General features: G+C 69.6%; 40 protein-coding genes and 2 tRNA genes (1 of these 42 running past the window's edge). 17 read left to right on the top strand and 25 right to left on the bottom strand.

Annotated elements, in window-relative coordinates; translation table 11 throughout:
* Positions 1-576: the 5' portion of an SDR family oxidoreductase gene (locus tag V8Z80_RS05125; RefSeq protein ID WP_155194191.1), read on the bottom strand. Its footprint begins 444 nt before the window's first position; only the first 576 of its 1,020 coding nucleotides appear in the window; it begins with the start codon at positions 574-576; its stop codon lies off the left edge, out of view.
* A 456-nt stretch (positions 577-1,032) separates the two neighbouring features.
* Positions 1,033-1,108, bottom strand: a tRNA-His gene (locus V8Z80_RS05120).
* Between the two features lie 199 nt (positions 1,109-1,307).
* On the opposite strand from V8Z80_RS05120, the gene V8Z80_RS05115 reads away from it, so the two are divergent.
* The 4 genes from V8Z80_RS05115 to V8Z80_RS05100 are packed head-to-tail and all read left to right on the top strand — an operon-like array spanning position 1,308 to position 6,050.
* A complete protein-coding gene (locus V8Z80_RS05115) occupies positions 1,308-2,753 on the top strand; it encodes a phospholipase D-like domain-containing protein (protein ID WP_155194190.1) in 1,446 nt (481 codons plus the stop codon).
* A gap of 4 nt (positions 2,754-2,757) precedes the next feature.
* Positions 2,758-4,455 (top strand): chloride channel protein, encoded by a 1,698-nt coding sequence (locus V8Z80_RS05110; protein ID WP_336061252.1) that lies wholly within the window; start codon positions 2,758-2,760, stop codon positions 4,453-4,455.
* Positions 4,456-4,489: 34 nt separating this feature from the next.
* Positions 4,490-5,044: a nucleotidyltransferase family protein gene (locus tag V8Z80_RS05105; protein ID WP_155194188.1), complete on the top strand. Its 555-nt coding sequence runs from the start codon at positions 4,490-4,492 to the stop codon at positions 5,042-5,044.
* 10 nt (positions 5,045-5,054) lie between these two features.
* Complete coding sequence (locus V8Z80_RS05100; protein ID WP_336061251.1) at positions 5,055-6,050, top strand: XdhC family protein; 996 nt, start codon at positions 5,055-5,057, stop codon at positions 6,048-6,050.
* A gap of 44 nt (positions 6,051-6,094) precedes the next feature.
* On the opposite strand, the gene V8Z80_RS05095 is transcribed toward V8Z80_RS05100, so the two are convergent.
* Positions 6,095-6,171 (bottom strand) — tRNA-Arg (locus V8Z80_RS05095).
* A 172-nt stretch (positions 6,172-6,343) separates the two neighbouring features.
* Between V8Z80_RS05095 and V8Z80_RS05090 the strand changes: the two genes are divergently transcribed.
* Both V8Z80_RS05090 and V8Z80_RS05085 read left to right on the top strand, forming a co-directional pair.
* Positions 6,344-7,633, top strand: a complete 1,290-nt coding sequence (locus tag V8Z80_RS05090) for a phospholipase A (protein ID WP_155194186.1) — start codon at positions 6,344-6,346, stop codon at positions 7,631-7,633.
* Positions 7,634-7,893: 260 nt separating this feature from the next.
* On the top strand, positions 7,894-9,546 hold the full coding sequence (locus V8Z80_RS05085) for an ATP-binding protein (protein ID WP_336061250.1): 1,653 nt from the start codon (positions 7,894-7,896) through the stop codon (positions 9,544-9,546).
* Positions 9,547-9,557: 11 nt separating this feature from the next.
* Here V8Z80_RS05085 and ggt read toward each other — a convergent pair whose 3' ends face one another.
* On the bottom strand, positions 9,558-11,372 hold the full coding sequence (gene ggt / locus V8Z80_RS05080) for a gamma-glutamyltransferase (protein ID WP_336061249.1): 1,815 nt from the start codon (positions 11,370-11,372) through the stop codon (positions 9,558-9,560).
* 255 nt (positions 11,373-11,627) lie between these two features.
* Here ggt and V8Z80_RS05075 point away from each other — a divergent pair, with 255 nt between their 5' ends.
* From V8Z80_RS05075 to V8Z80_RS05045, 7 genes are all read left to right on the top strand, one after another.
* On the top strand, positions 11,628-12,329 hold the full coding sequence (locus V8Z80_RS05075) for a superoxide dismutase (protein ID WP_155194183.1): 702 nt from the start codon (positions 11,628-11,630) through the stop codon (positions 12,327-12,329).
* A 150-nt stretch (positions 12,330-12,479) separates the two neighbouring features.
* Complete coding sequence (gene phnD / locus V8Z80_RS05070) at positions 12,480-13,454, top strand: phosphate/phosphite/phosphonate ABC transporter substrate-binding protein (protein ID WP_155194182.1); 975 nt, start codon at positions 12,480-12,482, stop codon at positions 13,452-13,454.
* Between the two features lie 2 nt (positions 13,455-13,456).
* A complete protein-coding gene (gene phnC / locus V8Z80_RS05065) occupies positions 13,457-14,362 on the top strand; it encodes a phosphonate ABC transporter ATP-binding protein (RefSeq protein ID WP_336061245.1) in 906 nt (301 codons plus the stop codon).
* On the top strand, positions 14,359-15,153 hold the full coding sequence (phnE, locus tag V8Z80_RS05060; RefSeq protein WP_336061243.1) for a phosphonate ABC transporter, permease protein PhnE: 795 nt from the start codon (positions 14,359-14,361) through the stop codon (positions 15,151-15,153). Before phnC ends, phnE (V8Z80_RS05060) begins: the two co-directional genes overlap by 4 nt.
* Positions 15,150-15,980: a phosphonate ABC transporter, permease protein PhnE gene (gene phnE, locus V8Z80_RS05055; RefSeq protein WP_336061241.1), complete on the top strand. Its 831-nt coding sequence runs from the start codon at positions 15,150-15,152 to the stop codon at positions 15,978-15,980. Before phnE (V8Z80_RS05060) ends, phnE (V8Z80_RS05055) begins: the two co-directional genes overlap by 4 nt.
* A gap of 188 nt (positions 15,981-16,168) precedes the next feature.
* Entirely contained in the window at positions 16,169-17,092 is a 924-nt protein-coding gene (locus V8Z80_RS05050; RefSeq protein WP_336061239.1) for a motility protein A, read from the top strand.
* On the top strand, positions 17,089-18,216 hold the full coding sequence (locus V8Z80_RS05045; protein ID WP_336061237.1) for an OmpA/MotB family protein: 1,128 nt from the start codon (positions 17,089-17,091) through the stop codon (positions 18,214-18,216). Before V8Z80_RS05050 ends, V8Z80_RS05045 begins: the two co-directional genes overlap by 4 nt.
* Before the next feature lie 52 nt (positions 18,217-18,268).
* Here V8Z80_RS05045 and V8Z80_RS05040 read toward each other — a convergent pair whose 3' ends face one another.
* The 3 genes from V8Z80_RS05040 to V8Z80_RS05030 all read right to left on the bottom strand — a co-directional run bounded on the left by V8Z80_RS05040 (position 18,269) and on the right by V8Z80_RS05030 (position 21,027).
* Positions 18,269-19,204 carry a DNA/RNA non-specific endonuclease gene (locus V8Z80_RS05040; RefSeq protein WP_336061236.1) on the bottom strand — a complete coding sequence of 312 codons (936 nt, stop codon included), beginning with the start codon at positions 19,202-19,204 and terminating at the stop codon, positions 18,269-18,271.
* Positions 19,205-19,266: 62 nt separating this feature from the next.
* On the bottom strand, positions 19,267-19,497 hold the full coding sequence (locus V8Z80_RS05035) for a hypothetical protein (RefSeq protein WP_336061234.1): 231 nt from the start codon (positions 19,495-19,497) through the stop codon (positions 19,267-19,269).
* Positions 19,498-19,506: 9 nt separating this feature from the next.
* Positions 19,507-21,027 carry a S8 family peptidase gene (locus tag V8Z80_RS05030; RefSeq protein WP_336061233.1) on the bottom strand — a complete coding sequence of 507 codons (1,521 nt, stop codon included), beginning with the start codon at positions 21,025-21,027 and terminating at the stop codon, positions 19,507-19,509.
* A 352-nt stretch (positions 21,028-21,379) separates the two neighbouring features.
* Between V8Z80_RS05030 and V8Z80_RS05025 the strand changes: the two genes are divergently transcribed.
* The 3 genes from V8Z80_RS05025 to V8Z80_RS05015 all read left to right on the top strand — a co-directional run bounded on the left by V8Z80_RS05025 (position 21,380) and on the right by V8Z80_RS05015 (position 24,060).
* Complete coding sequence (locus V8Z80_RS05025) at positions 21,380-21,556, top strand: hypothetical protein (protein ID WP_155194173.1); 177 nt, start codon at positions 21,380-21,382, stop codon at positions 21,554-21,556.
* A 119-nt stretch (positions 21,557-21,675) separates the two neighbouring features.
* Complete coding sequence (locus tag V8Z80_RS05020) at positions 21,676-22,773, top strand: carboxynorspermidine decarboxylase (RefSeq protein ID WP_336061379.1); 1,098 nt, start codon at positions 21,676-21,678, stop codon at positions 22,771-22,773.
* Positions 22,774-22,800: 27 nt separating this feature from the next.
* Positions 22,801-24,060, top strand: a complete 1,260-nt coding sequence (locus V8Z80_RS05015; RefSeq protein WP_155194170.1) for a saccharopine dehydrogenase C-terminal domain-containing protein — start codon at positions 22,801-22,803, stop codon at positions 24,058-24,060.
* 27 nt (positions 24,061-24,087) lie between these two features.
* On the opposite strand, the gene V8Z80_RS05010 is transcribed toward V8Z80_RS05015, so the two are convergent.
* From V8Z80_RS05010 to V8Z80_RS04945, 14 genes are all read right to left on the bottom strand, one after another.
* Entirely contained in the window at positions 24,088-37,158 is a 13,071-nt protein-coding gene (locus tag V8Z80_RS05010) for a filamentous haemagglutinin family protein (RefSeq protein WP_336061230.1), read from the bottom strand.
* A gap of 256 nt (positions 37,159-37,414) precedes the next feature.
* Positions 37,415-38,401 (bottom strand): FecR domain-containing protein, encoded by a 987-nt coding sequence (locus tag V8Z80_RS05005; protein ID WP_155194166.1) that lies wholly within the window; start codon positions 38,399-38,401, stop codon positions 37,415-37,417.
* Positions 38,394-38,933, bottom strand: coding sequence for an RNA polymerase sigma factor (locus V8Z80_RS05000; protein ID WP_155194164.1), 540 nt, complete (start codon positions 38,931-38,933; stop codon positions 38,394-38,396). Before V8Z80_RS05000 ends, V8Z80_RS05005 begins: the two co-directional genes overlap by 8 nt.
* Positions 38,930-39,586 carry a secretin and TonB N-terminal domain-containing protein gene (locus V8Z80_RS04995; RefSeq protein ID WP_155194163.1) on the bottom strand — a complete coding sequence of 219 codons (657 nt, stop codon included), beginning with the start codon at positions 39,584-39,586 and terminating at the stop codon, positions 38,930-38,932. The genes V8Z80_RS05000 and V8Z80_RS04995 overlap by 4 nt, the downstream gene beginning before the upstream one ends.
* Before the next feature lie 211 nt (positions 39,587-39,797).
* Positions 39,798-40,295 carry an RES family NAD+ phosphorylase gene (locus V8Z80_RS04990; protein WP_336061227.1) on the bottom strand — a complete coding sequence of 166 codons (498 nt, stop codon included), beginning with the start codon at positions 40,293-40,295 and terminating at the stop codon, positions 39,798-39,800.
* Positions 40,292-40,756 (bottom strand): MbcA/ParS/Xre antitoxin family protein, encoded by a 465-nt coding sequence (locus tag V8Z80_RS04985; protein ID WP_336061226.1) that lies wholly within the window; start codon positions 40,754-40,756, stop codon positions 40,292-40,294. Before V8Z80_RS04985 ends, V8Z80_RS04990 begins: the two co-directional genes overlap by 4 nt.
* A complete protein-coding gene (locus V8Z80_RS04980; RefSeq protein WP_336061224.1) occupies positions 40,731-41,717 on the bottom strand; it encodes a peptidylprolyl isomerase in 987 nt (328 codons plus the stop codon). Before V8Z80_RS04980 ends, V8Z80_RS04985 begins: the two co-directional genes overlap by 26 nt.
* A gap of 44 nt (positions 41,718-41,761) precedes the next feature.
* Positions 41,762-42,304 carry a YbjN domain-containing protein gene (locus V8Z80_RS04975; protein ID WP_336061223.1) on the bottom strand — a complete coding sequence of 181 codons (543 nt, stop codon included), beginning with the start codon at positions 42,302-42,304 and terminating at the stop codon, positions 41,762-41,764.
* A gap of 70 nt (positions 42,305-42,374) precedes the next feature.
* On the bottom strand, positions 42,375-43,118 hold the full coding sequence (locus V8Z80_RS04970) for a DNA repair protein (protein WP_336061221.1): 744 nt from the start codon (positions 43,116-43,118) through the stop codon (positions 42,375-42,377).
* 4 nt (positions 43,119-43,122) lie between these two features.
* Entirely contained in the window at positions 43,123-44,865 is a 1,743-nt protein-coding gene (locus V8Z80_RS04965) for a putative porin (protein WP_336061219.1), read from the bottom strand.
* 35 nt (positions 44,866-44,900) lie between these two features.
* Positions 44,901-45,671: a TonB family protein gene (locus V8Z80_RS04960; RefSeq protein WP_155194159.1), complete on the bottom strand. Its 771-nt coding sequence runs from the start codon at positions 45,669-45,671 to the stop codon at positions 44,901-44,903.
* A gap of 22 nt (positions 45,672-45,693) precedes the next feature.
* Entirely contained in the window at positions 45,694-46,107 is a 414-nt protein-coding gene (locus V8Z80_RS04955) for an ExbD/TolR family protein (protein ID WP_336061217.1), read from the bottom strand.
* Positions 46,108-46,119: 12 nt separating this feature from the next.
* Positions 46,120-48,039, bottom strand: coding sequence for a DUF2341 domain-containing protein (locus V8Z80_RS04950; protein WP_336061215.1), 1,920 nt, complete (start codon positions 48,037-48,039; stop codon positions 46,120-46,122).
* Positions 48,040-48,075: 36 nt separating this feature from the next.
* Positions 48,076-49,692 (bottom strand): ShlB/FhaC/HecB family hemolysin secretion/activation protein, encoded by a 1,617-nt coding sequence (locus V8Z80_RS04945; RefSeq protein WP_336061214.1) that lies wholly within the window; start codon positions 49,690-49,692, stop codon positions 48,076-48,078.
* A 306-nt stretch (positions 49,693-49,998) separates the two neighbouring features.
* Here V8Z80_RS04945 and V8Z80_RS04940 point away from each other — a divergent pair, with 306 nt between their 5' ends.
* On the top strand, positions 49,999-50,379 hold the full coding sequence (locus tag V8Z80_RS04940) for a hypothetical protein (protein ID WP_155194153.1): 381 nt from the start codon (positions 49,999-50,001) through the stop codon (positions 50,377-50,379).
* A 70-nt stretch (positions 50,380-50,449) separates the two neighbouring features.
* Here V8Z80_RS04940 and V8Z80_RS04935 read toward each other — a convergent pair whose 3' ends face one another.
* The 4 genes from V8Z80_RS04935 to V8Z80_RS04920 all read right to left on the bottom strand — a co-directional run bounded on the left by V8Z80_RS04935 (position 50,450) and on the right by V8Z80_RS04920 (position 57,411).
* Entirely contained in the window at positions 50,450-50,938 is a 489-nt protein-coding gene (locus V8Z80_RS04935; protein ID WP_336061213.1) for a YbaB/EbfC family DNA-binding protein, read from the bottom strand.
* A gap of 26 nt (positions 50,939-50,964) precedes the next feature.
* Positions 50,965-51,717: a S1 family peptidase gene (locus V8Z80_RS04930; RefSeq protein WP_336061212.1), complete on the bottom strand. Its 753-nt coding sequence runs from the start codon at positions 51,715-51,717 to the stop codon at positions 50,965-50,967.
* Positions 51,718-51,877: 160 nt separating this feature from the next.
* The gene (locus tag V8Z80_RS04925; RefSeq protein ID WP_336061211.1) at positions 51,878-56,065 is read right to left on the bottom strand and encodes a bifunctional nitrate reductase/sulfite reductase flavoprotein subunit alpha; all 4,188 of its coding nucleotides are present in this window, start codon (positions 56,063-56,065) and stop codon (positions 51,878-51,880) included.
* 11 nt (positions 56,066-56,076) lie between these two features.
* A complete protein-coding gene (locus tag V8Z80_RS04920; protein ID WP_336061209.1) occupies positions 56,077-57,411 on the bottom strand; it encodes an MFS transporter in 1,335 nt (444 codons plus the stop codon).
* Between the last annotated feature and the right edge of the window lie 260 nt (positions 57,412-57,671).

The raw sequence follows: 57,671 nt of genomic DNA, 5'->3' as shown, positions 1-57,671 counted from the left end.
CAGCGTCTGGGCATGCTCCTGGAAGGCCGCGTTGTTGACCAGCACGTCGATGCGTCCGAATTCCTTGTGCGCCTGGGCGGCGGCGTCGCGGCAGAACTGCGCGTCCTTGACGTCGCCCGGGATCAGCAGGCAGCGGCGGCCTTCGGCGCGCACGCGGCGCGCGGTTTCCTCGGCGTCCTCGTGCTCGTTCAGGTACACCACCGCCACGTCGGCCCCCTCGCGCGCATACAGCACCGCCACCGCCCGGCCGATGCCCGAATCACCGCCGGTGATGATGGCCGCCAGCCCTTCGAGCTTGCCGCTGCCCCGATACGAGGGCGCCAGATATTGCGGCGCCAGCGCCATCTCGGCCTCGCTGCCGGGCTTGTCCAGATGCTGGGCCGGCATGGGGGGCTCGGGCCGCTGGCGGTCCTGCTGCGATGCGCCTTCGGGCTGGCCGCGGCCGCCGCCCTGGGCGTCCTTGGCATCCTGGTCGTCCTGCAGGCGCCGCTGCTTGGCGGCCGTGGCCTGGGCCTGGCGCGCCTGGGTTTCCTGCTGGGTCGTAGCGCTTGCTTTCTTGCCTGATTCGCCTTGCATGGTCTTGCTCCTGGATGGCTGGCCGGCGCCCGTGCCCGCGATCCGGCCAGGGACCGGCGGCGCGGGGCGGGAAAGGCCGGCGATCAAAAGCCCAGGATAGGCGCGCCCCGCCGGGCGCTACACCTCAAATGCTGAGCAAATGCAAGAAAACGCGGCGGCCCATGCTGTAACCATCGCGCACGGCCAGGGCGCCCCTGCCCCGGCATGCCGCGCCAGGCGCGTGCCAGCCGCTTGCAAACGACACACTTCTGAAGCGCGCATGCAACGCGCGAACGCTATGCTTGCGCCGGGAATACCGAGGAGAACCCCATGGAAGACTTCGACTTCACACGGCTGGCCATCGTCATCCTGATCGCCGCCCTGACGGGCGCCGGCGCAGCCTTCGGGGCCTGAGCGCCAAAGGCGCCGGGGCATAAAAAAACAGGCGCCATCAGGCGCCTGTTTTCGAAGAATCCTTGGGGTGGCTGATGGGGCTCGAACCCACGACAACCGGAATCACAATCCGGGGCTCTACCAGCTGAGCTACAGCCACCACGGTAAAGAAGCGGGATTCTAGCACGTTTTTCCGCCGATGGGGGCATGGCCCTGCCCTAGCCCACGCCGGCCGGACCGCCGCCCGCAATTAGGGGACAATATGACAAGCTGTGCGGCTGGCCCGGCCTTCGGGCCGCGCCGGCGCCGCCCGTGTCCCTGATCCCCCGCGCCGCGCCCGCGGCAAGAACACACGATAGATGGAGCAACTACAGACGCTGCTGGCCCAGTACTGGCCCCACATGATCTTTGCCGCCACCGTGTGCGCCAGCACCGCCGCGGTCATCCATGCCGCCATGACCAAGCGCGACGTGCGCGCGGCCATCGGCTGGGTGGGCGTGGTGCTGTTCTCGCCGCTGCTGGGCGCGCTGCTGTACTTCGTCGCCGGCGTCAACCGCATCCGCTACGACCGGGTGCCCCCGCCGCACAACGATCCCGTGCCCGAACAGCCGGCCAACCGGCTGCCCGACCGCATCGACGTCTCGGTGGCCTCGGGTCCGCAATTCGCCTCGCTCAAGACGCTGGGCGACCACGTCAGCCTGTTTCCCCTGGTCGACGGCAATTCGGTACAGCCCTTGCAAGGCGGGGACGAAGCCTATCCGGCCATGATCGCGGCCATCGAGTCGGCCCGCCACTCCATCGCGCTGCAAACCTACATCTTCGACCGCGATGCGGTCGGGCGCAAGATCGCCCAGGCCCTGATCGATGCGCGTCAGCGCGGCGTCGAGGTGCGCGTGCTGATCGACGCCATCGGCGCCAAGTATTCGCGCCCGCCCATCAACGGGCTGCTCTCGCGCGCCAAAGTGCGCAACGCCCTGTTCATGAGCAGCGGCCTGGGGCTGCGGCTGGCCTATGCCAACCTGCGCAGCCACCGCAAGATCCTGGTGGTGGACGGGCGGATAGGGTTCACCGGCGGCATGAACATCCGCGCGGGCTTTACCACGCGCGAAAAGCGCCCGGCCCTGCGCGATACCCATTTCCGGCTCGAAGGCCCGGTGGTGGCCCAGCTCATGGCCAGCTTCGCCCACGACTGGGCCTATACCGAACGCGAGCGGCTGCAAGGCGAGCTGTGGTTTCCAACGGTGCCGGCGCGCGGCAGCGTGCCGGCGCGCTGCGTGCTTTCCGGGCCGGACAAGACCCTGAACAGCACCCACGACATGATCCTGGGCGCACTGGCAGTGGCCCAGCGCCACGTCCGCATCCAATCGCCCTACTTCCTGCCCGACCTGGTGCTGATCGGCGCCCTGGCCACCGCCGCGCGGCGCGGCGTGCAGGTGGACATCGTCATTCCGGGCAAGAACAACCTGCGGCTGGTCAGCTACGCCATGACCGCGCAGCTCGAGCAGGTCGTGCGCACGGGCTGCCGCGTGTGGGTGGCCTCGGGGCCTTTCGACCACTCCAAGCTGATCTCGGTGGACGGCGCCTGGTCGTACATCGGCTCGTCCAACCTGGACCCGCGCAGCCTGCGGCTGAACTTCGAGCTGGACATGGAAATCTACGACAAGGCGCTGGCGGCCTGGATCGAACGCCGCATCGACAGCCTGATCGCCACGGCGCGCCTGGAAACGCTCGAGCACCTGCGCGGCATGGCTTTCCTGCGGCGGCTGCGCAACCGGGTCATCTGGCTGGCCTCTCCCTACCTGTGAACGCATGAACAAGGACGGCTCCCGCCAGCCCGCCTGGCCCTATTTCCGCTGGCTCCTGCTGGCCGCCGGCTTCGGCGCGCTGGGCGCGCTGGCCGCCGAAGCATTCCGGCATGCGCTGGACTGGACCACGGCGCGCCTGTTCGGCACGCATCACGACATCGCGCTGGTCATGGTCCAGGCCGGCTGGACCGTGCAACTGCTCGCGCCTACCCTGGGCGGCCTGGCGGCCGGGCTGATCCTGGTGGCCGCCAACCGCTACCAGCAGTCGCGCAAGCTGCCGGCCGTCGACTACCTGGAGACCATAGACGGGCGCATGGGCGCCATCCCGGTCGTGCCCTCGCTGCTGCGCTGCCTGTCGTCCTTCTGCTCCATTCTCTCGGGCGGCTCGGTGGGCAAGGAAGGCGCCATGGTGCAGCTGTCCTCCACCGTCGCGTCGGCGCTCGCCGTGCGCGGCAGGCTGCATGGCGAAAGGCTGCAGATGATGATCGCGGTGGCGGCCACCGGCGGCCTGGCGGCGGTCTATCACACGCCGCTGGCCGCAGCCATCTTCGTGGCCGAGATCGCCTTCGGCGGCCTGGAGTTCCGGCGGCTTGCCCTGCTGTTCACCGGCGCGGTCGCCTCCACGGCGCTGATCATGGCCATGGGCCTGTTCAAGCCCATGTATCCGCTGGCCCTGCAGGGCTATTACCTGGACGCGGCCACGCTGGGCGCGACCTTGCTGGTGGCGCTGGCCGCCGCGCTGGCCGGGCTGGCCATGCTGCAGGCCATCGGCCACGCGCGCGGCCTGTTCGGCCGGGTGCCGGGCGGACCGCCTGTGCGCATGGGCCTGGGCGGCCTGCTGGTCGGGCTGCTGATCATGGCCGCCCCCGAAGTGGCGGGCAACGGTTTCGTGCCGCTGGCGCAGCTGCTGCGCGGCGATACCCTGTCCACGGCCCTGCTGGTGCTGCTGGCGCTCAAGGTGGCCGCCACGGCCGCGACCGTCGGTTCGGGCGCGGTCGGCGGGCTGTTCACGCCCGCGCTGCTGGTCGGCGCGCTGGCCGGCATGGTGTGCACGGGGGGCCTGGCGGCGCTGTTCGGGCTGCAGCTCGATCCCGCCCTGTATGCGGTGGTGGGCATGGCCTCGGCGCTGGCCGCCACCACCCAGGCGCCGCTGATGTCCACCCTGATGGCGCTGGAGCTCACGCAGGAACCGGTGCTGGTCTTTCCCGTCATGCTGGCCACCGTCATCGCCTACGGCACGCCGCACCTGCTGCACCAGGCCGGCGTCTACCCGGTAGTGGACCGCCACCGCCAGCGCTACGCCCGGCGCGACCAGCTGTACGAAGCCCGGGCGGGCGACGCCATGCGCCCGCTCGATGCCTGGCTGCCCGGCACCGCCACGCTGGCCCAGGCCCGCGAACTGGCCTTGCGCACGCGCCGGCGCTTTGTCTTCGTGCTGGACCAGGACCATGCCTTCCGGGGCGCGATCCGGGTGCACGACCTGATGGCGGTGCCCGAAGGCGCCGAACCCGCGCTACAGGACCTGATGGACCCGGCATTTCCCACGGTGCTGGCGCGCGACCGGCTCGTCGACATCTGGCAGACGGTGGTCGATTCGCCCGCCGAACGCCTGCCGGTGCTGGCCGATGCGCAAAGCCGCCGCGTGGTGGGCGTGCTGCCCAAGAGCGAAGTGCTGCAGGCGGCCGGCCGTACACTGATCTGAAACCTTCGACCCGCCACAGCAGGACCGCGCGCCCATGCCCTCCTCTCCCACCGTCATCGTGCTGGCCGCCGGCCAGGGCAGCCGTTTCCTGGCCTCGGGCGGGACCACGCACAAGCTGGACGCCTTGCTCGACGGCCTTGCCGTGCTGGAGCACGTGCTGCGCGCGGCGCGCGCCAGCGGCCTGCCCTGGCACCTGGTGCGCCCGGCCGGCGGCACGCCCGGAATGGGCGATTCCATCGCCCGCGGCGTGGCGGCCACCGCCAGCGCATCCGGCTGGCTGATCCTGCCCGCGGACCTGCCCCTGGTGCGCCCCGAGACGCTGCGCAGCGTCGCCCAGGCCCTGGCCGGCCACCCCGTCGTGGTGCCGCGCTGGCGCGGACAGGCCGGCCATCCGGTGGGCTTCGGCCGGCAATGCCTGGCGGCCCTTGCCGCGCTCAGCGGCGAACGCGGCGCGGCCGCCGTGGTGCGCGCGCACCGCGAGGCGGGAACGGCGCACGATCTGGCGCTGTCCGATCCAGGCATACTCATGGACATCGATACGGTCCAGGACCTGGCCCGGGCGCAGGCCTTGCTGCAGGCGCAACAATAAGAGGAATACGATGGAAAACATAGATGTCATGGTGCTGCGCACGGCGCGCGACTGGCGCCGCGACGGCCAGCGGGTCATGCTGGCCACGGTGGTGCGCACCTGGGGCTCCTCGCCCCGCCCGGTGGGCGCGATGATGGCCCTGCGCGAAGACGGCCGCGCGGTCGGCTCGGTCTCGGGCGGCTGCATCGAGGACGACCTCATCCATCGATACACCCGCGCGCACGGCGGCGGCCCCATGCCCCAGGGCGCACCCATGCCGGTGCGCTACGGCGTGAGCGCCGACGAAGCCCACCGCTTCGGCCTGCCCTGCGGCGGCACGCTCGAGCTGCTGCTGGAGTTCGATCCGCCGGCCGCCTCCCTGGACGAACTGGTCGGCCGGCTCGAAGCGGGCGAACTGGTGCGGCGCACGGTCCACTGCCAGGACGGCAGCGTGGCGCTGGCGCATTGCCAGACGCCCGAGCCGCTGCATTTCGATGGCAGGACGCTGGCCAACACGCTGGGTCCGGGCTATCGCATGCTGCTGATCGGCGCGGGCTCCTTGGCCGAATACCTGTCCACCATGGCGCTGTTCAGCGGCTTTACGGTAACGGTTTGCGATCCGCGCGAGGAATACATGGGCGCCTGGGAGGTCAAGGGCGTGCAGAAGGTCAGCGACATGCCCGACGACGCGGTGCTGGCCTTCAGGCCCGACCAGCGCAGCTGCGTGGTCGCCCTGACCCACGATCCCAAGCTGGACGACCTGGCGCTGCTCGAGGCGCTGAACAGCCCGGCCTTCTACGTGGGCGCGATCGGCTCGCGGCGCAACAGCGCCAGCCGCCGCGCCCGCATGATCGAGCACCTGGGCCAGACCGAAGCGTCGCTGCGTCGCCTGCGCGGCCCGGTGGGCATTTATATCGGCAGCAAGACCCCGGCCGAGATCGCCGTCAGCGTGATGGCCGAGATCCTGGCGGTCAAGAACGGCGTGGCCCTGCCGGCCGAGGTTTCCGTCGAACTGGCCAAGCCCTGAGGCGGCCCGCGCGGGCGGCCGCTCGCCAAGCCGGCGCCGATTGCTGGCCCGTCTTACTGGATTCGAACCAGTGACCTACGGCTTAGAAGGCCGTTGCTCTATCCAACTGAGCTAAAGACGGAGATCCGAAAAAGAGCGCAATTATAGTGCGCGCGTCCGCGCCGCGCCCCGGGGACAGGCATCGCAACCAGTGCGGCGGCGGCACAACGGCTTTACATTATGTGCGCACCGGGCACATTCGGACAGAATCGCCCAGTGCTACATTGCCCCTCTCTTCACAGCGCCCACGGACCATGCAGCGCCCCTACTTTCGCAACCCATTTCCCCGCGCCCTTCTCGGCATGCTCGCCGGCCTGCTGGCCGGCACCGCGCAGGCCACGGTCAGCTACAAGCTGGACCGCGCCCAGGCAGGCCCGGGCGAGACCATCGAGATCCATGCCGTCTTCGTCAACGACACGCCCAACCAGGCGAACTGGAGCGTGCCGGCGCAACTGGTCCTGCAATGGCGCGGCCCCGATGGCGGGATCCAGCGCACGCTGGCCCGGCGCCAAGCCGAGCCCGCCACCTACAGCGTGCCGGTGAACAACTTCGCCAAGGCCAGCTGGCGCGCCGTGGTGCCGCAGGGGGTCAGGGGCCTGCAGTCGGTCACGGTGGAAGGCGAGCCGGTCATGATGGCGCTCGATACCGGGGGCGCCGCGCCGGTGGCCAGCACGCCGGCCAACGTGCCCGTCACCGAAGCCGGCGGCCCGGCGGCAGCCCTGGCCGCAGCCGACCCCGGCCAGGCGCCGCCGCCTGCCGGTCCGGCCCCCACCGAGGCCGCCTTGGCCGCGCACGCGGCGCCTGCCCGGTCTACCGACGCCTTCGAGGCCTTTCGCAACAACGTCTCGGCCTACGAGCCGGTGTATTTCATCGTCGGCTCGCGCAACGAGACGCACGCGCGCTTCCAGCTCAGCTTCAAGTACCGGCTGTTCACGCCGCAGGACGAGACGCAGCCGCGCTTTATCGACCAACTGTACCTGGGCTACACCCAGACGGCGCTATGGGACCTGGCCGGCCAATCCAAGCCGTTCATCGACACCACCTACAACCCCAGCCTGTTCTGGCGTTCGGAGCGGCTCTGGCAGACGCAGGACCAGCGCGTCTTCCTGGGCATGACGGCTGGCGTGGAGCACGCCTCCAACGGCAAGGACGGCGAGGACTCGCGTTCGCTGAACGACGTCTTCGTCGAACCGGCCGTCAACTACCGCTTTGCCGGCGGCAGCACGCTGAGCTTCGCGCCCCGCGTGAAGGCTTACTTCGCGCGGGCAGGCGAGAACCGCGACTACGCCGACTACGCGGGCAACGTGGACTGGAAGCTGCGCTGGGCCCAGGACAACGGCCTGGTGCTCTCGGCCCTGTACCGCCAGGGCGAGCACGGCCGGCGCACCACCCAGCTCGATGCCGCCTGGCCGCTGCAGCGCACCTTCCTGCGCATGAACGGGTACCTGTACGCGCAGTACTTCAACGGCTATGGCGAAACCCTGCTGGGCTACGACAGGCGCAACGATTCGCAGTTCCGCCTGGGCCTGGCGCTGGTGCCTTGAAAGGAATATGCCGCGCGGCATGAAGGCTCGCTTGGGGCAGGACACGGATGGTACAGTGTTGACGCAGCGCCAGGCGCTGCCGTGATCAACCATCCGTGTTCGCCGCCATCCGCTGTCGTATAGGCTGTCATATGGGCTGTCATATGGGCTGTCATATGGGCTGTCATACGGCCGGCAAGGAATCCGGCAGGCCAGGCAGTCCATCGAGTTCCAGGAGTTCCATGCCCTCCGATTACGCATTCCTCGGCCGGGACAGTCTCATGGCGGCGTGCATCCAAAAGCACGACTGGTCCTCGACCGTGCTGGGGCCGCCAGAGCGCTGGCCGGCCTGCCTGAAGCAGACCGTCTCCACCATGCTCTCGCTGCCCGTGCCCGCCGCCTTGCTATGGGGCCAGGCCGGCGTGATGCTCTATAACGACGGCTACGTGGAGATCGCCGGTAGCCGCCACCCTGGCATCCTGGGCCGCCCGGTGCTCGAAAGCTGGCCCGAGGAAGCCGCCTTCAAACGCTCCATCCTGCAGGCCTGCCTGCAAGGCAACAGTGTGCGCCATACCGGCATGCAGCGGGTGCTACATCGCAATGGCCGCCCCGAACAGGCCTGGCTCGACCTGAGCTGCAGCCCGGTGCGCGACGAAAGCGGCCAGCCCCAGGGCGTGCTGGTGCTGGCCTGGGCCCAGCCCGGCGCGGCCCGCAACGAAAGCGAGGAACGCCTGCGCCAATCGCAGAAGATGGAAGCGATCGGCAAGCTGACCGGCGGCGTGGCCCACGATTTCAACAACGTCCTGCAGGTGATCAGCGGCAATCTGCACTTGCTGAGCCTGGAGGCGCGCGGCAACGAACGCATCGAGCGGCGCCTGAAATCGGCCGCCACCGCGGTAGGCCGCGGCGCGCAGCTGGCTTCGCAACTGCTGGCCTTCGCGCGGCGCCAGCCGCTCAATCCGGCCTCCACCAACCTGGGCCGGCTGGTGCGCGCCATGGACGAGATGCTGCGGCGCGTGCTGGGCGAGTCGGTGCAGGTGCACACTGTCATCGCCGACGATCTGTGGAACACCCTGGTCGATGGCAACCAGCTCGAGAACGCCGTGCTGAACCTGGTCATCAACGCGCGCGACGCCATGGACGGCCACGGCGAACTCACCATCGAGGCCCGCAACGCCAGGCTGGATGCCAGCCATTGCCGCGCGTATCCCGACCTTGCGCCAGGCGACTATGTGATGCTGGCCGTCTCTGACAACGGCTGCGGCATGCCGCCCGAGGTGGCCCGGCAGGCCTTCGAACCCTTCTTCACCACCAAGCCCGCCGGCCTGGGCACCGGCCTGGGCCTGAGCATGGTGCACGGCTTCGTCAACCAGAGCGGCGGCCACGTGCACCTGTACAGCGAGGTGGACGTGGGCACCACCGTGCGCCTGTACCTGCCGCGTTCGATCAGTGCCGAAGCCGAGCCCGAGACGCACCAGGCCGGCCCGGTGCGCGGCGGCAAGGAGACCATCCTGCTGGTCGAGGACGATGAACAGGTGCGCAACACCGCGCACGACCTGCTGCGCGGCCTGGGCTATACCGTGCTCAAGGCAAGCGATCCGGACCAAGCCTTGCGCATGCTCGAAGGCGGCGCCTGGGCCGACCTGCTGTTCACCGACGTGGTCATGCCCGGCAGGATCAAAAGCCCCGAGCTGGCGCGCCGCGCCAGGCAGATGCTGCCCCTGATCGAAGTGCTCTACACCTCGGGCTATACCGCCGACGCCATCACGCAGGACGGCCGCCTGCAGGCCGGGGTCGAACTGCTGAGCAAGCCCTACGGACGCGAAGAACTGGCCCGCAAGGTGCGCCAGGTGCTGGACCGCCGGCCGCGCGCGGCCAACCAGCCCTACGTGCAGGCCACGCCCGGGACCAACGGCGGCGACTCGGTGGCCTGAACAAGCGGCCCCTAGCGCCCTGCCGCCAGCCCCTCGCGGCGCGGGTCGGCGCCGCCGGCCAGTCCCTGCGGCTGGATCATGATGCCGTGCACGCCGCTGGGCATCTCCATCACCGTGACCTCGTGCCCCATCTTCTCTAGCGATGGCGCCAGCGCTTCGAGCGCCGTGCCGCGTTCGAGCTCGGTGGCCCGGTTGCGGCTGCCCAGGTTGGGCAGGTCGATGGCGGCCTGGATGTCCAATCCCCAATCGATCACGCCCACCAGCGTCTTGGCCACGTAGTTGATGATGGCGCTGCCGCCTGGCGAACCCACCAGCAGGTATGGGGCCTGGCCGCGAAAGACGATCATCGGGGCCATCGAACTGCGCGGCCGCTTGCCGGGCTGGACGCGGTTAAGCACCGGCCTGCCCTGCGCATCGCGGTCCGACAGCGAAAAATCGGTCAGCTCGTTGTTCAGCAGGAAACCGCGCACGAAGATCTTGCTGCCGAAAGCCGATTCGATGGTGGCGGTCATGGATACCGCATTGCCCTGCGCATCGACGGCGACCAGGTGCGTGGTGGACGGCAGCTCGGGCGCATCGTCCTGCCCCAGTTGCGCCAGCCGGCCCAGCGGATCGCCGGCCGGCGCCGTGCCCAGGCTGCGCGCCGGGTCGATCAGGGCGCTGCGCGCGCGCAGATAAGCCGGTTCGAGCAGCGCCTTGACCGGCACTTCGGCAAAATCGGGGTCCGCCACGTAGCGGTCGCGGTCGGCAAAGGCCAGCCGGCCGGCCTCGGCGAAATAATGCACGGCCTGCAGCGACCCGGGGCCCCACGCCTGCATCGGATAAGGCTCGAGCATGCCCAGTATCTGCAGCACGGCCAGCGTGCCGCTGCTGGGCGGGGGCATGCCGCACAGGCGATAGCCCCGGTAGGCGCCGCATACCGGCTCGCGCCGCACGGCCCGATAGCCCGCCAGGTCGGCTTCGCTCAGATCGCCGGGCACGGCGTGCGCCCGCACCGCGGCCACCATGTCACGCGCGATGTCGCCGTGGTAGAAGGCATCGGCGCCGCGCGCGGCGACTTCGCGCAGCACCTGCGCGAAAGCAGGATTGCGCAGGCGGTGGCCCACCGGCCAGGGCTTGCCCTGTCCGTCATAGAAATAACGCCGGGCCTCGGGCTGGCGGGCAAGCTCGGGCGTGGCCGCGACCAGCGCATGCAGGCGCGGCGAGACGGCAAAGCCCTGCTCGGCCAGCGCGATCGCCGGGGCGAACAGATCGGCCCACGGCAGTACGCCATGCTCGCGATGCGCCATCTCCAGCATGCGCAGCAGGCCCGGCGTGCCGACCGAACGGCCGCTGTTGACCGCATCGGCAAACCGCATGGGCGCGCCGTCCTGCATGAAACGTCCTGCGCGCGCGGCTGCCGGCGCCGTCTCGCGGCCATCGTAGGCCGACAGGCGCTGTGCCTGGGCCGCATAGTGCATCAGGAACGCGCCGCCGCCCACGCCCGAGGACTGCGGCTCGACCAGGTTGAGCACCAGCTGGGCGGCGATCGCGGCGTCCAGGGCGCTGCCGCCGGCGGCCAGTATCGATTCGCCTGCCTGGCTGGCCAAGGGATGGGCCGAAACCAGCATATGGCGCTGGGCGCGCACCAGCGCACGTGCCTGATAGCCGCTGCCCGGCTCGGGATGGACATCGACGGCCGGCTGCGCGGCGGGCCCGGCAACTGGCGCATGGACAGGCGCGGCGGCGGGCGGCACGCCCGGCTGGCGGGCTGCCGCCGGCGGCAGCCACGCGCAAAGGCTCGCCAAAAGCAGCAGCAGGCGGGCGGACAGGCGCGCGGTCGGCATCGTTCGGAATCTCCAGTCGAGGTGGGACAGCATTGCATGCGCAGCATACCGGCCGCACGCCCGGCTTGCCGGCGCACGGCTGTAACGAGCGGCTACGCCAGGCTCCGCGGCCGCCGCCAGGCCCATCGCGGCGTAACGCCCGGTTTAAACCGGTAGCGGCGCGCGCCGGCGCCAGCCCGGTAGAGTCGACCATGCGGCCGGGCCTGCAGGCTGACGGCCGCGTGTCCGCCACCCGACTGCACCAGAAGGAAAGCCATGAACCGATTTTCCCGCCTTGCGGCCCGCGCCACCCTGGCCGCCGGCTGCCTGCTGGGTCCGGCCGCGCTGGCCGCCGACCAGCCTTTTGCGCTGCCGCCGCTGCCGTACGCCAGCGATGCGCTGGAGCCGGCCATCGACAGGCAGACCATGGAAATACACCATGGCCGCCATCACCGCGCGTACGTGGACAACCTTAACGGCAAGGTCAAGGATTACCCCGAGCTGGCCGGCATGGACATCGAGGCCGTCATGGCCGAGGTTTCGCGCTTTGACGCAGCGGTGCGCAACAACGGCGGCGGGCATTACAACCATGCGCTGTTCTGGCGCGTCATGGCCCCGGCCGGCCAGGGCGGCCAGCCCAGCCCGGCGCTGGCCCGGCGCATCGAGCAGGACTTCGGCTCGCAGCAAGCCATGATCGAGCGGTTCAGCGCCTCGGCAACGCAGAACTTCGGCTCGGGATGGACCTGGCTGGTGCGCAAGCCCGACGGCGCCCTGGCCATCGTGAACACGCCCAACCAGGACAACCCGCTGATGGATACCGCTCCAGAGCGGGGCACGCCCCTGCTGGGCCTGGACACCTGGGAGCACGCCTATTACCTGAAGTACCGCAACAAGCGGCCCGAGTACATCAAGGCGTGGTGGACGGTGGTGAACTGGAACGAGGTCAGCCGCCGTTACGAAGCCGCCCAGGCCAGCTAGGACAAGCTTTCAAATTGCCTTCATCGTCGCCGATCCCGCATGCAAACGCGGCGATCGTGGCGGCATGCTTGCGCGTATACGAGTGTCACAGGCCTGTCATGCGACGGACCCAGAATGCCGGGATCGTTCGTCACTCGACAGGTCGGCAACATGAAAAAACTGCTTGGTCTTACCCTCATCGGCATGGCCTGGGCCTTCAGCGCCCATACCGCCGCGGCCGCCGACTGCCCGCGCGGCGCGCTCGACAAGAAGTTCTGCGATGCCGACGGCGACATGGTCGCCGATGCGCCGGCCGATCCCAAGCAATGGGTCGATCCGGCCACCCTGGTGTTCGCCTATACGCCGGTCGAGGACCCCGAGGTCTACCGCGGCGTGTGGGACGAGTTCCTGCGCCACATGGAAAAGGTCACCGGCAAGAAAGTGCAGTTCTTCCCGGTGCAGTCCAACGCCGCCCAGCTCGAGGCCATGCGCGCCGGCCGCCTGCACGTGGCGGGCTTCAACACCGGCAGCAACCCGCTGGCCGTGAACTGCGCCGGCTTCGTGCCCTTCACGATGATGGCCGACAAGCAGGGCAACTACGGCTACGAGATGGAAATCATCGTGCCGGCCGACAGCACCGTGCAAAAGATCGAGGAACTCAAGGGCAAGACCATCGCCTTCACCTCGCAGACCTCCAACTCGGGCTACAAGGCGCCCTCGGCGCTGCTGGCCAGCACCTACGGCATGCACGCCGACAAGGACTACAAGCCGGCCTTCTCGGGCAAGCACGACAACTCGGTCATCGGCGTGGCCAACAAGGACTACGACGCGGCCGCGGTGGCCAACTCGGTGATGAACCGCATGATCGCGCGCAATGCCGTGGACAAGTCCAAGCTGCGCAGCATCTACAAGTCGCAGTCCTTCCCCACCACCGGCTACGGCTACGTCTACAACCTCAAGCCCGAACTGGCGGACAAGGTCAAGGAGGCCTTCTTCTCGTTCGACTGGGAAGGCACCGCCCTGCACAAGGAATTCGCCAAATCCGAGCCCCCGCAGGAAGCCTTCATCCCCATCACCTACAAAGAGCATTGGGCCGTGGTGCGCGAGATCGACCAGGCCATGAACGTCTCCTACAGCTGCCAGTGACCATGGCAGGCAAGCGGGACGCCGGCCGCGACGAGCCCCTGCTGGCGCTGCAGGGGCTGGTCAAGCGCTACCCGACCGGCGACTTGGCCCTGGACCACGTCGACCTGGCCGTGCCGCGCGGCCAGGTGCTGGCCCTGATCGGTCCCTCGGGCGCGGGCAAGAGCACGCTGATCCGCTGCGTCAACCGCCTGGTCGAGCCGTCCGGCGGCGACGTGCGGCTGCAGGGCCGCAGCCTGCCCGCCCTGTCCGCCCGGGCCTTGCGCCTTGCGCGCCGGCAGCTGGGCATGATCTTCCAGGAATACGCCCTGGTCGAGCGGCTGACGGTCATGGAAAACGTCCTGTCGGGCCGGCTGGGCTACACCGGCTTCTGGCGCAGCTGGGCGCGCCGCTATCCCGCCGCCGACCTCGCCCAGGCCTTCTACCTGCTCGAGCGCGTGGGCCTGGCCGGCTTCGAGAACAAGCGCGCCGACGCCCTGTCGGGCGGGCAGCGCCAGCGCGTGGGCATCGCCCGCGCCCTGATGCAGGACCCCCTGCTGCTGCTGGTGGACGAGCCCACCGCCAGCCTCGATCCCAAGACGTCCCGGCAGATCATGCGCCTGCTGTGCGAGATCTGCCGCGAGCGCGGCCTGTCGGCCGTCATCAACATCCACGACGTGGCGCTGGCCACGCAGTTTGCCGACCGCATCGTCGGGCTGCGCAAGGGCCGGCTGGTCTACGACGGCCTGCCCACGGGCCTGACGGCGGACGTGCTCACCGACATCTACGGGCAGGAAGACTGGAACGCCTCGGGCCACGCCCTGGCAGGCGCCGAAAGCACGCAGGCCGGGCCCCAGGACGAGGCAGCGCCGGCCGACACGCCGGCCGGCCCGCGCGACGCGGTGCTGCGCGCGGCCTCGGCGGCGGCATGACGGCGCCGCTGCGCTGGCGCAAGCCGGCCTTCATCCGCAGCGCCCCGCTGCGCGCCGGCCTGTGGCTGCTGGCGGCGCTCTACCTGGCCGCCGCCCTGGGCTCCATCCAGGTCGACTGGAACCGCGTGGCCGAAGGCCTGGTGCGCGGCTGGCGCTTCGTGGCGGCCTTTGCCGAGCCCGATTTCACCAGCCGCTGGCGCGAGATCAGCGAGGGGCTGCTCGAAAGCCTGGCGATGACGGTGGTCTCCACGGCGCTGGGCGTGGCGCTGAGCATCCCGCTGGGCCTGGGCGCGGCCCGCAACATCAGCCCCTGGCCCATCTACGCGGCGTGCCGCGGCTTCATCGCCATCTCGCGCGCCTTTCCCGAACTCATCATCGCCATCCTGCTGGTCAAGATGTTCGGCTTCGGCCCGCTGGCGGGCATGCTCACGCTGGTCATCGCCTCCATGGGCTTTCTGGGCAAGCTGCTGGCCGAAGAGATCGAGACCGCCGACCGCAGCCAGCTGGAGGCCATCCGGGCCACCGGCGCACCCTGGCTGCAATGGATCGTCTACGCCGTCCAGCCGCAGGTCATGCCCCGCATGATCGGCCTGTCGCTCTATCGCCTGGACATCAATTTCCGCGAGGCGGCCATCATCGGCATCGTCGGCGCGGGCGGCATCGGCGCCACGCTCAATACCGCCTTCGACCGCTACGAGTTCGAGACGGCCGCGGCCATCCTGCTGCTGATCATCGGCATCGTGATGCTGTGCGAATACGCTTCCGGGCATGTGCGCAGGAGGTTCCTGTGAACCCGGCCCAGCCTTCCGTGCGCACGGCGCAGGCCGCGCCCGCCTGGCGCCGCCGCACGCCGGCCCAGCAGCGCTGGGCCTGGCTGGGCTGGCTGGCCGGCGCACTGGTATTTGCCGCCGGCTGGAAGCTGGTCTCGGACAACACCATCTGGGCCTTTGCGGCCGATGCGCCGGCGGCCGGCTGGGACATGGTCTCGCGCATGTGGCCGCCGCGCTGGCACTACATGGGGCAATTGCTGCGCCCGCTTTGGGACACCCTGAACATCGCCACGCTGGGCACGGCCATCGGCGCCCTGATCGCCGTGCCGGTGGCCTTCCTCGCGGCGCGCAACACCACGCCCAGCCGCCTGCTGCTGCGTCCGCTGGCATTGGCCGTGATCGTGGCCTCGCGCTCGATCAACTCGCTGATCTGGGCCATGCTGCTGGTCACGGTGGTCGGCCCCGGCGTGCTGGCGGGCATCATCGCCATCGCGCTGCGCTCGATCGGTTTCATCGGCAAGCTGATGTACGAAGCCATCGAAGAAATCGACCCCAGGCAGGTCGAGGCCGTCACGGCCACCGGCGCCAACCGGCCGCAAGTGCTTGCCTACGCGGTAGTGCCGCAGGTGCTGCCGGCGCTGGTGGGCACCACGGTCTATCGCTGGGACATCAACATCCGCGAATCGACGGTGCTGGGCATCGTCGGCGCGGGCGGCATCGGGCTGCCCCTGGCCGCCTCGGTGGACACGCTGGCCTGGCCCCAGGTGACGGTCATCTTCGCAGCGATCCTGGCCACCGTGTTCCTGGCCGAATGGGTCTCGCACCGCGTCAGGCAGGCTTTGATCTAGCAGGGCCGCGAAGGCGGCCTGTCGCAAAACCGCAACACTTCGGGCCGCGCAATCGGGCGGTCCGGCCGGCATTTGCGCGCCTGTTCCCCTCTTTGCCGGCCGGCCGCGCTGACTAGAATCCCTGGCATGCCAAAAACAGGCCCGGTGCCCGTCGCATCGGCTTTCCCTTTTTCAGGGCCCTTTGCTCCATGAATCCCTCCACCCTCATCGGCCTGGGGGTCGCCGCACTGACCCTGGCAACCGCCATCGCCTTCTCGGCCACCGGCGCACTGGCCTACGTCAACCTGCCGGGCCTGGGCATCGTGCTGGGCGGCACGATCGCCGCCATTTTCATCGGCTACCCCTTGAGCGAAGTGCGGCGCATCCCGCGCCTGCTGCGCATGGTGCTGGGCAGCGAGAAACTGGACATGCAGCGCGACATCGACGAGCTGTCCGGCCTGGCCCGCCAGTGGGCCAGCGAAGACGTGCATGACGTCGAGCGCGCGCTGCAAAAAGTGGCCAATCCTTTCCTGCGCACCGGCGTGCAGCTGGTCATCGACAACACGCCCGAAGACCAGATCGCCGAGCTGCTGCAATGGCGCATGGCGCGCATGCGGGCCCGCGAGCAGGCCGAGGCGCAGATGTTCCGCACCATGGCGAGCTTCGCGCCGGCCTTCGGCATGCTGGGCACGCTGTTCGGCCTGATCAACCTGATGGCGGGCCTGGGCACCCAGGACATGGACGCCATCGGGCAGCAGATGGGCATTGCGCTGATCGCCACGTTCTACGGCATCCTGCTGGCCAACCTGGTGTTCAAGCCCATCGCCATCAAGCTCGAGCGCCGCACCGAGCAGCGCCTGGTGCTGATGAACATGGTGCTGCAGGGCATTTCCATGATGTGCGACCGGCGCGGCCCGGCCATGGTGCGCGAAACCCTCAACTCCTTCATGCAGCATGTGGAGGACGAAATCCAGGAGCGGCCCGCCAAGCCTGCCAAGGGGGCAAAGGCCACGCCGGCCAAGCCCGCCGCCAAGGCCGCTGCCGCACCGGACACCCCGGCCCGGCCGGCCGCGCCGGTCTCGGCCAACGCAGCGGGCGGCGCCTTGCCGCGCGCCGCCGCCCAACGGCCATGATCGCCGCCAGGCCGCCTGCCGGCGCAGCCGCCCTGCCCGTCGCGCCGGCCGCGCCGCGGCCCGGCCGGCGCGACGCTTCCGGCAAGCCCACGCTGGCCGACATCGTGGCCCAGCGCAAGGCCGAGCACGCCCAGCAGCAGCGCATGCGCAACCGCGCCGCGCAGCGCGGCCGCTACGAACGCTGGCATGTGCCCGAAACCCTGGACCGCGAGCCCGACAACTGGCTCATGAGCTACCTGGACATGGTCACCCTGCTGCTGGCCCTGTTGGTGGTCATGCTGGCGTTCTCGCGCATGGGCATGGGCGCCGAGGGCGGTGCGCGCCCGGCCCCGGCTCCAACCCTGGCCGCGGGCCTGAAACTCGACAGGCTGCCGCCGCCGGCGCTGGGCGTGCTGCCGGCCGGCCTGCCCGAGATACCCGCCGCCTGGGGGCAGGCCGAAACGTTCCTCGCGCAAGCGCCGCAGGCCATGCCGCAGCCGGCAGGCCAGTCCCATCCGGACGGGTCGGACGCCCCCGCGCCTGCCGATGCCTCAGCACCTCCCGATGCCTCAGCACCTCCCGATGCCTCAGCACCTGCCGATGCCCCCGTGCCTGCCGAGGCCTCCGAGGGTGCCCAAGCCCACGCGCACGCCTTGCCCGCTTCGCATGCCGCGCCGCCGCCCGCACCCGCGCCCGCACCGCCCACTGCCGAGGAGCTGGGCCTGGCCGAGCTGGGCGATGCGGTGGACGTGATCATCAACAGCCAATCGGTGAGCTTTCGCATCAGCAACGAATTGCTGTTCCCCTCCGGACAGGCGCTGCTCAGCCCCGCCGGGCTGGACGTCATCAAGAAGCTGGCCGCGGTCATCAACCGCAGCGACCACCCGGTATCGGTCGAGGGCCACAGCGATCCCGTGCCGATCCAGACGCGCCAGTTCCCGTCCAATTGGGAGCTTTCGGCCAGCCGCGCCACCGCCGTGCTGCGCGAACTGGTGCGCAGCGGCGTGGATGCCGCGCGCTTGCGGGCAGTGGGCTATGCCGACACGCGGCCCTTGCAAGGCAACGATACCGCCGCGGGCCGCGCGGCCAACCGGCGCGTCGAGCTGATCATGCGCATTGCCCAGGAAGGCCCTGCCCCGGACTGAACCGGCAATCCCCGCTTGGATCGGCCGCCGCTGCGCGCCGCCGCTGGCCGCCTCAAGCCAGCATGATGTCGCGCACGTCGCGCAGCGCGGCCGCAAAATCCGGGCCCGCCCCGGCCAGGACATCGCGCCGGACCAAGTCGCCGAAGGACAGGCCGGTCAGCGCCTGGATGGCCGCCACGGACCGCTGCTGGTTTTCGAAGTCGCCGAACACGAAGCTCGGGCGCAGGCCGGCGATGGCGCGGGCCTGGGAGGCCAGATAGGCGGAGGCCGCCAGCGCGCCGCTTTCGTCGTGGACAAAGGCCACCACCTTCCAGAAACGCACGGGCACCTGCACGCCGTGGATCACCGGATCGTCCGGGGCCAGGACCGGCCCGGTGAACACGCTGATGCGCATGTGGTCGGCATGGGCGTTGTGCAGGATGTAGTCCTCGATGCCGCCCCACAGCCCGGCATTAAAACCCTGCACCTGGGGCGCGGCATTGGTGGCATGGAAAGTGTCGGCGTCCGCCTGCCGCGCCGCCTTGAGGCTGCCCCAGTTGGGATCCTGGCGCCGGGTCAGGTGCCCGCGGCTGAAATAGCCCTTGGGCTCGGGGCCGTATACCTCGCGCAGGATCTGGTAGCGCGTGTCGATGCGCGGGTCGTATTTCCATACGTCGGTGCGCGGCACGGCGCGGGCCTGCGCGCCGTCGATGTTGCAGGCGCTATAGAGCGGCAGGCGCCGCGAACGCGATACCGCCGTGGAAAAATGGGTATACGGCAGCACGTGCGTACGCTTGCCCTGCCAGACATGGGTGGCGGCATCGCGCGCCCACGCCTTACCCAGCTTCGGCAGCGGCACCGGGATATCCGGATCGATGAACAAGGGGTCGTAACCCTGCCGGTCGGCATAGTCGTGCACGGGGTCCGGCGTCTCGCGGACACGCTCGGGCCAGAGCTGCGCCTGCGCGGCGAAGCGGAAACGGGGACGCGAGCGGGAGGAAACGGCCATGACGGGCGGCTCTTTTCGGCGGCAAAAAAAACCGCCCTCAAGGGGCGGCGCGGTCAGGCTGGCTAGCGCAGGCGCTTGTGCGGCGGACTGGCGGCCAGCTTGCGCTCGGGGCGGAAGGTCCAGCGGCCCAGGCGGGCGACCGCGCGGGCGATCTCCGATTCGGGCCCGTCCACCAGCAGCGTGCCCGGCATCTTGTCGATGACCTTGGCCCGCTTGAAGGACGACACCAGGCTGCGCTCCTCCTGTACGGAAGGATCGCTGGCGCCCTGGTAGCAAATGACGAATCGGCTCATGAAACCATCCTACCTTAAAAGGCCGGCCCCCTCAAAGTCCGCGCCAAAACCCAGCGGCCTGGCCGCTTCCAGCGCCAGACGGACGATGGCGTCCGAGCGCTGCTGGTTGCGCTCGGCGCGCAGCAGGCGCGGCTTGCGCGCCAGCAGACGGGCCAGGCTGCCGGTCATGGCGGGGCAGGCCATCGAGGTGCCGTCCATCACCGCATAGCCGCCGGGCACCGTGGAAACGATGCCCACGCCCGGGCCGGTCAGGTTGATCTCGCAGCCCACGTTGCTGAAGTCGGCGATGAAGTCCTTGCGATCGGTGCCGTAAGGCTTGGCGATGGTCAAGGTTTGAGCCGACTGGGCGGGAAAGGTTCCCTTGCGGCCGCAGGCGCTGACGGCCAGCACCTGGCTGTAGCGCCCGGGATAGCCGACCGGCGCCCGGTATTCGTTGCCGGCGGCGGCCAGGCACACCGCGCCCAGGGCGCGGGCGCGCTGTATCTCGCGCCAGATTTCAGGTACCTCGTCGGCCCCGCCCAGCGACAGGTTGATCAGGTCGCAACCGTCGTCCACGGCCTGGCGGATGGCCTTGGCCACGTTGAACGAAGTGGCGGTCTGCTCGCCCTTGCCGAACACGCGATAGGCATGCAGCGCCACGCCCGGCGCCACGCCGCGTACGCCCTGCCCGGCCTTGCCGCGGCCGGCGATGATGCCGGCCACGTGCGTGCCGTGGCCCACCTCGTCATCGCCCTGGCCCGGGGGCTCGCCCCTGACCACGTTGCGCACGCGCCGCAGGCGCAGGTCCGGATGCCTGGCCACGCCGGTATCGATCACAGCCACCTTCACCCCCGCGCCATCCTCGTCGCCGCCTTGCAGGCCGTAATGGCCCCGCGCGTCCTGGGTGGCCAGGTCGATGGGCGGGCAGGCGATGACCAGGCCGGCGCCGTCCAGCGCCACGTCCTTGGCGAAGGCGGGCCAATGGCCCGCCGCGCCCGCGCCCGGGCCGGGCACGGCCTCGACGACCTCCAGCGCCTGGACGCTTTGCGCGAACGACAGCCGCGCCACCCCCTTGGCATTGGTGGTGGCGGCCGCGCCGATGCGCTGGGCGCGGTCGGTAAAGCCGACCACGTCCACGCCGGCCAGGGGCTGGCCGGTGGCGGCATCGGTCACCGTCACCTGCAAGGCACGCCGCTTCTGGCCGGCCGGGCCGAGCGCAGGCCGCACCCAGGTGCGCCGATACCAGAGCGGGACCAGTTCGGTCACCGGCACGATGCGCAGGCCAGGATGCTCGCGCTGCAAGGCCAGGCGCTGCGCCGCGCTGAGCGCGACCAGCACGGTATCGGCGGGGGCGACGCGGTCGAGCACGTGCAGCGCCGCGCCCGCCGCCTGCAGGCTGGCGGGCGCGGCGGCGCCGGCGCGCCGGGGCGAGACCAGGCGGCCGGCCGAGCGCAGGAAGGAAAGGCTCTCCCGGGAAGAATGTTCGTTCCAGACGTTGATGCCAGGCAGCATCACGAACAAGGCGCCGGGCGAGGAGGCGGTTTCGGTCATGGCCGGTCGTCCAGGCAAAACGCCGCATGCAGGCGGCAAAGGGCTCGGCCGATTATGGCAAAGCCGACGAGGCACGGCGATGACGCCGCGCCCTGATCTGGTAACCGGGCTTTTCCGGGCCGGGCCGCGCGGGCCGGCACCGGGCTTGAGCCTTTGGCCGTTACGGCATAAAATGACCGGTTGCTGAATTGTTGCTGAATCGATTCAGGCTTTGCACCATCTGCTGGTTGGAGAGGACGCCATGTCTCAAGACGCCCTGTTCCAATTGGGGATCGTCTCAGTCTTTCTGAACACCTCCCAAACGGAAACGGCACCGCGGCAAGCGGCACCGACGGAAACGGTACCCACGCCCATGTCGACGCTGCGCACGTCGTCGCTGCCGCACACCCGTTTGCGGCGCATGCATGCGCCCTGCGCGCTGGCCCCTGCCCGCGGCGCCTATCCCTACCCCAAGCCCGCCGTGATCCTGCGCCCCGCGCAGGCCGCCGCGGCCAGCGGCGCCTCGCGCCGCAGCCGAACACACCCCTGACATCCCGCGGCCGCCCCCGGCCGTCCCGATCGCGCCGGTGCAGCCTGCCATGGGCTGCGCCGGTCATGCCACGCGCCCTGCGCGCGCGTATTCCATTGTCCTGTTCCGATATCGATAAAGTGATCCAGACGCCCTATTACCTCATCGACAAGGCCAGCCTGCTGCGCAACCTGCAGTGCATCGCCCGCATCCGCCAGGAAAGCGGCGCCAAGGTGCTGCTGGCTTTGAAATGCTTTGCCACCTGGTCGGTCTTTGACCTGATGCGCGAGCACATGGACGGCACCACGTCGTCCTCGCTGTACGAGGTGCGCCTGGGGCGCGAGAAATTCGGCGGCGAAACGCACGCCTACAGCGTGGCCTATGCCGACCACGAAATGGACGAGGTGGCCGCGCATGCCGACAAGATCATCTTCAACAGCCTGGGACAGCTCGAACGCCATATCGGCCGGACGGCGGGCAAGCCGGTGGGCCTGCGCATCAACCCGGGCATCAGCGCCTCGAACTACGACCTGGCCGATCCCTCGCGGCCCTTCAGCCGCCTGGGCGAGCACGACCCGGCCCGCATCGCGGCGGCCATGGACCGCATCGATGGCTTCATGATCCACAACAACTGCGAGAACCGCGACTTCGGCCGCTTCGAGGCCATGCTGGCGCAGATCGAGGCGCGCTATGGCGAGCTGCTGCACCGCGCCAACTGGGTCAGCCTGGGCGGGGGCATCCACTTCACCGCGCCCGGCTATCCGCTATCCGCCTTCTGCGCGCGCCTGAAGGCCTTTGCGCAAACCTACGGCGTGCAGGTCTATCTGGAGCCTGGCGAGGCGGCGATCAGCGACTGCGCCAGCCTGGAGGTCACGGTGCTCGATACGCTGCACAACGGCAAGCCCCTGGCCGTGGTCGACGCCTCGATCGAGGCGCACATGCTGGACCTGCTGATCTATCGCCTGCAAGCCCGCGTCGAACCGGACACCGGCCCGCACCGCTACATGGTCTACGGCAAGTCGTGCCTGGCCGGCGACGTGTTCGGCGAATTCAGTTTCGAACAAGCCCTGCAAGTCGGCAGCCGGATCTCGATCCGCGATGCCGCGGGCTACACCATGGTCAAGAAGAACTGGTTCAACGGCTTGACCATGCCCGCCATCGCCGTGCGGGAACTCGACGGCAGCGAGCGCCTGGTGCGGCAATTCGCCTACCAGGATTATGTGGACAGCCTGTCCTGAACTTCGTTAGAGAGGACCAGACGCCAGATGAAACGCAACCTCCTGATCATCGGCGCCGGCGGCGTGGCGCACGTAGCCGCGCACAAGTGCGCCCAGCACAATGCCCAGCTGGGCGAGATCCACATCGCTTCGCGCAAGGTGGAAAAGTGCCAGGCCATCATCGACTCCATCCACGCCAAGGGCAATCTGCAGCAGCCCGGCGTCCTGCAGGCGCACGCGCTGGACGCCCTGGACGTGGCCGCCACCGAGGCGCTGATCCGCAAGACGCGGGCCAGCATCGTGCTGAACCTGGGCTCGGCCTTCGTGAACATGTCGGTGCTGCAGGCCTGCCTGAACACCGGCGCGGCCTACCTGGACACGGCCATCCACGAAGAACCCGAGAAGATCTGCGAAACCCCGCCCTGGTACGCCAACTACGAGTGGAAGCGGCGCGAGGCCTGCGAACGCGCCGGCGTGACCGCCGTGCTGGGCATCGGCTTCGATCCCGGGGTGGTCAACGCCTATGCCCGGCTGGCCTGCGACGAGTATTTTGACAAGGTCGACTCCATCGACATCGTGGACATCAATGCCGGCAAGCATGGACGGTATTTCGCCACCAACTTCGATCCCGAGGTGAACTTCCGCGAGTTCACCGGCCGGGTCTGGTCCTGGCAGGGCGGCCAATGGACCGCCTCGCAGATGTTCGAATACCGCAAGGATTGGGACCTGCCCGTGGTGGGCCGGCAAACCGCCTACCTGACCGGCCATGACGAGCTGCACTCGCTCTCGCAGCACCTGGACGTGCCCGACATCCGGTTCTGGATGGGCTTTGGCGAGCACTACATCAACGTGTTCACCGTGCTCAAGAACATCGGCATGCTCTCCGAGCAGCCGGTGCGCACCGCCGAGGGCCAGGAAGTGGTGCCCCTGAAGGTGCTCAAGGCGGTGCTGCCCGATCCGGCCTCGCTGGCGCCCACCTATACCGGCAAGACCTGCATCGGCAACCTGGTGCGCGGCACGCGCGAGGGCAAGCCGCGCGAGATATTCCTGTACAACGTGTGCGACCATGCCGAAAGCTATCGCGAGGTGGGCAGCCAGGCGATCTCGTACACGGCCGGCGTGCCGGCAGCCGCGGCCGTGCTGCTGATCGCGCAGGGCGTATGGGACGTGCGCCGCATGGCCAACGTCGAGCAATTGCCGCCGCGCCCGCTGCTCGAGCTGATGGCTGAGATGGGCCTGGAAACCCTGGTGCGCGAAGACGGACAGGACCTGCCCGTGGCCGTGCGCGAGGGCAGCGCGCAGGCCTGAACCCCGCGCGCTGTCCGGCGCACAGCCCTACATGCCGAAGTGCCGGCGTTCGTCCTCGCTCAGGGCCGAACGCTGGCCGCCGGACAGATCGCCACGCCCCACCATCTCGATCATGCCGGCGGCGCGCAGGTCCGCCGGCCGCAGCGCGGCCCCGCGAACGGGTTCGGCGGCGGGCGACGGGCCGCCCTGCTGTGACTGCCCGCCCTCGCCAAAGCCCAGGATCTGCACGCTGATGATGGACGGCAGGTTCTGGCGCGCCGCCGCGCGGGTGCGCGCCACGGCTTCCTGCGCCGCGTCGGCCGCGGCGGTGGAAGCCGCGCTGGCGCTGGTCAGCGCCCCGACGTTGACCGCCGCCACCACCGGGATGCCCACCGCCTCGCCCTGCACCTGGATGTTTTCGGCGTTGAGCACCTGCAGGGCGGCGATGTTCACGTTGCCCGAGACCCGGATGCCCGCCTCTCCGGCGTCGATCGTGCCCAGCGGCGCGATCAGGTCGATATCGCCAGGCGGCACCTCGGGGATGGGATTGAGGGTGGCGATGCCCGCCCCCGAACTCGGCACCTGCGGCGCAAGCGATACATTGCCGTAATCGTCGTAGCTGCGCCGCGGCGGCGTGTACAGCACCGTCGTCTTGGCGCCGCGCCCGGCATTGATATCGCCTTGCTCCGACCAGGCGAAAATGTCCCCGCCGAACGTGGTCATGATGCGCGACAGCCCCAGCAGCAGCGACTGCTCGCTGAACAGGCGGATGGCGCCGGCCCCCTGCGTAATCAGGCCGGCGCTGGCTGGCGGCGCCACGCCGTCGACGCCGGCGACGATCCGCCCGCCGGGCGCCATCAGCTCGATGTCGCCGCCGAAGTCGGTCCGGATGCCCGAACCGCCGAACATGACGATATCACCGGCACGCGCGATCGGCCTGCCGTCCGCATCATGATCGGGGAACAGGGTGGCGATCGCCTCGCGTCCACGCAGGTACGAGCCGAACCGGCTGCCCTGCGGGTCATTGAACTCGCGCCCGCCGTCGCGCAATTCCGCGTAATAGACCTGGCGCAGGAAGATGCGCTGGTCCGCCGGCGGCAGGGCGTCGAAGTAGGCCAGCGCCTCCTCGTCCGAGCCGGTGAAACCGTATCGTCCGCCCAGCCACTCGGCCAATTCGGCGCGATAGACCTTGACCGCCATGCCGGGCTGATCGGCAAGCGGGCGGTCGGGATCGGCCAGCCGGGCCGGATCCAGATAGCGTGCGCGCAGCGCCGCCCAGTCCACGCCGGCCATGCCCGCCATCACCGCGATGGACGCGCCGGGGCGGTTATCGCCCGGCGCCACCGGACCCAGCGAGACGATGGCGGCCTTGTCCTGCATCAGGATCGACTCTGCGGCGGAAAGCTCGAGCAGCCCGGGACCGGCGACGCTGAAATTGCTGGTGAGAATGCGGCCGCCGGCATGCACCCGGGACACCTCGGTGCCGTCGTGGTGCAGGAACAGGTTGCCTCGGCTGTTGGCCGAGACATAACCGCGAATCAGCAGGTAGCTCTCGCCCAGGAGGTTGCCGCTCTGAATGATGTCGCCGCCCGCGTACATCGAAACGGGACCGCCGCCGACATACCAGGGCGTGCTGCCATTGCTGTGCGTAAGTATCTCGCCGACCCGCAGGTCGACGATGTCTCCGCCCACCGCGTAAAGCAGGTTCGTCTTGCCGCCGTGTCCATCGACGCCCGTGACGGTATTGGCCCCGAAGGCAAAGAGCGGGCGTGGATTGTCGTAGCCGAAGCCGTCATAGATGTTGTTGACGGCCGCACCGGCGTGGAACGCCGGACGCCACGGGCTGGCAATCGCCGTTGGCGCGGCCGAGGAGGGGCTGACCACGCTGCCTCCGCCATAGATGCTGCCGGCCGAGAGCAAGGCCAGCTCGCCGCCCGATGCGGGCGCCAGCCAGATGCCGCTGCTCCGGGCCGCGAGATATTGTTGCTGCTGGCCGATGGTGGACGCGGCGCCCAGGTAGATATTGCCGTTGGCCACGACGCTGAACCGGCCGGGATAGATGAAGCGGTCGCCGTCCGGCGCCGCATTGATGCGGGTGCTGACGATGGGGGTTCCCCCGCCGCCGGAAAGATTGGTCTCGGCCAGCTGCGTGCCGGGCACGACATCCCCGCCGGCGGCGAACAGATGCAAGGCCGTGCGGTCGGTCCACAGGGAGAACCAGCTGTCGCCGTGGCTGGCCGCGCCCGTCACCGGTTGCTTGTACGACAGCCCGACCCGGCCGGGATCGCCGACCCCGCCCAGCATCAGCGGTCCGAGCGTCTGGAAATTGACGGCCGAATCCCCCGGCATCACCACCAGGCCCCCCGTGACGGCCGCCAGGTTGGTGGCATCGAACATGTCCCGCCACACCCATCCGACGCCCGAACCATCCAGGCCGCCATACCGGTAGCTGGCCGTGCCGGCCCGCGCCGCACGCACGTCGGTCGCGCCGCGCAGGTTGGTGGCCAGGCCCGACAGTTCCAGGGTATTGCTGGTCGACGTCATGGCCAAGCCGGCATCCGGATTCAGCACGCCGTCGACGTGCCAGCGCAAATCCCCGCCGCCGGTCAACAGCAATTGGCCCTGCTCGGTGACGCGGCCCGTTGCCGCCACGGTGGCGATCACCCCTTCGCTGCGGGGCCGGCTTGTGCCGATATTCTTGCCCGGGGTCAGCGCGCCGGCATCGCCGCCCGCGGTCAGCGTCAGATTGCCGCCGCCCAGGGTGCCGAAGCCGGTAAAGCCCACCAGGTAGGGGGTGTGCCGCACGGCGGTCAGCTCCGTGCCGGGATAAGGATCGTTATTGCGATCGCGGGTGCCTCGATACACGGCAAAGATGTCGTCTCCCGCCACGTAGCTGCCGAAGTTGATCCACCATGCCGCTGGCGTGGGCTCCACCCCCGGGGTCTGTCCGGTGCCCTGCCGCCACAGCCAGTTGCCCACCGCCGCGGTGGGCGCGGCGCGCCTGATATCCTGGGCCGTCCCGCCGTCCAGTCCGTTAGCCAGCACGGTGCCGGTCAGGTTGCGGCCGGCGCTGACCACGAGGTTGCCGCCGCCATCCGGGTACCAGGCCTGGTAGAGCCCGCCCTCGGCGCTGACCAGCGGCTCGTAATCCTGCGTCGATACGGGGCTGTCGAACACCGGCGCGCCGGCGCTCGCGCGGCCCCGGTTGAAAGCATCCTCCACCGGCGTCGGCGAACCCGCGGTATAGACGCCGTACAGCGTATCCATGCTCAGGTCGCCGGCGCTGATCAAGGTCAGGTCCGCCGCGCCCGTGCGGATGACGCTCAGCGCCATGCCGGAGTAGACACGCCCCTCCCCGCCCGTCTCCGCAATCTCCTCCACGCAGACGGCCGGCCCGAAGGTGCAATAGATTTCATCAACCGCCGACACGGGCTGGCCCGGCGTCCGGCCGTACTGGGCCGCGTCGGGGCCCCAGATCAGGACGGGCGGCGGCGGCGGCGGCGGCTCGATGCACATCGTCGGGCTGAAGGTGCAATAGAACTCCAGGCCCGGCGGGACCGGCTCGCCCGGCGTGAAGTTATATGCAGATGCGTCCGGCCCCCACGTCAATACCGCTTCGCCGGGCGCCTCGCCGCCCAGGCTGGCGAATTGGTAGTGTGCGTCGCTGAGCATCAGGTTACCCGTCACCCCGCGCGGCAAGGTGGCGCGGGAATCTGCCGCGGCAAGATCCGCCCCCGCCACCAGTTCAATGCCCCACGATTGCGAACCGGACGGCAGCATGGCGGCCACGGCCCAGTTCTTGCCCTGCTGCCCGCCGATTTCCGGCCGTAGCGGCACCTCCTGCGCCCCATCGGGCAGCACCACGTTGGTGCCGAAGGGAATGACGGCGCCGACCTTCAGCGCCATATCCGACGCCAGCTCCACGCCTGTCACCGCCGTCGAGGTGGGCAGCGGCACGCCCGCCGGCCAGGTGAGGCCGGTCACCGCAGTATTTCCGGCCAGGACGAAGCCAGGTTCCAGCGTCGAGCCGGCAGCCAGCGTCAAGGGCTCTGCCAGCAGGGTGCCGGCCGCATGCCTGTTGCCTGCGTGATCGATGACATCGCCCTGCAAGACCGTGTTGGCAGGCAAGGTGACGCCCTGGTCGAGCACCACCGCCACCGGCAGCTCGGTACCCGCCTGCATGATGAAACCCTGCAGGGGTACGTCGTAGTTGAGTACCCGTCCCGAAGGGAAGGTCGTGCCCTGGGCCAGCGTGACCCCGGCGCTCGGTACGATCACGTCGACCCGATAGGGATGCGCGCCGGGCAGCAGCACCCAGCCCTTGTCATCCGGTGTCTCCGGCGGTGGTGCAAAACCGTCGTTGATGCTGCCGTAGATATCGAGGTCGCCGCCCGCGCGGATGATCAGCGCCCCCGCTGCGCCGGAGCCGGCCGCCGTGGTGCGCTGCGTAGCCGGATTGAGGCTGGCGTAGCGATGGGCCGACAGATCCAGATCCCCCTGGATCACCAGGTCGCCATCGGGCGTCGCACTGGTGATCTCCACGGACGGACGCAAATGAAAGATGTCCTCCCTGCCCTGGCGCAATCCCGCCAGACGGGCGAGCAGGTTGCCGTTGGCCAGTGCGGCATCGATGAAGCGGATGCTTTCCTGGTGCTTGCCGTCCAGGTAATCCTGGTCTATGACCTGGTAGGGCCGGCCGCTGGCGGCGTCTTCCGAACCCAGCGGCGCATCGTCGTAGCGCCAGTTGCCCTGCACCGCCACGGACCGGGCGCCCACGATGCCGATGGGCCCTTGCGCCTGGATGGCCACGTCGCCGGCGGTCGCGCTTGCCAGGCGCGGCGCGGTCAGCGTCACGGTTCCCAAGGCAGCGCCGGCCTGTGGCAAGGTCGTACCATGCCGCACGTCGATGTATGCGCCGGCGGCCAGCGTCATGGCGCCCGTGCCGGCATCCAGCTCCACGATGGCGCGATTCGGCGCGTCGATGATCTGGCCATGGCCATCGACGCGCAGGCGCTCGCCGTGCGCGTCGAGCACGGCGTTGGCAGTCAGCGCCAGGCCGGTCCCGCCCGCCAGCCGGATGCTGCCCACCTGGGCGCCGGAAGCGTCGATCCTGCCGTCCACGGTCAAGCGGCCGCCATCGAGCGAAATGCGCACGTCGCGCGCACGCACGCCGTCGCCGACGGCCAGGTCGCCCTGCTTGATCTGGAAATGGCGCGCGCCGAACACGCCGCCCTCGTTCAGGCGGTCGTTCAAGGCGGCGAAGTCCCCGAGATCCTGTGCACGGACGTCCACCCGCCCATGCTCGTAAGGCACGAAGGTGCCGCCGGCATCGTACTCGCCGCTGGCCTGCCCCGATATCTGCCCAAGCAAGGAGACGGCGCCGGCCCCTTCGGCCACGGCGACCGCGGTCAGGCTGCCGGCATGGTTGTACCGGGCCGACAGATCGATGACCGAGCCCGCCGCCTGGCGGATATTGCCCGCTGCGCTTTCCAGCGTCACGCTGCCTCCCCAGCCGTAGCGGCTGATGTCGGCGAAAGGCATTTCGCGGCCGGCCATGTCGATGCGCGCCGCATCCGTCAGCACGACATCGCCGTGCGCGGCCAGCGTCAGTTTTCCGCTGGGCAGGACGATGGCGGTATCGAGCACGATCCGGTCGGCCTGGAACGCCAGGGAAGCCCCCGGGCCGGGGGTGATCGCGGGCATGTCGCCAGCCGCTGCGGACAGGCCGGCCAGGACGATTTCATCGCCTGCCCGCACGCTGGCGATCGCGCCCGCCTTGCCGGTTATCGCCGGGGTCTCGATACGCAGCTTGCCGCCGAGGTACTGCCAGCCGTCGCCGGTGGCGTAAGCATCGCGCGATTGATAGACCGACAGCGTCCCTTCTTCGGCAACCGTGAATGCCTGGGCCGCGCGCAGCACGACCTCCGAAAAACCCAGCGCCAGCCTGTCGGCCGTCGCGCTGCCGCTGGGCCGGTCGTACGGCCCGGCGCCCAGTTCGATCACGTCGGCGTGGATGCGCAGGCTTCCCAGGCCGGTGCCCGGCCCGATATTGCCGTCGGTGCCTATGGGCGCCGCACCATGTCCGCTGACGCCGTTCCAGATGAGATGGCCGGTCTCGATGGTGACGAGATTGTCCGATCCGCCCGCACCCAGGATGGCCGGCGTGGTCAGCACCAGGGTATCCAGCGTGGATCGGCCCTGGGCATCCAGGGTGGACAGCGTGATGTCGCCAAAGACGTTCATGCCCTGCGCGGCGGCCAGGCTGAAGGTCTCCATGGCGGGTGCCCCCGTGCTGGTATCGCCGCGCAGCAGGCGCTCGAACACGGTTTGGTCCAGCGTGAACACGTCCGGCAGCACGCCGCGCGCGGCCGCGTCGGCCAATGCCTCGCGCCCGCCCACGTTGACCGCGCTCAATGCCAGCGCCAGATGGCGGGCGCCGTAGCGCGCCGAATCGTCCAGCAGCAGCTCTCCCTCGGTCGCGAACGCCAGCGTGCCCCCGGCGTAGAGGGCCGCCGGCGCGCCGGCCTCGCTGCCGCCCAGGCCGATGCTGACCGGGGTCGGTCCCAAAAGGGTGTTGCCACTGTCGAGCAACACACGATGCTCCCCATTCGAGGCGATGACGACGGCGCCGCGCGTGCTGAGCACGTAGCCGCTACGCGCATCGAGCGAAACCTCGCCGTGGCCCAGCGTACTGATCGACGCGCCGCGCTCGATCACCAATTGGTTGTCCAAATTGGTGTTCCGCCCTCTGGCCGCGCCAAGCACTATCTCGGCGGCGGACAAGGATGCGCCATCGCGCACAGTCAGGCTGTCGCTGCCGCTCAAGGCCAAGCGGCCAGGATTGGCCGCATCGGTCGAAATACTGGTGTTGACCATCAGCCTTTCGGCGTCGGCCGCCAAGGCATTGAGCGTTTCCGCCTGCACGGACACGCCCGTGAATCCGGCGGTGCGGCCCCGGTCCGCCGCCACGATTTCTCCGACGCCGCTGACGGACACGGTGCCGCCGTATCCGCCGGGTGCCGCCTGTCCGCGCAGGACGCCATCGAAGCGCAGCGTTTGCGCAGCAGGCGTCTGCGCGGCGAACCCGCCGATTTCCAGACGCTTGGCGTCCGCCGGCAAGGCGGCGCGCAGGCTGCCCGCGGCGGCGGCCGACGCCTGCACGAAGTCGGCGTAGCTGGCCTCGTTGTATTGCGAGTGCTGCCTGACCAGCTCGGCCGGCGTCAGGACGACCAGGCTGGGCAAGGTATCGGCGATACCCGTGCCGGCAGTCGAGAACCAGGCCGCAGTCGCCCAGGAGCCGTCGCGCATGGACACGGTCCGGCCGGGCAGCACAACGTCCCTGACCTCGACCCGGAATGCGCCTGGCAGCAGCGCATAGGTCGATGGCATCAGCGTATAGGTGCCCGCGGGCAGGCCGGGCACCCCCTCGCCCACGGTGATCTGCTGGCCTGCCAGAGGCTCGACCGCACCGCGTTCCGGGTCCACCGGCGCATGGCCCGACACCACGCCGGGCACGATGGCATAGACCGGCGTGCTGTCCAATCCAGGCAGGACGGGCCCCTCCTTGCCCATGCGCATGAGGGGAACGTAGCGCACGTCGGAAGAGCCGCCGCGTCCGCTGATGAACCCCGCGCCCAGCAGCTCCCCGCCGCCGGATACGTCCAGCACAGCCCCTTGCGCCACCTGCAAGGACCCCGCCACAACCTGTATTGCCGAACCCTCCAAGCCTTGCACGCGCCGTTGCTGGGTTGACAGGTCGATGCGCTCGCCAGCGTAGTACCAGTCGATGCCGTCGGCCGTGCCGCCGTAAGGCATGGCCAGGCCCGCGCCGCTGACCGAGGTCAGGCTGCCGGGCAGCAGATGGACGTGCTGCGCCCTGCTCCTCGTGTCGCCCAAGGAAATGCGTCCGAACGGAGCGCGCACGATGCCGCCCTGCTCGATCTCGGCGGCCAGCAGCACCAGGGAGCCGAACGCGGAATATGGCGCAGGCGGCAGCGCAGCATCCGCGTGCCGGTCTATCCGCAAGCGGCGCGGCGAATCGGACGCTCCCACCCTGACGCTGGCGCTCGCCCCGGTGGCGGGATAGAGCTGGGCCGCCCGCAGCGTGACGTCGCCCGACCAGTCCAGCCGCGTGCCCGTATCGCTGGAGTCCAACAGTTCCCGGCGCGCGCCCACCGCGGCCAGGAAACGGATGTCCGCGCTGCTTTCCATCACCAGGTGGCCGAACCCTCGCCGATCGAGGGGCCGGGGCCCCGTCGTCCTGCCGCTGGGTGCCCCATATACGCCGTCCCTGACGTAGTTGCGCAGGTCGATCTGGCCGGCCTGGATCGTCAGCACGGCCTCGGTCGGTTGACGGGAACCGGGCGCCCCGAAAGCAGGCGTGGGCACCGGCGAAATGCCGGCAATCGAGCCGGAGCTGGGCTCGGGCCGGTGCCCGATGCCGGCCAGGCGGACATAAGGCGCGGCCAGCGTCACGCGCGCATCGACAGGCGCGCCCGCGGACAATCCCAGCCGGTTGCTGTACAGATGCAGGCTGCGCCCCAGCGTCAGGTGCAGGTCGTCGCCATCGAAGCTGATCAGGCTCTCGCTCAGCACGCTGAGCTGGTCTGCGCCGGAGGCGGCCACCTGCGCCAGGCTCAAGCCGGTGTTGCCGTAAAGCAGCCCGTCCTGCGCACGCCCGGGCACGGCCGCCTGGTGCAATGTCAGCTCGCGCGCCGGGAAAAACTCGTGAGGCCTGGGCGTGCCCGCGCCCGCCTGGCCCGGCACGCCCTGGGCCACCGCCAGCCGCCCGCCGCTGGCGCCGGCGCCTCCCGGGGCAAGATCCAGCGTGCCTTCAAGATAAATGGCGCTGTCGGACGCCGCGCTGATGGCGCCGCCGTCGCTGGCGAGCAGGACCGTGCCCGAGCCGGGCAGCGCCATTGCCGCCGCATTGCCCGCGGCGTTCAGCCGCGCGCCTTCGCGCACCACCACGAAGGCGTCCAGGCGCTCGCCGGTGATATCCCCCAGCGCCTCGTCGATATCGCCGCCCAGGACGATACGCCCGCCATCGCTGACTTGCGTGTAGCGGTCGCCATACGCCGTGCGCGTGGCGAACGCGGCGCCGGACACGTCCAGCAGCGCGTCGGCGCCGATATCGATCGCCAGCTCCAGCCAGGCCGCCCTGTTGGCAGCGAGGCTGCCGGCGTTGCCGGTCAGCCGGATGTCGCCGCCGCGCGCCGTCAGTTCGCCCTGCACCCGCACGTCGGCGCCCGACAATGCGATCGACCGTCCGGGGTCCACGCTGATCGAAGCGCCCTGCCCGACCTGCACGGCCGAGCGCACGGGAAGCTGGCTGCTGCCGGCATAGACACTGCCGTCGGCCGACAGACGCAGGTCGGCGCCCTGGCGCAGCGTCGCGCCAATCTGCCATGAACCGCCCGCCGGCGCCGGAGCGACCAGCGGCGGCAGCCAGGACGTCAGCGCATCCTGCGCCGCCGCTCCCGACGCCACGGTGCGCGCATCGGCGGACGCCTGAAGAACCGGCACAAAGACGTCCAGGCGCGTACCGGGCGCGACCAGCACGCCATCTCGGCTGGCCACGTCATAACGCGCGAATCCGGTGTGAAACAGTGACGGCGCCAGCGTCACGACGGGCCCCACCGCCACATCCTGGCTCAACACCGATCCGGCGACGATGAAGGTGCCGGGCGAGCCCGCGATCCGGCCGCCTGCCTCGGCCATCATGGCCGGCGAGATCGCCGTGCCGGCGGCGACGTGGCGGGTGTAGGTCTCGACCGGAAGCCCTTGCGGAAAGACATCGGCCGGCACCTTGAAGCCGGCGCCGGCGACGTTGGCCAGGGCGCCCACGCCGCGGAGCTGCGCTCCCTGGGGCACCGTGTCGCCCACCCCGAACGTCCTGCTCGTCCAGCTTCCGTTCGGGTTCTGAACGAAAGCCGACAGGGAAAAGCTCGACGCGAAACCGTAGGAACCCGGCTCCAGGTACCAGTCCGCCTGAACCACCAGGGGATTGCTGGCCGAAACCCCGCGCAGGCGCCTGACGGTTTCGAGCACGATTTCGCCGGGCAGGACCACGTCGGTTTCATAGGACACGTCGAACGGCAGCACATCGCCGACCTCCAGGACCAGTTCCTGCGCCAGACGCAGGCCCGTCGGCGCAGCCTGGCCGGCGCGCAGCACGCCGTCATCGACGGTTTCACCGCCGATGACGATCGCATTGCCGGCGCCCAGCGTCAGCTGCCCGCCGCCGCGCACGCCGCTCGCCCGGACGACGCCATCCAAGGTCAATGTCCCGTCGTTCTGCCCATGGCCGGCCACCAGCGTCACGTCGCCGCCACGGCCGCCGAAGAAGGCGCCGTCCGGGCCATAGCCCCCGCCCGAGGAAACGTCGATTTCACTGCCGGCGGCCAGCAGCACATCGCCGCTGCTGCGGATCGACACCGTGCCGCCGTTGCCGTACGGCAGATAGGCGATGTTCGCGGGATCCTGCAGCAGATTGCTCCACGTGCCGCCGACATCCAGGCGCACGCCCTCGGCCACGCCGACCCGGGCGGCAGCCTGCGCCGACGGCGCCATGACCGTGTCCCCGATCCCACGGCCGCTCACCTGATGCAGCACGTTGCCCAGCCGGATGCTTCCGCCGCGGCTGACGATATCCGCATCGACCTCGATGTCCGGCCCATATAGCGTGACCGCCCCGCCCGGGGCCATCTGCAGGCTGTCCTGCACGTGGATGCGCCCGCGCGCCGCGACGTGCACCGCGCCGAGCAGCGAGTCGTTCAGGCTGCCGGTTTGCAGGAACAGCGTCTCTTCATGTTCTTGCGGCAAGCTGGTATCCAGGTCCAGCTGCGCCGCGATGGCCTGGACCGTATCGGTGAAAACGATGTCGCGAAAGCCGTCCTCGCGGGCATCCAGGCCATAGCGCAGCGTGCCGCTTTCCTTGTCATAGTAGGGCGTGTATCGGCCCACCACCAGTTGCCCGCCGCGCGCCACGGCCGTCTGCGGCTGATGGTAGCCGTCCAGCCCGGCCCGCGGGGCCTGGCTTTGGCGAGGCCCCTGGTAGGTATCGCTGACGATGTCGCCTTCCAGCACGGCGGCCTTGCTGCCGATGACCAATACGCCGGCATCGCGGCCGACGGTATAGCCCATCTCCCAGCGCCGGCCAGGCGCGATCAGCGGATTGTGCGAGATTTCGGTATGCCCCCAACGCGCACTGTGCCGCTCATAGCCGCGATACAACCCTTGGTACAACAGGTCGCCAGGCGCGCTGTCCACCGTATACAAGCGCCCGTCGACACCGCGCAGCCAGCTTTGCCTGACGTAGCCGCTCCCGACATCCAGCGTGCCGCCCGACACGTTGATCTGCGAGCCGGCCTGCGTCACCACCTCGCCGCCGGCGAACCGGACGATTCCGCCCTGGGCCATCCATTCGCCCACACTATGTTCGCCGGTATCCAGGTAGCCGCCCACCTCGAGCAGGCCGCCGGCGGTGTACCAGCGGTCGGACTCGTAGCCGTTCGTGCCGGCCGGCACATAGGCAAGGCGGCGCCGGTCCACCCACACATCGTTATTGTTCAGCTCGCCGCTTTCGCGGTTGGCCGGACTGTCGCGCTGTTCGTTGCCCTGGATATTGATCCGCAGGCTGTTGGCCTCCATGGCGACGTTAACGCCCATGGCTCCCGACACATCAAGGACGGCGCCGTCCCGCACCAATGCGCGCCCCTCGGCATGGACCGCGATCTGGCCGCCGGTGGCCAGGGTGATGGATCCGCTGGCAAAGTCCACCGTACCGTCGCTGTGCACCGCCACCAGCGACAAATCGCGCCGATGCGCGTCGGCCGTCACGATAGGGTTGGGGGTTGCGTCCAGGGCCGGCGCCAACAAGCTGCTGCGCTGGCTATCGAGGGCCGTGGCGCCCGTATCGTCGAGCACGATGGCGGTCGTGGCAGCCGGCCCCAGCAGAAGATTCGCGTCGGTGCCGACAGCCGACAGGTGTATGGTCCCGCGCGCGGCTTGCGAGGTCGAGGCGAGCGCCACGCCAAGCTGCCGCACCTGGCTGCCGGTCAGGGTGACGTCGCCATTGGCGGCGAAAATCAACCCCGAGTTGGCGACCAGACCCTCGCCGTCCGGCACGATCTCGTTGCCGCGCGTGGTGGAGCGCTGGTTGGCGTTCGTACCCTGGCCCCGGCTAATGATGAAACTGTCGCCTGCCGCCAAGGCCGCCTGTCCCCGCGCGGTCGAGATCGTGCCGGCATTCTCCACTTCCTTGCCAGCCAGCAGCACATAGCCCCCGCCCTGAGTCACGGATTGCGGCGCATGCGTCGAGATGCGCGCGCCCGCCTGGACTTCGATGTTGCCCAGGGCGTCCTGGAACGTGGGCGTGCCGCCTTCGGAATACAGCCCGCGGGCCAGAAACTGCGCGTCCAGGGCCTGCCCCTGGCTGCCGGTGGTGGCGGCCGCCGCGGCCACCAGGTTGCGCACGTTGACCTGGCTGCTGCCGGTGAACACCACGCCGTTCTGGTTGACGATCATTACCGTACCGTCGGCGCGGATGCTGCCCTGGATCTGGCTGGGGCGCGCATCGCCCATGACCTTGTTCAGCACGGCATCCGTAGAAGCCTGCCTGAACGTCAGGTCCGTATTGCGCCCCACGTGAAAGCTGTTCCACTCCAGGATCGCGCGCGGCTTGTCCTGCGCGATGGTGACCTGCTGGCGCCCATCCTTGACGCCGGTTTCGGGCGCGGCCGCGTCCCAGCGCCCGCCGGCCAGCCGATCCAGGCCGTCCGCGCCCAGGCCGTCGCGCACCCAGGCCGCATTCTGCGGATTATTGCGGGCCTGCTCCTGCGCGGCCTGCTGCGCGGCAATGGCGTTGGCCGTGCGGTTCAGGTTGGCGATCGAGCGCGAGAGCTGCTCGCGCGCCTGGGCCTGCTGGCGCGCCGAAGTGGGCAGGGCCGCGCCAGGCATCGGCGCGCGCTGGACCGCGCGCGCCTGACCGCCCGCGCCCGCGCCGGCCGCGAACCAATTCGCGCTGCTACGGGCATCGGCATCGGAAACCGCAAAGCCGGCCAGCAACGCGGCCAGGGCGGCGGCGGCAGGCGTCGGACGCCAGGCGGGACGGCGCATCGCCTTGATGCGGCGCTTGGCAGCACGGGAGGCTGAAAGAGCATGAACAGGGTTGAATGGGCGCGTAGACATTGCAATCGGATCCTGTATGGCTGGCAGGCGTGCCCCGCGCGACCCGGATCGGTCCTGCGCAGAAAACGCCCCTCGTTTCCGATTAGTCGTTTGAGCCTGGAAAGCTGCAACAGCCAGGCGCATGAATTTTTTTTGACAGCCGAAGGACCCTAGCGGACCGGGGCAAGGCAAGCCGCAGCCGGTCTTAGCTCAGGAACACAAAATCGCCGACCCGATGCACCGTGATCCGGTGGATGGCTTGCAGCTGATCAATGATGCCGTCCAACTCGGCAATCTCGACGCTGGCGCTGAAACGCCGGCCGGCCAAGGCGGAATTGAGCAGCACCACCCGCCCGGGCCGATAGCGGTTGATTTCCTCCACCGCCTGGTCCAAGGGCAGATCATGAAATACCACCATGCCCTGGCGCCAATCGGCAGCATCGGCGGCAAACGGCTCGGCGACGCCCAGGCTGCCCCGCTCATAGCGCATTTCATGGCCGGCAGCCAGCCTGGCCTGCCCGCCCGGATGGCTCAGCTCGGCGGCACCCTCGCGGCATCGCACGCGCACCCGTCCGGCCGCCAGCCTGCGTACCTCGACATCGGCGCCCACCATGTGTATCCGCAGGTCACCGGCCAGTACCTGGCATTGGCCTTGCGGCACCGAGACCGCCGCCTCGCCGGCCAGCAATTCGATGTCTTCGCGCCCGCCATCACGCCGCAAGGCGATGCGGGTCTGGGTGTTGAGCGAGACCGTGACGCGGCCGGCAAGCGCGATCTGGCGTTGCTCGCCCACCGCCGTGCGATAGTCGGCCCGCCATGCCGACCAGGCTGGCCACAGGCCCAGCGGCGGATGCACCAATGCGACCACGCCCGCCGCCGCGCCGCCTACGGACAAGGCCGCCCCCAGGAACCGCCGGCGGCTGGACCGGACGGAGGCTGCGGTGCCGGCACCGGGCGCCGGCAGCATGGCCGGATATTCGGCCTCGAAGGTGCGGGCCACGGACTCCATCTTGCGCCACGCAATGCTGGCTTGCCGCCAAGCGGCTTCATGGGCGGCGCCCTGCGCGCGCCAGCGGCGGAAAGCTTCGACGTCCTGGCGCGTCGCCTGTCCCGACCCCAGGATGCTGGCCCAATCATGCGCCTGATCGAGAAGCCTGCGGTCAGGCCTGGCCATGCCGGATGTGCTAGGCATGCTTGCCGGCCTCCCCACCCTCTTCGAGATCCTCCAGCGCGCGTGCGCAGTGCCGATGAGCCGCCTGGATCTCACGGCCCACCAAGGTAACGGAAATGCCCCAGCGCCGCGCCAGCTCGCTGCGCGGCGTGCCATGCACCCGCGAGTCCACCAACAGGGCTCGCTGGCGCGGCGGCAGTTGCGCCAGCACAGTCATCATCCTGTCCATCTCGCGCCGGTTCTGCACCATGCGCGCCGGGTCGGCGCACTCATCGGGCAAATCGAACAGTTCGTTGATTTCCTCGCCGCTGACCAGGCGCACATCGCTGCGCAGCTGGTCGATGGCTGCATGCACCGCCGTATTGACCAGATAGGTTTGCGGATGGCGCACCGTGTCCAGATCGTCCCGTCCGGCCAGGCGCACGTAGGCCTCGTGCAAAGCATCGGCCGCCATGTCGCCCGAGGCGCCCAGGCGACGCGCGACCTGATTGCGCAGCGCATCGTAGCGTTCGACAAGCAGTGCGCTCAACCGTGCCAGGCCGCCGCCGCTCATGGACAGCCTCCGTGACGGCGTACGGTTTCGGGCGTCACCACCATGACCGCCGGTTCGGCGGCTCCCGATGGCAGACGCCCCACGGGCAGGCCCGCCAGCGCCGCGTAAGCGCCGGCTTCCAATTGCGGCCGCCCGGCAACGCGGACCTGCAAGGGGCCGATACGCCCGTCGCGGTCCACCCAGACACGCAGAGCCATGCGGTGCGCGCCCAGTTCAAGGCCGGGCCGGGCACACAGCGCGTGCGCGATACGCGCGCGCAACACCGCGTCGAACTGCTGCAACGCTGCGGGTTCGGGCGGCTTCTTGGTCATGCGGGCAACCGCCGGCTCGGCAGTGAGCACGATGGTTCGCTGCGACGTGAAGCGGGCCGCCAGCGCCGTATCGGCCAGCAGCTCCGCCAGCGCGGCCGGTGCGGTGTAAACACCTTGCACAGGACGGGAATGCTTGCCCGCCACCAAGGTCGTCTCGTAAAACACCGATAGGCGCGTCTGGCGGCTGTACTGCTGCAAGGCCTGGTGCAAGGGCTGGCTGGGCAAGGCAAACGTATGAGGCGGGTCGGCCCGGCCCGGCGCGGCGGGCGCGGCCAGATGCACGCGCTCGAGACCTCCCTGCGCCGCCCAGAGGGGCCAGGTCGCACTCAGAAGCGCCGCCATCAACCAAACCGCCGCACGCACGAGCCAATGCCACCATGCGGCAGATAGGGAACCTGGAAAGCATCCATGCGCGGCCGCCGAAAAGGACGAGAGCCAGCGACGGGTGCCACTGGCGGGAGACGGACGCCATTGTAGGAAGGAATAGTGAAATCTAGATGAATACGGTATGACAGCCCGTCACGCCAGCCGCTTGCGATGCGCCCTCTATCTTTCAGGCCCGGTCCACCACCGGCGGCTTGGCCAGCCAGTCGCGCTGCTCGTCGAACATGCCCGCCAGCGCATCCGTATGCGGGCTGAACGGGGCCTGGCTGCTGGAGATGACCTTGCAGCGGGCCAGGTCCGGGTGGCTGCAATTGAGCAAGTACTGCGGCGCGCCGGACAAACCCGGCACCTCCAGCAGCAGCGATGCGCCCGAGTCGAACCAGTTCTGGCCGAATTCGCGCGAGACGGCGATGTCGGACCGCCAGTTGCCGGGCGCGGCACGCCGCAGCACGCCGCGCCTGGGCACCTTCACCTCCAGCAGCTGGTAGCCGCGCGGCAGCCGGCGCGGGTGCTCGGCCTCGGCCAGTGCCAGGCGTGCGCAGATCGCCGCCAGCGGCGTGGCATCCAGCAAGACGACGTTGGCCCCCGCGCACACCCAGCGTCCGCCCGGATGAGCGCCGCCAGCCAGGCTGCTGCCGTTGCTCAGTCGCCACAAGGTCATCATCATGGCCCGTTGCCTTCGTCGATGTCCACCAGCCAGCGCTCGATGGCGCCGGCTTCGCGCGCCCCATGCATCTGCAGGGCGGGCGGATGGCCGTGCAAGCGCGCCTTGGGCTCGCTGAGCCAGTCGCAGGCCAGCGTCATGTCGCCAAACACCATCTCGGCCAGCCATACCATGCGCAGCAAGCGGTACAGCGCGGCCGCCTCTTCGCGCTTGGGCATCACGCCGGTCTTGGCGCCTTGCTGCGCATAGTCGCGCCGCAGCTCCGGCACCAGGCTGTCGAGCGCGCACTGGTAGGGCAGCGTCTGGCGCAGGCAGTGCAGCAGCACCGGCGCCGCCTCGGCCGAGCGCGGGACACGCGCGCGGCCCAAGGTATCGCGCACCCGGGCGTTCAAGGCCTCGCGCACATTGCGCTCGGGCGCCGCCACGGCCTGCAGTACGCTACTTGACCGCCTCGAAGGCCGCATTGACTGCCTTGCCGTCGATACTGACTGTACCTGCATTGACCAGTCCCTCCAGATAAGCGCGGGCGGCCTGCTCCTGCCGCTGGGCGCGCAAGGCGTTGCGCAACTGCACCTGCACTTCGGTCAAGGGCGCGGTACGCGCTTCGCGCACGTCCACCAGCTTCAGGATGTGAAAGCCGGCGGGCAGCTGCACCGGGTCGCTCACCTGGCCGACCTTCATGCCCTGCACGATGCCGCGCAGCTCGGGCACCAGCTGGGGCAGCGGCACGAAGCCGTTGTCGCCCCCGCGTGCAGCCGAGGCGGCATCTTGCGAATGCTCCTTGGCCAGGGCGGCAAAATCCGCCTTGGGCGCATTGGCGCGCCTGGCAAGATCGGCGGCCTGCTTGCGCGCCTGCGCCACCGCCTCGGCATCGCCATACGGCGCCGCCAGGAAGATCTGGCTGATGCGGTAGCTCGCAGGCTGAACGAAACGGTCCTTGTTCTGTTCGTAGGCCGCCTGCAACTCGGCCTCGGAGGGATAGCTGTCGGGCGGCTCGCTGACCGAGTCCAGGTAGCTGCGCAGCAGCACTTGCTCCTGCGCCGCCTCGAGCGCCCGGCGGACCGCCTCGCGTTCGTTCCAGCCCTGGGCCCGGGCCTCGGCCACCAGCGCCTTCTCGGCCAGCCGGGCTCGGATGATGCGATCCAGTTCGCTGCGGTCGGCCTGCAACTGCTCGCGCTGCGCCGGCGGCAAGGCGCGCAGCAGGTTCTCGATCTCGCTGCGCGGCACGCTGACGGCGCCCAGCGTCGCCAGCGGCGGATCCTGGGTGGCTGCCGAGGGCTGGGCCGTGGCCGGCGCCGCGGCGGCGGGCGCCTTGGCAGGAACCTCGGTCTGGGCCTGGCTGCCCTTGTCGCAGGCGGCCGCCGCCAGCATGACCGCCAGGGCTCCCAGGGTGCGCAGCGTGCGCGGCATGGCTTTGTCGGTCACTTCGTATGACTCCTGATGATGTCGCACCGTTGCGGCCGGCCCTATCAGGCCTTGCCGGCCTCGGCGGCCGCCACTTCGGTCTCGCCGGCCGTGGCGCCGGTCTCGGTCGCCGCGTCATCGGCCGCCGCAGCATCGCCCTCGGCAGCCTGTCCGGCCTGCTGCGCCGCCTGGGCGGCGTACTGGCGCAGGAACAGGACGAACTCCTGCAGCAGACGGTCCCACAGCTCGGTCGTGGCGCGCAGGTAGTTTTCGCTGACGCCGCCGGCCAGGATCACGTCCATCTCCAGGACCAGGAACACGCCCTGCTGGGTCAGCCGGGCAAAGCGCTTGGCGACGTTCCAGTTCTCGACCAGCCCGGCGGGCAGTTCGCCCTGCACGCGCAGCGCGCAGCTGAGCGTGTAGTCGACGAACTCGCCCTGCTGCTGGGCGGGGTTGCCCATGCGCACCGCAAAGCCGATGCCCTGGGTGGCGCTGAGCAGCTGCACCAGGCCGTTCTGCTCGGACAAGGTGACTCGGTAGCCTACGCTTTGCAGCAGTTCCTGCAGGCGGGCGGGACCAATGGATTGAATCAGCGTGGTTTCGGTCATGTCGTTTCCGTAAGGGTCGGGCGCCGCCGGCGCCGCCCCGGATGGAGCGGCTTGCCGGCAGGCGCGCAGGTCATTGCTGTGCCGCTTGCGAGCCGGTTTGCGGCGTCATGCGCGGGTCGTATTTGCCGTCATAGAGCTTGTCGCCGTAGGCCTGCGCCTTCTCATCGAACATCACGCGGGCCTTCTGCGAAAAAGGCTGGCGCAGGGCGATCAGGTCGGCGGTGCTGAACGACTCGTAGGCGGCCAGCACTTCCTTGCCGGCGGCATACAGCTCCTCGTTCTTGGCCATGCAGGTCTGCAGCTGCTCGTCGCGCTCCTTGAGCGAGGCGCCCAGCTGCACGCGCTCGGCTTCGCGCGCGCGCGCCATGGCCAGCAGTTCGTCGTAGGCGTCCTTGAACTTGCCCAGCTGCGTATGGGCGGCGGCGATCTGCGAATTGGCGCTGGCCAGCACGGCATCCTGCTGCTGGGCAAGCTGCTCGGCCTGCCCTTGGGCCTTGCCCAGCTGCGCGCGCAGCTGCTCGAGCTCTTTCTGGGCCGCATCGCGCTGCGCCTCGGCGGCGGCGCGCGCGGCGTTGGTCTGCGCCTGCTCGCTCTGCAATTGCTGCAGCTGCTGCGTCGTGGCGCGCAGCTGCGTGCGCAAGCGCTCTTCCATGCTTTGGCCATGCGCCGGATGCGTCGCCAGCAAGGCGGCCATGGCCGCGGCCGTGGCCTTGAGCGCCCAGGCCGCCTGGCGCAGCGCGGGCTGGCGCCAGGCGGGTCCGGAACACTTGGACGCCGGACGCAGGCCGGTAGGCTGAGATTTTCGCGTCATCATGATGTCAGAACCGTGCGTTGACTTCGAACTGCAGGACGTCGATCGACAGCGGCGCGCCGTAGATCTCCTTCGAGCTGCTCCAGCGCAGCTGCGCGAAGATGTTCTTGTCGATCGCGTAGCCGCCGCCCAGGTAGTAGCCCTGCGCGTTGGTGCCGCCCAGATGGAAGGTGGAGTCGTTGTAGGCGTCGGGCATGGCGTCCGGCTGGATGTACTTGTAGCCCACGAAGGCCATCCAGTCGCCCTTGTCGCGCAAGCCGAAGCCGTTGCCCAGCGTGGCCTGCAGCATCCAGGCATTGGCGCCGCTCTTGACGCCCGTGGCGACCGGATTGTTCGGATCCGTGCTGTCGAACTCCACGTTCGTCGCGACGTTATCCAGGCCGCCGGCGCGGTTGACCATCTTGCGGTTGTTGTAGGCCAGGTTGCGCACGTAGTTGCCCGCCAGGCGCAGGCCCATGCCGTTGAACACGCGGGTATCCCAGCGCAGGTTCACGTCCAGCAGGTTGAACTTGGAAGCCAGGCCAACGTAGTGCCATTCGTTCCAGTTGTCCATGTCGGGCGAGTTATGGACGATATCGCGCAGCAGGAACAAGGTATTGCCCTTCTGCATGAACGAGGGACGCGACCAGTCGGTGCTGCAGACGTCGCCGCTGGACAACAGCACGCAGGGCGAGGAGCGCTGGCCCGTGATGTTGTCGAAATGGTAGTAGGCCAGCGCGCCGCGCAGCGAATTGTCGTTGTCGATCTTCCAGTCGGCGCCGATCTGTGCGCCGAACAGCCACTTGTTCTCGCTCTTGCCTTCTTCCTGGTAATAGGTGCCTTCGTTGTTCGAGTAATCCAGCACGAAGGCGCCGACGTTGGCGAACAGGTTCACCGGGCGGCCGGGCAAGGGTCGCTGGAAGGCCGCCGAGATGCCGTCGAAGTTCAGGTCGCCCGAGTACAGCAGGTCGGTGGACTCGAAGGGATTGGCCGCGCGGCCGGCCGTGGCGCTGGCCCAGTCGGCGGCGCGCCAGGTGACGTAGGCCTGGTCCAGCCAGATGTCCTTCTTGCCCATGCTGTTGCCCAGCGTGTCGGAAGTGGACACCGGGCTGTCATCGCTGCCCGTGGCCAGGCGCACGCCGGCCAGCCAGTTGTCGGTTATCTGCGCCTTGATGCCGAGCCGGGCGCGGATGCGCCACAAGTTGCGACGATCCTCTCGCGTGTTCAGGTACGGAATGTCGTTGGGGTATTGCTGGTTGCCGGCCAGCGTCATGATCGGCCCGCGGTCGTTCCAGCGGTTGAAATTGATGATCTCGTTGCTATTGCCGCTGTCGAACAGGCGCGACTCGTTGCGCACGCGCACGTCGCCCTCGACCGTGATGCGCGACACCCACGAGGGGAAGGTATTGGGCTGGGCCCAGTTCTCGGCCTTGGCCTGCGCCATGACTTCCTGCTTGACCTCGTCGCGGATCTCGGCGCGTACCGTGGCGGGGATGTACGGCACCCGCACGTCGCCGGGCTGCGCCAGCGATGCGCCGGCGCCCGCGCCGGCGGCAGCCGCGCCGCCACGGGCCTGCGCGGCCTCGGCCTCGGCCTGGCGCACCAGCGCGTCGGCCTGCTCCTGCTTGAGCACACCCTGCTGCACCAGCAGGCGGATCAGGTTGATGGTGGCATTGTCCGACGGCGCCGGCGTCTGCGCGCCAGCCGGGCCCGTTGCAAGCACCATGGCGACGGCCAGGGCGCTGGCCAGTCGGGTCGGTTGCAGTTTCATTATCGTGAACTCCGGTAAGGATATCGGTCGGGTATCTAGGTGGGCCGGCGGCCCGTAAGGGACGCCCGGATGGGCATGGCCACGGAAGCAGGCGGGCGTTCATCCACGGCGGGCACCGCGCGCAGCGCCGCGATGACCTTGGCGTCGACCTCGGGATCGCCGCTGGAGCGTTCCAGCTCCACGCGCGAGATCTGTCCCGATGTCGTCAGCCAGATCCGCACCTGCATGCGGAAAGCCAGGTTGCGGGTCTCTTCGTTCTCGCGCAGGATCTTGCCGAGCACGTAGGACATGTACTGGCCATAGGTGGCGTTGCCGACCCGACCGCCGCCCGAGCCCGCCATGCCGCCGCCGCTGCCTGCACCGATGTTGAAGGCGTCGGTGCCGGCCTGGGCCTCGCCGTCGATCTGCATCGGGTTGGCCAGGTCGTCCGCGGGCGAAGGCGGGGCCTCGTCCTGCGGGGTGGGCTCCTCGACGGGCGTGGGCTCGGGCTCGGGTTCGGGCTCGACGACCTCCTCTTCCTTGGGAGGCTCGGGCTCGGGCGGCTTCTCGGGCTCGGGGGGCGGCGGAGGCGGAGGCGGCAGCGGAATGATGGCCGCCACCTGCGGCGCGTCACGCTTGACCCCGGCCATATCGTTGGCCCATTGCCAGAGGAAGTAGCCGGCCACGGCGAGCACGGCCGCGCCGGCCACCGGCTTGGCGAAACGCAGGGGCGAAGGCTTGTCCGCCTTCTTCTCCTCGAGCAGATCGGCAAGCGACGAACGCGAAGGATCGTGCTGCTTGGGCGGTTCGGGTTTGTTCGACGACATAGCGGAATCGTTGTTTGCCTACTCAGGTCGCCCTGCCGGTCACCAGACCGACCTGCGACAGTTCCAGACGGCGCAGCAGATCCAGAACCTCGACCACTTTCTGGTACTGCACGACGGCGTCGCCGCGCACGATGACCGGGAAATCCGGGTTCAGCGCCTTCTCGGTGCGCAGCCGGTCCTCCAGCTCGGGCAAGGTGACCGGATACGCGTCCAGGAAGACCTGGCCGGCCTCGTTGATCGAGATGGCCTTGGTCTTGGGCTGCGACAGCGACACCGTCGAGCTGGCCTTGGGCAGGTTCACCTGGATGCCGGCGACCTGGGCGGTCGCCGTCAGGATGAACATGACCAGCACGACCATGAGCACATCGACCAGGGGCGTGATGTTGATGCCGTCGACGGCGCCGTCGTCGTCATCCAGGTTGGATACGGATGCCATGGCGGTTGCTCCTTAGACGGCGGGCGCGGGCGTGGCGGCCGGCGGCAGGGTGTCGCCCGCCACGGCCTGGGCCGTGTGCGCCTTGTGCGCGGCTTCCTGGTAATCGGATTCGCCGTGGACTTCGGCCAGGCGGGCGATGAACTCGTCCATGAAGACGCGCATGTCGGCGTTGATTTCCTTGTTGCGGCCGACCAGGCGGTTGTAGCCAAACAGCGCCGGGATGGCGACGAACAGGCCGGCGGCGGTCGCCAGCAGCGCGGCGGCCATGCCGGGCGCGATCGCGTTGATGTTCACGTCGCCGGCCATGGCCGTACCCAGGAACACCACCATGATGCCCAGCACCGTGCCCAGCAGGCCGATGTAGGGGCCGCCCGCGATGGCGTTGGACAGCGAGCCCATGCGCGCACCCAGCAGTTGCTGCTCCTTGGTGCGCACGGCGTCCATGGACACGCGGATGGATTCGATGGTGGCCGACGAGATGGTGCGCACGTCGGCGCCCTGCTCGCGGCGCACGCGCAGCTCGTTGACCGCGACCTCGTACAGGCGCCACAGCGAGGAATCCTTGAGCTGGGCGGCCACGCGGCTGTCGTCGGCAAGCATCTCCAGGCGCTGGCCCACCTTGGCGAAGACGGTGCGGAAATCGGCGTTGGCCTTCTCGATGCGGCGGGCGCGGCGGTTCTTGGTGATCATGATGTGCCAGGACTGGATCATCATCACGAACAGCACGGCCAGCACCACCCAGGCATCGAAAGGCACGGCGTTGAGCAGGAAGCCCAGGCCGCCGAAGCCGAAGCCCGACTGCTCCTCGTCGGCACCGTACGCGATCAGGCGCGACTCGGCGCCTTGCGCGGTGGCGTCGGCCAGGATGAGCGCGGCGGGGCGCGCGACCTTGGACAGGCGGATCTCGTCGATGGCGCCGATGAAGGGCGTATAGGGGCTGGCCGGGGCGGCCGGCGCGGCCTCGGGGTTGGCCTCGGCCTGGCCCTCGGCGGGCGTGGCGGCTGCCGGCGCTGCCGGCGCGGCGCCCGGCACGTCGCCGCCGATGGCGGCCACGGTGCTCAAGGGCGGCAGGCTGGCAGCCAGGGTGGCGGCTGCGCGGCCGTTCACGTAGAGGACGATCTGCGAACCGTCGGCCGTCACGGCCAGGTGCTGCCACGCTGCGGGCGACAAGGGCTGGCCGGGCGCCGAGCGCTGGCCGTTGACCTCGACAAAGGGCACGCCGCTGGCCAGGCCGATCAGCAGCGAATTGCCGGCATCGCGGCGGGCATAGACCAGTTGCTCGCCGGCCGGCTGGTCGGCGCGCACCCAGGCGCTGAAGGTGAACGCGCCCGCGGCCGGGATGGCCAGCGAGGGCGAGGACGGCAGCATCAGCGGCGCGCCGCCGGTAAATTGCGCGGCACGGCCGATCACGCCATCGACCACGCCGGCGACCGGCGTCTGGGCATGGTTGCTGTAGCCGGTGCTGTCGCGCGGGGGCGCCTCGGCGGCGCCATTGAAGTGATAGACCAGCGTGTAGTCGGGATCGAAGGTCAGTTGGCCGTTGGCGGTGGACGGGGCGGCCTCGTTGCCGTAGTACATCCAGATGTCCTGGCGCTGGGCGCCGGCCACCTCGGGCACGTCGACCCAGATCACGGCCATGCCCAGCAGCGGGTCGAAGCTTTCGATCTGGTGATTGAGCACGGTGCGGTCATCGGCGGCCACGAAGCGCACGTCGGCGCCGTTGTCGGCCACGCCGTCGAACACAAAATTGCCGGTGTGCAGGCGCACCAGCAGGGGCACGCGGCCGATGTGGTCGTTGATGCCCGCGCCAGCCTGCGTGGTGTCGACCGAGATCTGCTTGCGGTATTTCCAATCGGCCTGCCACCAGGCATGGGCGGCGGCCGGCAAGGCGCTGACCACGAGGGTCAGCAGTAGCGTGAATAGGCGTTGCATGATTGTCGTACTCCGAAATCCGTCATCCGAGAGGGGTTAAAAGCTGGCGCGAAGGTTGAAGTTCAGGCGCGGGTCGTGGCGCTTGGTGTTGGGACCTTCCTTGAGCGGATAGCCCCAGTCCAGGCTGCCCGAGAGCCACTGCAGGACCTGCATGCGCGTGCCCAGGCCCACGCTGGCAAGGTCGAAGCTGGCATCCTGCTCGGGCAGGGGATCGCGCAGGCGCAAGGTGGCCCATTCCGCGAAGGTGTAGAAGCGCCATTCGTTCACGTGCGGGCCCAGCCAGCGCGCCAGCGAAGGCGTGCGCAATTCGATCGAGGCGAGCAGGCCGTCGTCGGCCGAGCGTTCGGCGGCCAGGTAGCCGCGAATGCTGCTGGCGCCGCCGGCCGAGAACTGCTCGTTGGACACCAGCGCGCCCGAGGCGATCTGGAAGCCCGAACGCCCGAAGACCTGCCAATCGCGCGGCAGCGTCTGCAAATGCGTGGCGTCGCCCTTGAGCACGGCGAAGCTGGGGCTGGCGCGGTAGCGCTTGTCGTCGAACTCCTCGGAGCTGCTGCCGATGTCGAAGAAGCTGCGCGAGGCGGCCGTGACGGTCAGGCCCAGGGAGCTTTGCGCGCTTTCGGTATAGCGATAGCCGTTGTAGCCCAGCGAGAACGGCACATACTTGAGCGGCACGTCATCGCTGTCGCCGCCGAACTGCACCGACTCGTCGAAGTCCTTGTAGTCCAGGCCGAAGGTGAAGGAGTTGTACCAGGGGCCCTGCGCCGGCAGCGTATAGGTCACGCTGGCGCCGATGGAGTGGCCCTTGCCCAGCACGTTGGTGCCCCCCACCGTGGCCACGTCGCTGTCGGACTTGTAGCCCGAGAACTGCAGGCTCCAGCGGTCGGACAGGGGCAGCGTGTACGAGGCCGACCACACCTTGGCGTTGTCGGTCTCCTGCGGCGCGGTAAAGAATGTGAGCGAGAAGGCGTGGCCGCGCTGCCAGAGGTTGTCGTAGCCGAGGGTGCCGGTGGCGCGCAGGCGCTTGGTGTCGGCGCTGTAGTCGTTGTTCAGGCCGATGCTGGCCGTCCAGGGATTCTTGTCCTCGACGCGCAGGTCCACGTCCATCGTGCCGGGAATCTTGCCCTCGCGCACGATGGGCATGACCTGGCGGCTGGCGGTCTGGTTCAGGCCGGCCAGCTCCGCCTGCGCCTGGTTGAAGTCGGGCACCTTGCCCTCTTGCAGGGCCGGCACCTCGTCGCGGATGGCCAGCGGTGAATAGTACTGGGCCCCTACCACGCGCACCCGGCCCACCTTGGTCTCGGACACCTGCAGGATCACCACGCCGCCGGTGACCTGCTGCTCGGGCAGGTCGACATAGACCGACTGGTAGCCGCGCTCGTGATAGACGGCCTGCAGCGCATCGCGCGCGCCTTCGATGTCGCTCAGGCTGCGGTCCGGCCCCAGGAAGGGGTAGACGGCGTTTTCGATGGCCACCGCATCCAGCACGGTGTTGCCGCGGACGATGTATTCGTTGACGTTGACCCGGCGGGCATCGGCCTCGGGCGCCTGCCCTGCGTCCTGCGCCTGCGCCCCGCCGTGCAGGCCCAACGCCAGGATCGCCACTGCCGCCGCGCTTGCGCAGGATCGCAGGCCTGCTTTCTCAATCTGCTGCATAGGGATGCACCCAGTCCTCAATGTGAAATCCGATGCCTCGTTCGCATCTGCCTGTTACTAGACGTTTGGAAACGCGGCCAGCTACACGAAGTCATAAAAAATTCATAAAAGTCCTGGGGCACCAGGGGGCGGGGAGAAAGCCGCCCCGCGAGCCGACTTTGCGCGTCACGCCCCTGCGAGGCTAGCGGCCGAAGATGACAAAGCCGCTCAAGGCGAGCCGGCGTGAGGGCTTAAGGACACGGACCGGTCATATAAATGGCGGGAGCGCGCACTACACTGGCAGCTTCACCCGGCATGGAGACACCGATGCGACTGACCTTGTCGCTGGGCATCGCCCAGCTGTGCGCCGCGCTTTCGGCTGCGCACGCCGCGCAGGCCGCGCCGGCGCCGCCCCCGCCATCCGGGGGCAAACCCGTGCCCTCGTGCGTGGACGTGGAGGTCGACGGCTACCGTTCGGTTTCCTACGATTGCCTGGGCCAGCAGATGGCGCCGGCGGTGCCGCCGAACCGGCCCAACCCGGCGATGTCCTCGCAGGACATCACCCGCCGCGCGCCCAACCAGGCCGGCCTGGCCACGCCGGCCACCACCGCCAACCGCATGGGCGGCAATTTCGGCAACTCCGCCTTCGCGCAGCGCCCGCCGCCACCGGCCAGCAGCCGGCCCAGCGCACCGCTGCCGCCGCGCTAGCCTTGCGTCACGAGCTGCCGCCGGGCAAGCGGTTTGGGCGGCGCTTCCTTAGCACCGCCCAAGCCGCTCGCTAGGTGGCGACATCCAGCCTCAGCCGCAGCACCATGGGCTGGCGCATGTCGCGGGGCGGCGGCTCGGACAAGGGCCGCGCGCTCAACACGCCGCGCAGGTCGGCATCGGCCTGGACATCGCCCAGGGTGTTGAACTCCACCCGCTCGACCTGCCCGCTGGCGGCAACCCATACCCGCACCACCACCGGCTCGGGCAGGCCCGCCCGGTTCTCTTCCAGCATGCGCTGCTGCAGGCGCTCGTGCAGGCGCACCACCGCGGGGTCTTCGGGATCGCTCAACCAGGCCTGGAACTGGTTGCTGGCAAGCTGCGCATAGCTGATCCAATGCTGCGGCACCGCGGCCTGGGCCGCCTGCGCCGGAGCCGGCGGCGAAGCCGCCAGCCCCAGGCCCAGCAGCCCGGCCAATGCGCCGCGCAGGCGGCGCCACCAGCCGGCGCGGCGTTGTGCTCGAAGAAAGGGCCCGTTGCCGGGAGCGGAAGAAGGGTTCATTGTTTGTGCACCTGGTCCAAGCGGATTCATCCGCAAATGATTCCCACGGAAAGGGTGGCCGCCCGCGGCGCCTGCGCCTGCAAGGGCCCGAGCTGCGGCAGGTCGCTTTCGCTGAAGTCCACCTCCTGGGCGCGCAGGAAAGCCTTGATGCGTTCGGCCGGCACCGCCTTGACCCGCGTGGCGGTGGAGGCCCCCGCGGACCGCGCGCGGCTCAGCGCCACGCGTCCGGACGGGTTGCCGTCCAAGGCCACCCGCTCGACGACCACGCCCAGCAGCAAGCCCGCGCTGCCCAGCACGGGCGTGCCGCTGGCGCCCGGCTGCACCGGGGAAAGCAGCGACAGTTCGTCCCGGCCGGGCAGGATCATGGCGTTAAAGACGGTGCTGGCGCGCTGGGGCATGGTCTGCAGGACGCTGTAGGCTTCGGCGAACACGGGCTGGCTGGCATTGCCCGCTGCCGCGCGCACGAAAGTGGCGCTCAGGTAGGGCTTGAGCGTGGTGCCCAGCACCGCCAGGTCCAGCGCCTCGTCCTGGGCCTTGACGACCGCGCGCGAGACGCCGGCGTCCTTGATGACGAACAGCGATTCGCAATCGCGCACGGCATGCCGGGCGGTGAGCACATCGCCCGCGGCATTCAGGAATACGCCGCTGGCCTGTGCCTGCAGCGCGCTGGCGGCCACGATCGACGGCGCCGCGCAAGCCGTGCCTGCCCAGCCGAGGGCCAGGCAGGCCGCCAGGGCGATCCGGCGAGGCAGGCTGCTTTGAGAAGGAACGCAAGGCATGGCGGACGCGCTGCGAGGGAAATTTGCCGAGCGTAGCGCGGCGCCATGTCCCGGATGTGACGGTTTCCTGCGCGTAAGGTCGACAACGTCTCGACCAGCATCATCACCCGCGCCCTGGCGCAGGCCCGGCCAGGCCGAAGGCGTGCGGTACCGGCCGGCGTCAATAGACGTCGCGCAGGTAGCGGCGCTGCCTGCCCAGTTCCGCGACGTAGGCCTGCGCCTGCTCGCGGCCGAGCCCGCCATGCACGGCGGCCACGTCCGTCAGCGCGGCCTCCACGTCCTTGGCCATGCGGGCGGCATCGCCGCAAACATAGAAGCAGGCGCCCTCCTGCAGCCAGGCCCACAGCTCGGCGCCCTGCTCGCGCATGCGGTCCTGCACGTAGACCTTGTGCGCCTGGTCGCGCGAGAAGGCCAGGTCCAGCCGGGTAAGCACGCCTTCACCCTGCAAGGCCTGCAGCTCTTGCTGGTAATAAAAGCCGCTGGCCGCGTGCTGTTCGCCGAAGAACAGCCAGTTGCGCCCGCGCGCGCCGCGCGCGCGCCTGTCGTGCAGAAAGGCCCGGAACGGCGCGATGCCCGTGCCAGGCCCGACCATGATCATGGCCGTATCGTCGGCCGCGGGCCGAAAGTGGGCGGACCGCTGCACGTAGGCCGCCACGCCGTCCTGCGCACGGTCGGCCAGGAAGGTCGAAGCCACGCCCTTGCGGGCATGCCGGCCGTGCCGGTAGCGTACCGGCGAGACGGTCAGGTGGATCTGTCCCGGATGGGCCGCCGGACTGGAGGCAATGGAATACAGCCTGGGCTGCAAGCGCTTGAGCGCCCCCACCAGTTCGCTGGGCGACAGGGCGGCCGGATGCTCGTGCAGCACGTCGGCCAGCTGCCTGCCCCACAGCCATTGCCGCAGTTCGGCGCGGCGCGTATCGGCCAGCAGGCCGCGCAGCGCCGTATCGCCGCTGCGCGCCGCGATGGCGGCCAGGGTATCGGGATGGGGCCGGGTAATGTCCAGGTGGCGCGCCAGCGCCTCTTGCAGCGGCATTTCGCCCAGTCCTTCGAGCTTGACCGGCGTATCGCCGCGCAGGCGCAGCAGGCCCAGCAGTTCGCCGACCAGTTCCGGGCAGTTGCGCGGCCAGATGCCCAGCGCATCGCCAGGCTCGTAGACCAGCGCGTCGCCGTCCTGGCGCAGCGCGATATGGCGCGTGTCCTTGACCGCGCCGGGACCGCTGAGCCGCCGGTTCTCGGACAGCGCCGTGCCGGCGGGACGGGCCTTGGTGGCCAGCAGGCCGGGCGCTGCCGCTGCGCCCGCCGCCTCGTGGCGCCGTGCGTCCTCGCGTTTGATGGCGGTGATGGCCTGGCCCAGCCAGCTGTCGGCGGCGCTCTGGTAGTCGGCATCGCAATCGACCCGCTCGGCCAGGCGCGTGGCGCCCAGCTCGGCCAGCCGCGCATCGAGCCGGCGGCCGTGGCCGCAGAAATCCTCGTAGTTGCGGTCGCCGAAGGCCAGCACCGCAAAGCACACCTCCCGCAAGCGCGGCGCATCGGCCGCGGCCAGGGCGCGCCAGAACGACTGGCCGTTGTCGGGCGGCTCGCCGTCGCCGAAGGTGCTGCTCATGCATAGCACGTACTGGGCGCGCACCAGGGCTTGCGGATCGGTGTCGGCCATGCAGGCCACGCGGATCTCGAAGCCCGACTCCATCAGCTGGGTCGCATAGCGCTCGGTCAGCGACTCGACGTTGCCGGTCTGCGACGCCCATAGCAGCAGGACCTTGGGCCGCGCGCGCACGATGCGCACCGCCGCGCCGTCCTGCGGCGCCTGCGAAGGCTCGGTGGCCTGCGGCGGCGCCGCGCGGCTGAACAGCCCCGCCAGCATGCCGTCCAGCCACAGCCGCGCCTGCTCGCCGACCGGCGCGTGCGCGGGCAGCACCGGCACGCCGCCCGTGCCCCGGCCTGCCCCTTCCAGAAAGCCGGCCAGGTACAGGCGCTCGGCCGGCGCCAACGCCGGCGCGGGCAACCCGGCCAGCCCCAGGCGCCGCGCGCAGGCTTGCAGCGCCGCCGCCGCTTCCCCTGCCGCCGCTTCCCCTGCCGCCGTTTCCCCTGCCGTTTCCCTTGCCGTCTCCCCTGCCGCCGCTTGGCCGCCAGCGTCCGGCTGCGCGGCAACGGGCTCGAGCGCCACGGCGCAGAACTTCAGTTCGGGCTGCAGCGAGACCGGGTCCACCGCGTCCTGGGTCACGGCATTGATGCACAAGCCCTCGCCGTGCACGTCGTTCCAGTGCATGGGCGCAAAGCAGGTGCCCGGCTGCACGCGGTCGCTGATGGCGGCGGGCAGCACCGCCGCGCCACGCCGGGAACGGATGCGCACCACTTCGCCAGCGGCGATCCGCATCGCCGCCGCGTCCTGCGGATGGATCTGCACGAAGGGCCCGGGATCGAGCTTGTTGAGCATGGCCACCTTGCCGGTCTTGGTCATGGTGTGCCACTGGTGCTGCAGCCTGCCGGTATTGAGCACCATCGGGAACGCCTCGTCCGGCAGTTCGGCCGCTTCGGCGTGCGCACGGGCGTAAAAGCGCGCCCGCCCGCTGGGCGTGGCAAAGACCGGGCCGGCGCCGCGGACCGGCTCGCCATCGCGCTTGCCGAAGGCGTCCCCGCCAGGCAGATAGCGGATGGGATGGCGCTGCGCGGCCTGGCCCGGCGGGCAAGGCCACTGCACCGGCGCTTCGCGCAAGGCCACGTAGCTGGCGCCGCGCAGGTCGTAGCCCGTCGCCGGGTTGGCAAAGCCCTTTATCTCCTCGAATACCTCCTGGGCGCTGGCATGGCCGAAGGCCGGTCCATAACCCAGCTCGCGGGCGACTTCGGCGATGATCTGCCAATCGGGCATGGCCTGGCCCGGCGGCGCGACGGCCTGCTGCATCAGCGTCACGCTGCGCTCGGAATTGACCATCACGCCCTCGCCTTCGGCCCACAAGGCGCCGGGCAGCAACACGTCGGCATGACGGCCGGTTTCGGTATCCAGGAAAGCGTCCTGCACGATGACCAGCTCGGCACGATCCAGTCCGGCGAGCACCTGCGCGCGATTGGGGACGCTGGCCACCGGATTGGTGCAGATGATCCAGCAAGCCTTGATCTGGCCGCGCGCCATGCGGGCATAAAGGTCTATCGTTCCATCCCCGCCGTCAGCCCGCAGCGTGCCGGCCGGCAGCCCCCAGGCAGCCTCCACGAAGGCGCGGTCCTGCGGATCCAGCGCACTGCGCTGTCCCGGCAGCCCCGTTCCCATATAGCCCATCTCGCGCCCGCCCATCGCGTTGGGCTGGCCCGTGAGCGAAAACGGTCCGCTGCCCGGCCGGCAGATCTGCCCGGTCGCCAGATGCAGGTTGCACAAGGCATTGGTGCTCCAGGTGCCATGCGTGCTTTGGTTCAGGCCCATGGTCCAGCAGCTCATCCAGGCCCGCGAAGCGCCTATCCAGCTGGCCGCCTGGCGGATGTCCTGCTCGCGCAGGCCCGTGATCGCCGCCACGCGCGCCGGATCGTAGTCGGCCAGGAAGTCGGGCATCTGCTCCCAGCCTTCGGTATGCGCGCCGATGAAATCAGCGTCGATGTCACCCTGTGCATGCAGCAGGTGCAGCAGGCCGTTGAGCAGCGCCAGGTCCGTGCCCGGCCGGATCGGCAGGTACAGGCCGGCCTTGTCCGCCGTGGCCGTGCGGCGCGGGTCCACCACGATCAGGCGCGCGCCCGCCTTGACGCGGTCCATCATGCGCAGGAACAGGATGGGATGGCAATCGGCCATGTTCGAGCCGATCACCAGGAACAGGTCGGCGTGGTCGAAGTCCTCGTACGAGCCCGGCGGCCCGTCCGCCCCCAACGAAAGCTTGTAGCCACTTGCGGCGCTGGCCATGCACAGGCGCGAATTCGATTCCAGGTAGGGCGTGCGCACATAGCCCTTGGCCAGCTTGGTGGCCAGGTACTGCGCCTCCAGCGACATCTGGCCCGACACATAGAACGCCACGGCCTGCGGGCCGTGGCGCTCGATCACCTCGCGCAGCCGCCGCGCGGCGTGCGCGATCGCCTCGCGCATGGGCACGGGCGCGGCATCGCGATGACGCTCTTCGCGCACGTAGGCGCTGGCCAGCCGTCCCGTGCTGCGCAAGGGCACGTGCGCCGACAGCCCCTTGGTGCACAGCCGGCCGAAATTGCTGGGATGCTCGGGATCGCCCGATATCTTGACCACGCGTGCGTCCTGCACGTGCAGCACCATGCCGCATCCCACCCCGCAATAGGGACAGGCGCTCTTGACGCTCGTGGCGCCTGCCTGGCGGCCTTCGCCTTGCGCGGCCGGCTGTGCGCTGGACAAGGCAGTCTTCATGCCGGCCCTCCTCAGGACGCGCTGCCACTGGCGGCCAGCGCCTGCTCGCGCAATTGCGCCTCGCGCTGGCGATGCTCGGCGCTAAAGCGCACCGCCAGCGCGCACAGCGCCGAGACCGTCACCAGCACGCCCAGCATCAACAGCGTCTGGCGCATATCGCCGACACCTTTCATCAGAAAACCCGCCGCCACCGCGCCGACGTTGCCGCCGGCCCCGACGATGCCCGCCACGCCGCCCAATGCCTTGCGGTCGATGAAAGGCACCAGCGCATAGGTGGCTCCGCAAGCCATGTGGGTGAACAGCCCGAACAGCACCATGGCCACCACCGCGACCGCCACGCTGCCGGCCTGCGCGAACCAGATCAAGCCCAGGCCTTCGGCGGCGATCAGCACGCACAGCAGCAAGGCGCGCACCTGCAGCCCGCCGCGGGCCGCCAGCCGGTCGGACAGCCAGCCGCCCAGGGCGCGGGCAAACAGCGCCAGCAAACCAAAAATGCCCGCTGCCAGGCCCGCCTCGCGCAGCGACAGCTCGAAATGCTGCACGTAATAAAGCGCCGCGATGTTGTGCATGAACACTTCGACCCCGAAGCATGCGGCATAGGTCACGAACAGCATCCACACCCGGTAGTTGCGGCAGGCGGCCACGAAGCTGCGCCAGCTGGCTCCCTTGCCCGCCTTGCCGGCCTGCGGCTCGCCGGCCCTGGCGCGCACGGCGGCCAGGTCGCCCTCGGGGGTATCCTGGGTATAGCGCCAATACAGCACCGACATCGCCAGCAGCAGCACCCCGGGCACCACCAGCGTGGCGCGCCAGGCCATCGATTCGCCCATGCCCAGCATCATGCCGGCGGCCAGCAGCAGCGGCACCAAGGCCTGCGCCGCGCCAGCCCCGGCATTGCCCCAGCCGGCGGTGGTGGCGTTGGCCGTGCCCACGACGTTGGGGGCGAACATCACCGAGGTGTGATATTGCGTGATGACGAAGCTCGCGCCGATCGCGCCGATGCCCAGCCGGCACAGCAGGAAGCTCAGGTAATCGTTGGCGAAGGCCGCCGCGAACACCGGCACCGAGCCCAGCGCCATCAGCACCGAATACACGCGCCGCGGACCGTACCGGTCGCACAGCGGCCCCACCACCAGGCGAACCAGGATGGTCACCGCGACCGCGGCAATGTTGATGTTGGCCACCTGCCCGGCGGTAAGCCCGAACTCCTTGACGATCACCGGCATCAGCGGCGCGCAGGCGAACCAGGCGAAAAAACAGATGAAGAACGCCAGCCAGGTCAGGTGAAAGGCGCGCATTGGCGCGCCATCCAGGCTGAACAGCTGGATGCGGGTGGCTTGCTTGGACATGTGCTTTCCCCAACATAAAAAACGGCGCCCTGCCCTCGCGGTCGAATGACCACGGAGGCAGGGCGCCGTTGCCCGGCGGGCCTAGGCCCGCGATATTCGGTTGTAGGCGGGCAGCAGCCCGCATCGGGGATATAGCAATCGCCGTGCCATGACGGCGGCGCACCCGCCGCCTGGCCGGCGCGCCGCAAGTAGCCAAGGGTGTACCGGCCCGCGGACCAGACTGGCGGGGGGGGGGGGGGGGGGGGGGGGGCCGGCGGGCG

Source organism: Orrella sp. JC864 (genome assembly GCF_037026685.1).
GTDB lineage: Bacteria > Pseudomonadota > Gammaproteobacteria > Burkholderiales > Burkholderiaceae_B > Orrella.
The sequence above is the reverse complement of the archived record's forward strand: the minus strand, read 5'-3'. Positions and strand labels throughout refer to the sequence as shown.

Bases quoted from the DNA above. Each gene is read 5' to 3' on its own strand.
- V8Z80_RS05045 (WP_336061237.1), top strand. From the start codon at position 17,089: ATGATCGCCGCCAGGCCGCCTGCCGGCGCAGCCGCCCTGCCCGTCGCG.
- V8Z80_RS05090 (WP_155194186.1), top strand. From the start codon at position 6,344: ATGCAGCGCCCCTACTTTCGCAACCCATTTCCCCGCGCCCTTCTCGGC.
- V8Z80_RS04930 (WP_336061212.1), bottom strand. From the start codon at position 51,717: ATGCCTTGCGTTCCTTCTCAAAGCAGCCTGCCTCGCCGGATCGCCCTG.
- V8Z80_RS04970 (WP_336061221.1), bottom strand. From the start codon at position 43,118: ATGATGACGCGAAAATCTCAGCCTACCGGCCTGCGTCCGGCGTCCAAG.
- V8Z80_RS05100 (WP_336061251.1), top strand. From the start codon at position 5,055: ATGGAAAACATAGATGTCATGGTGCTGCGCACGGCGCGCGACTGGCGC.
- phnD (WP_155194182.1), top strand. From the start codon at position 12,480: ATGAAAAAACTGCTTGGTCTTACCCTCATCGGCATGGCCTGGGCCTTC.
- V8Z80_RS05000 (WP_155194164.1), bottom strand. From the start codon at position 38,933: ATGAGCGGCGGCGGCCTGGCACGGTTGAGCGCACTGCTTGTCGAACGC.
- V8Z80_RS04965 (WP_336061219.1), bottom strand. From the start codon at position 44,865: ATGAAACTGCAACCGACCCGACTGGCCAGCGCCCTGGCCGTCGCCATG.
- V8Z80_RS04960 (WP_155194159.1), bottom strand. From the start codon at position 45,671: ATGTCGTCGAACAAACCCGAACCGCCCAAGCAGCACGATCCTTCGCGT.
- V8Z80_RS04945 (WP_336061214.1), bottom strand. From the start codon at position 49,692: ATGCAGCAGATTGAGAAAGCAGGCCTGCGATCCTGCGCAAGCGCGGCG.
- V8Z80_RS05035 (WP_336061234.1), bottom strand. From the start codon at position 19,497: ATGAGCCGATTCGTCATTTGCTACCAGGGCGCCAGCGATCCTTCCGTA.
- V8Z80_RS05040 (WP_336061236.1), bottom strand. From the start codon at position 19,204: ATGGCCGTTTCCTCCCGCTCGCGTCCCCGTTTCCGCTTCGCCGCGCAG.
- ggt (WP_336061249.1), bottom strand. From the start codon at position 11,372: ATGCCGACCGCGCGCCTGTCCGCCCGCCTGCTGCTGCTTTTGGCGAGC.
- V8Z80_RS04955 (WP_336061217.1), bottom strand. From the start codon at position 46,107: ATGGCATCCGTATCCAACCTGGATGACGACGACGGCGCCGTCGACGGC.
- V8Z80_RS05085 (WP_336061250.1), top strand. From the start codon at position 7,894: ATGGCGGCGTGCATCCAAAAGCACGACTGGTCCTCGACCGTGCTGGGG.
- V8Z80_RS04950 (WP_336061215.1), bottom strand. From the start codon at position 48,039: ATGCAACGCCTATTCACGCTACTGCTGACCCTCGTGGTCAGCGCCTTG.
- V8Z80_RS04985 (WP_336061226.1), bottom strand. From the start codon at position 40,756: ATGCGGCCTTCGAGGCGGTCAAGTAGCGTACTGCAGGCCGTGGCGGCG.
- V8Z80_RS04920 (WP_336061209.1), bottom strand. From the start codon at position 57,411: ATGTCCAAGCAAGCCACCCGCATCCAGCTGTTCAGCCTGGATGGCGCG.
- V8Z80_RS04990 (WP_336061227.1), bottom strand. From the start codon at position 40,295: ATGATGATGACCTTGTGGCGACTGAGCAACGGCAGCAGCCTGGCTGGC.
- phnE (WP_336061243.1), top strand. From the start codon at position 14,359: ATGACGGCGCCGCTGCGCTGGCGCAAGCCGGCCTTCATCCGCAGCGCC.
- V8Z80_RS04935 (WP_336061213.1), bottom strand. From the start codon at position 50,938: ATGAACCCTTCTTCCGCTCCCGGCAACGGGCCCTTTCTTCGAGCACAA.
- V8Z80_RS04940 (WP_155194153.1), top strand. From the start codon at position 49,999: ATGCGACTGACCTTGTCGCTGGGCATCGCCCAGCTGTGCGCCGCGCTT.
- V8Z80_RS05115 (WP_155194190.1), top strand. From the start codon at position 1,308: ATGGAGCAACTACAGACGCTGCTGGCCCAGTACTGGCCCCACATGATC.
- V8Z80_RS04995 (WP_155194163.1), bottom strand. From the start codon at position 39,586: ATGGCGGCGCTTCTGAGTGCGACCTGGCCCCTCTGGGCGGCGCAGGGA.
- V8Z80_RS05025 (WP_155194173.1), top strand. From the start codon at position 21,380: ATGTCGACGCTGCGCACGTCGTCGCTGCCGCACACCCGTTTGCGGCGC.
- V8Z80_RS05075 (WP_155194183.1), top strand. From the start codon at position 11,628: ATGAACCGATTTTCCCGCCTTGCGGCCCGCGCCACCCTGGCCGCCGGC.
- V8Z80_RS04925 (WP_336061211.1), bottom strand. From the start codon at position 56,065: ATGAAGACTGCCTTGTCCAGCGCACAGCCGGCCGCGCAAGGCGAAGGC.
- V8Z80_RS05050 (WP_336061239.1), top strand. From the start codon at position 16,169: ATGAATCCCTCCACCCTCATCGGCCTGGGGGTCGCCGCACTGACCCTG.
- phnC (WP_336061245.1), top strand. From the start codon at position 13,457: ATGGCAGGCAAGCGGGACGCCGGCCGCGACGAGCCCCTGCTGGCGCTG.
- V8Z80_RS05110 (WP_336061252.1), top strand. From the start codon at position 2,758: ATGAACAAGGACGGCTCCCGCCAGCCCGCCTGGCCCTATTTCCGCTGG.
- V8Z80_RS05105 (WP_155194188.1), top strand. From the start codon at position 4,490: ATGCCCTCCTCTCCCACCGTCATCGTGCTGGCCGCCGGCCAGGGCAGC.
- V8Z80_RS05005 (WP_155194166.1), bottom strand. From the start codon at position 38,401: ATGCCTAGCACATCCGGCATGGCCAGGCCTGACCGCAGGCTTCTCGAT.
- V8Z80_RS05010 (WP_336061230.1), bottom strand. From the start codon at position 37,158: ATGCGCCGTCCCGCCTGGCGTCCGACGCCTGCCGCCGCCGCCCTGGCC.
- V8Z80_RS04975 (WP_336061223.1), bottom strand. From the start codon at position 42,304: ATGACCGAAACCACGCTGATTCAATCCATTGGTCCCGCCCGCCTGCAG.
- V8Z80_RS05015 (WP_155194170.1), top strand. From the start codon at position 22,801: ATGAAACGCAACCTCCTGATCATCGGCGCCGGCGGCGTGGCGCACGTA.
- V8Z80_RS05030 (WP_336061233.1), bottom strand. From the start codon at position 21,027: ATGACCGAAACCGCCTCCTCGCCCGGCGCCTTGTTCGTGATGCTGCCT.